This window comes from Bradyrhizobium uaiense (genome assembly GCF_010811875.1).
Classification (GTDB): Bacteria; Pseudomonadota; Alphaproteobacteria; order Rhizobiales; family Xanthobacteraceae; genus Bradyrhizobium; species Bradyrhizobium uaiense.
This window is the reverse complement of record NZ_VKHP01000043.1, coordinates 1-46,021: the sequence shown is the minus strand read 5'-3', so window position 1 is coordinate 46,021 and position 46,021 is coordinate 1. Positions and strand designations below refer to the sequence as shown.

The following is a 46,021-nucleotide window of genomic DNA, read 5'->3' as shown; positions in this document are numbered from 1 at the left end:
CGGCGGTAATTGCGATCCGCGAGCCGACCGCGCTGTTCATCACCTGGGTCGTCCTCGAACTCGTCATCTGCCTCTCGCGACTGGCGGTGCTCGTGGTTTCGCCTCCCCCCGCGCGCGGACAGCGGCCCGCCCCGAACGATCTGCACCCCCTGCCTTCGGTCCCCTGGGGCGCCCCCGGCGGCCTCGGCCTCCTGATCCGCCCCCCCCGCGGCGGCCGCTCTGCGCCGCGCGCGCATAATGTTCGTGGGAATGAGGCCGCTCCTGGCACAAAAGGCCCTCGCCGCCGCCGCCGTCGGGGTGGTAATAATGGCGCGCCGCAGACGAGCCGGGGCGAGTCGCCGCGTCCGTCGCAGGCCGGCAACAGCGAAGGCATCCAGGGCGTCGCCTTCTTGCATCGCGAGAGCCGGCCGAATCCGCAACACAACCGCAACAACCGACCGAAGCACTAGCCGTCGCTCGATCTGGAGAAACATATGGCTAAGGAAGAGCTGATCCAGTTCGAAGGACTGGTGACCGAAATCCTCCCCGACGCTCGTTACCGGGTGCAACTCGACGCCGGACACGAAATCGTCGCCTACACCGCCGGCAAGATGAAGAAAAACCGCATCAAGACGCTGGCCGGCGACCGCGTGACGATCGAAATGTCGCCCTACGATCTCGAAAAGGGCCGCCTGATCTTCCGCCACAAGGACGAACGTCCGAGCGGCGCGCCCGGCGGCCCGCCGCGGGGCGGAGCACAGCGCGGCGGCCAATTCCGCCGTCGGTAGCGGGGACATTGCAACCGTTGCGCGCATGACCTCCTGATGTCCTGCGCAACAATTGGCCGGCGGCTGCGCCGGCCAAAAAATCGCGCACGTCAGGATTGTTTTGAAGCCTTCTATCGAATAATATCCTACCCATCGATTTTCGGCCGGACGACATTAGCCAATACCGGTACAGCCGGTTCAGACGCTGACGACCCTTCCAAAAATTCGATCTCACCACCCCGCCGATCAGCGGGTCTTGAACTTGTATATCTGAGAAGGGACTACCCACGTGAGCATGGGAACCGTGAAGTGGTTTAACGCGACCAAGGGCTACGGCTTCATCCAGCCGGATGAAGGCGGGAACGACGTGTTCGTGCACATCAGTGCAGTCGAGCGCGCCGGCCTTGGCACTCTGCGTGAAGGCCAGAAGATCTCCTACGAGATCGTGGCTGACCGCCGTTCCGGCAAATCCTCGGCCGACAATCTGCGCGCCGCCGGATAAGCCGATTTCCCGGGAGCGTGAAGCTCCAGGAAATTGTCGCTAGAGCATCAAGGGCCGCACCTTCGGGTGCGGCCCTTTTTGTCTGGATATCAAACTGTCTGGATCGCGAGTCGGTTGCCGCGACCTAGTACGTCGAGCAGGTCGTCGGCATGGTGGCGATGGTCGGGGCATAGAACACGCACACCGACTGCCGCGGCCGCGTGAAGGCGACGTCGCTGAGATTGATGCCTGCCTTGGCCATCACATAGCCGACCGTCGGAACGTATTTGTAGCTGACTTCACTGAAGATCAGATAGCTGCCCGCAACCAGGAGCGCCGACGGAACGACACTGGTGACAATGTCACCCTGATTGCGGGTCGAGGCCGTCAACGTCGCCTGCGTGGCCCCCGAGGAGATCACCCCCGCCTTGCTCCACTGGATGTGCGCGATGTTCGAGTTATCGACGTAGATTTCCGACAACGTGACTTTGGTCGGTGACGCATCATACGGCGTCATGATGCCGACGCTGGCACTGAAGAAGTTCTGAAGATCGCTGTCGATCACCTGCGTCGCCTGCGATGTCAGGTCCGACGCGGCGCGCGCCATCAGCGTAACCTTGCGGTCGACCGCGACGCCGGATGAGAACTCGACGATGCCGAAGAACATCACCAGCATCAGCGGCAGGATGAAAGCAAACTCGACGGCGGCCACGCCCCGACGATCATGCGCGAGAGCGGCGACGGAGCGCAGCAACGCCGCGGGCTGGATTTTGATGGCTTTGCTCATGAGCATGTGGCCCCGGCGGTTCCGGCGGGCTCGTTCTTGAACGTCGCGGTCGCAATGAGGAGCCGCTTGCCGTTGGCGAGGTTGGCGGAGCTGAAGACCTTGGTGACAAACAGCGGCCACTGATAAAACAGCCGGACCACGACGACGTCGCCGTCCTTGCCGGGACACCATTTCACCTGCGTGGGGTCGGTGATGGGCGTGATGTTGACGCTGCTAAAGCCTGTCGCAGACGGGTAGCTGCGCACGTCGACGTATACGCCGTTGGTGCAATCGAACAACGCGCTGACGCGCGCGCAAACGAAATCCTTGAACTGCTGCTGGGTATAATTTGCGCCCTGGGCCTGGCCGGTCATGATGAAGCGGGACGAATCCTGCGTCACCGTCTCGAGCACCTGGCTCGCAAAGAAGATCATTGCCACTTCGATGATCGCAAAAAGCAATCCGAAAAACAGCGGTGCGACCATCGCGAATTCGACCGCGGTCACGCCGCGGCGGTTTCGACAAAATCTGCGGAGGAGGCGTGCGAAAGAATGAGCGGGCAGCGGCATCAATGTCCCCGGATCAACATGGCGGCAACAACTACCCAAGACTCATTGTCGAAGTATTTCGCCGGATCGGGACAGAGCGACCCGATCCGTTGGGTCTTTCTTAACGATATCGGGTAGACCGCCCGCGATCGGCGGCGACCCCGGCGGGTGAGGCGCCGGAGCGGACACGCATCAGTTCTGCTGCTTCCCGGCCGCGCCCGAGCCTGAGGCCTGGCTGCTGAGGGAACCGGCCTGGTCCATGGTCGACTTGAAATAGGTCTCGCCGTCGCCGAGCGTGATGCGGCGTTGACAGACCGGCATGCAGCTGTAGGTCTCGCGATCGACACCGCGATAGACGGTGACGAGCTGATCGGTCGGACCCTCGACCTGGATCTGGCGATCCACCAGCACCTGGCCGGTGCGGTCGAGCGCGATGAAGTTGGTGGCACCGTAGCCCTTGCCGGTCACGACAACGACCCCGCCATTCTGCAGGGTGACGTCGGCGATCAGCGGATTGCCGACAACGATCGTGGCAATGCCGCCGGGCAGCTTGACGAGCTTGGCCTGATCGACATTGACCGCGATCCGATCCGGATCCGGCGCTGCCGTTGCGAGCGCGGGCCCCAGCAGCATGGCTGCGGCCAACGAGATGAATCCAATGCGCGTGACGGCGCGAATACGCTGGGACTGAAACGACATACTCTACCCCGGGACGTTAACAGGCCGGCAAAAAGCGATACGCAGCGGACCGGCGCCCGACGCAGGCAAATCTGACGGCAATTCATTTAAGAAGAGCAAAAATCGAGCGCCGAATTGCACGGATGTCACGACTTCCCGGGGAATTGCCCGGTATAGGCCGCTTGTCCGGCAATCTCGTGCGGGAATGCCTGGTCGTCGATTCCGTAAGTCCTGCGGTTCGGCAGGAGGCTCGAAGTCCTGCGGCTCGCATTCGGCGGTTGCGGCGCGCTCACCGTCGAGCGTCGCGTCGCCCCAGCGTGACGGCCGATCGCAGCGGCAGTCACGCCATCGAACCGCACGCTTCGCGATTATAGCAATCTTAAGAGACTCCGAGCAGTTTCTGCCCACCACAACCGCGGGGCAGCACGTGTCGTCGATATCAAGAATCGAAAAGCGCGCCGTCGATCCCCGCGCTCGCGGCTTGGTTGTCGACCCGATCCGGATTCGTGACGCTGCGGCGCGCTGGTTCATGTTCAGCGACTTTGGCGACGCTGCGCAGCGTCACATGGCGATCGTCTGGTCCTGCATTTTCGCATGCACCCTCGCCGACGCGATCTGGCTGCCGAACTCCGGGCTTTCGTTCACATCATCCAACTGGATCTCGATCCTGCAATGCGTCGCATATTCGGGCATTGCGGCCGCATTCATCGCCATTGCCTCCAATCGGCTCGGCGGCGACCAACGACGCCCGGCCGTCTGGTTGCGGCAGTGCCTGTTCATGACCGAACTGTTCTGGCGCGCGTTCCTGCCGATCAGCGCGCTGCTGACCGCGGGCAGCACCCTCAGCTATCTGATCGCGGCAGCCAAGCTGCCGCTGAGGGACGACGTTCTGGCAGGCTTCGATCATCTGCTGGGCTTCGACTGGCCGAGCTTCCTGGCCATGACGAACTCGAATTCGCTGATCGCAACGCTGCTGACGACGGCCTATCAAAGCACCGGCCTGCTGTCCCAGGTGGTTCTGGTGTGGCTCATCCTGCAACGGCGCGGCGACAGGGTCGCAGAATTCATCGCCGTGCTCAGCCTGAGCGCAGTCGCGCTGTGCATCGGCATGTGGTTGATCCTGGCCGCGGGCGCTTTCGCCTATTTCGGCCCCGCGCCGAGCAGCTACGAGCACTTCGCGGCGCATGGCCCGATGTGGACCTTCGGGCGAACCTTCTCGATGTTGCACGACGGGTCGCTCTCGGTCATCAACTTGTCGATCGTCGACGGCATCGTCAGCTTTCCCTCGTTTCACACGATGCTCGGCGTCATGACGACCTATGCTGCGCGTGACACGCGCTGGCTCTTCGTTCCCGTGTTCGTCGTGAATGCAACGATGATCGTCGCGACGATGCCCGTGGGCGGCCATCATCTCGCTGACGTCCTGGCCGGCGGCGGGCTGACTATCGCCGCCATCCTCGTGGTTCGCCGCTCTGCCAGGCTGTCCGTCAGCAGGACCTAGCGCCCTCATTCAAAGCGCCTGCCTGCGGCCGCCGGCTCCTTCCGAACCTGGCGCTCGCCGTGCCGACCCGCGTTGCCTGCCTGCAGCGGCTTCAACGTGCGGCGCGAACGTGAACCACGACGCGTTCATCGGCGTAGAGGCGCTGCCATCCTCCGATGTGATCCAGAAACCTGGAAGCCGGCGTGGTCGGATCGAGCATCACCGCATCGATGTCATGGGTCTTGAGCAGATCGAGGAAGCCGTCGACGTCCTTGAGCTGGAGCGCGCGGTAGTAGTCCATCTCGAACTTTTCGCCGTAGAGCTCGGCACGGCCGTCGACGAACACCGGCACCTGACGCCAGATCAGATAGCCGCCGAACTGCAGATCGTGGAGCACCCGCCGCGCGTTGTACGCCTTCAGCGCGTCGACGGCAGCAGCCGGCGAATGGATCGGCGGCGGCGAAATGGTCTGGCGCGCCGCAATGAACGAGGTCGAGACGCACAGCGCGGCGATCAGCATTGCCGCCGGCACGGCCTTCAGCCGGACGGCGTTCGCGGCGCGCAGGCCGAACTGAGTTGCCACCGGGGTCAGCGCTGCCAACGGCAGCAGCAAGGCGAACAGTTCGAGATTGCGGACATGGGACAGCGCCATGTGCAGCAAGCCCAGCACCAGGGCAATCCGCGGCAGCGGCAGCTTCACCCCGCAATAGAGCGCTGCGCCGATCAGGCCGAGAATCGACAGCTCGAATCCATCGACCTGGCTGAAATTCGCCGGCATCCACTCCGCGATGAGGTGCAGCAGCTCACCGAGATTCAGGATCTTCAGCGAGGCCAGGATCGAACCCCAGCCATAAGGCGTGACGTAGCAGGCGGCCAGCGCGCCGATGCCGAACGCCGCCCAGCGCAGCGCCAGCGGCAACCTTTGCGCCGGCGCGGCATTCCACATCGCATCGAGTGCGAAGGCCCCGGCCAGCACCAGCCCGAACAGAAAGCCGCCATGTAGATTGGCCCAGAGCGCGATCAGCGGCAGCAGCCAGAATGAGGGCGCCTCGCGGCGTTCGCTGGCAACCATCAGGCCGTTGGCCCAGACCAGCATGATCGGTAGCACCAGCACGTGCGGACGGGCGAGCAGATGCCCGCATGTCAGCACCAGCGCGGCAAGCGCGATCAGGCTCGCATAGACCGCCGGCAAGGCGCGGCTGAGGATCGCGGTGAGCAGCGCAAAGGTGGCGGCGCCGCAGGCCGCGGCCAGCGCCGCGGGCCCGGTCCACCCGGCAAGGTCATAGGCCTTCGCGAACAGGACCTGCGCCAGCCAGGACGACGACACCCACGGCTCGCCCGCCTTGGTGAACGAATAGATATCGACCGACGGCAGCGCGTGGTGATCGAGAATCCAGCGGCCGACCGCAATCTGCCAGTAGGTGTCGGAGTCGGCGAGCAGCCGGTCGCCGACGATCAGCAGCAGCGCGTAGACGCCGCACGCCATCCAGAACCAGGCCGGGACCTCCGCGAATACGGAGGTCCTGGCCTGCGGGATGGCTGCGGTCTCAGCACTCATGCGGACACGAACCGGTTGATGACGTCAATGCCGGAACGGATAGGCCAGCTGTCCGCCGATTTCCGCCGGCACACCCTGCTCGGCGTCGACGCCGTAATCGTCCGGAAGCTTGCCTTCGGGCATCCGGAACGTTCCGAACAGAATATCCCAGAGCGGAAACGTGCCGGCGAAATTGGTGTCGCCGCCTTCTTCCAGCGCGGTGTGATGCCAGCGGTGAAACACCGGCGTGGCGATCACGTATTTGAACGGGCCTAGCGTCCAGTTCAGGTTGGCGTGCACGAATGCCGAGTGAAATGTGGTGAAAGGGCCGACCCACAGCATGATGTTCGGCGAGATGCCGGCCATCAGCAGGATCACGTCGACCGTGATCGTGCCGATCAGGAGATTGACGGGATGGAAGCGCGCCGCCGAGATCCATTCGAGATCCTCGGAGGAGTGATGAATGGCGTGATACTTCCAGAAGCCGCCGCCGTGAAACATCCGGTGCAGCCAGTACAGCATGAAGTCGGAAGCGACCAGGAAGACGATCGACTGCAGCCAGAGCGGCAGCTGCGCCAGCGGGCCGTGCCCGTTCTCATAGAATGCGATCAGCTCGTCGGCGCCGTGCACATTGAAGACCGCGGCCGCGCCGACCACCAGCAGACCGATGCGCAGCACGCGGGCGAACACCGGCACGAAGAACCAGTAGCAAATGTCCGTGACGAGCTCTCGCTTCTGCCACCACGGCTTGCCGGGATTGCAGGCCCAGTAATGGGTCAGCACCGTAAAGAACAGACCGAGCGCGATCGTGATCGGCACCACCCGCATCATCGTCTGGCCGAGCATCTCGATGACTTCGATCGGAAGGGTGGACATTGGCCGCCTCATGTAACGGAAGCCCCATGGGTATAGATGTGCGCTTAAGGAGCAGTGAACAGGTACCGGCATCGGATCCCGGCAACAATCTGCAATTTCAGCGAGCCGCTTAATGCCAAATTTACTGTGCGCAACAACAGCGGGTTCCCCCAGAGTTTATGCGATCAAATTAACTGCACCGAAATCGTCCAACCGTAGGGTGCCGCAATGGTCACGGTGCTGAGAACGCCGGCGAGACCAAATCTAGTTCGACCAGCCACGTGTACACAGGAGCTATTTATGAAGAACCTCGTTTCGCGCTTCGTGAAGGACGAATCGGGCGCGACCGCCATCGAATACGGTCTGATTGCGACCGGCATTGCGATCGCGATCATCGCTGCAGTCAACGGCGTCGGCACCAAGCTCTCGGGCACCTTCAGCACGATCTCGAGCTCTCTGAAGTAAGCCGGTTCCGGCGAATTCGCATCAAAGGTCCCGGCAACCCCGGGACCTTTGCTATTTGTCGGGGCGCGATTGGCGGCTCCATTGCAAGATGCGCAGGCCCTTTCCCGATTGTTCACCATTGGCCGCTAGCGTCGGGTCTCGACCGCAGCTCCAGCTTGACGGCATGAATCCATGATCCTCGACATCGCACGCTTGATGCTGTTTCCGGCCCTGATGGCCTTTGCGGCGGCGAGCGACCTGTTGACCATGACGATCCCGAACCGGATCTCACTGGCGCTGGTGGCCGGCTTCTTCGTCCTGGCGCCGCTGACCGGGATGGGGGTCCACGAGATCATGACCCATGCCGGCGCGGGCGCGCTGGTTCTGGTCGTGGCGTTCGGCATGTTTGCGATGGGCTGGGTCGGTGGCGGGGACGCCAAGGTCGCAGCCGCGGCCGGCCTTTGGTTCGGCTTCGAGCATCTGCTTCCCTATCTGGTCTTTGCGTCGCTGTTCGGCGGTGCGCTGACCGTGCTGCTGTTGCAGCTCCGGCAGTGGCCACTGCCCTATCCGCTCGCGTCCCAGGCCTGGCTCAGCCGCCTGCACGACAAGCAGACCGGAATTCCGTACGGCATCGCACTCGCCCTCGGCGCCCTCCTGATCTATCCCGAGACGGACTGGATCAAGACGATTGATCTCGCGCACTTCGCCTTGCGCTGAGAAAGCGGCAGTAACCGCTCGTTAAGGCGATTTAGATACGCCTCATTAACCATGCTTTGACGAATAGCTGGTCAACTCCCATCACTGCGGCGGCAGCGTCGCGGCGTCATGTGGAAAGTGAAGCGTAATGGATAAGGCCCGCATTCTGGTCCTGGCTATCGCAGGCTGCGCCGGCATCGCGGCGCTCTATTTGGCAAGCGGAAGCGACGACAAGCCGGCGCCTCCTCCGCCGGTCGCACAGCTCCCCACAGTCGACATCCTGGTCGCGCGCTCCGACATCGGCCTCGGCCAGGCCGTGAAGTCCGAGGACGTGCAGTGGCAGACCTGGCCGGCGGCAACCGCCAGCGCCACATTCATGCGCAAGGACAGCCGCGCCGACGCCATCAAGGACGTCACCGGCTCGATCGCGCGCGCCCCGTTCATCCAGGGCGAGCCGATTCGCGAGCAGAAGCTCGTCAGGGCCGACGGCAGCGGCTTCATGGCTGCGATCCTGCCGACCGGTATGCGGGCGGTATCGACCGAAATCTCACCCGAGACCGGCGCCGGCGGCTTCATCCTGCCGAATGACCGGGTCGACGTCCTGTTGTCGAAGCGGGACAAGAATCCGGACCGCAACGGCGCCGACATCGTCAACTCCGAAGTCATCCTGACCAATGTTCGCGTGCTCGCGATCGACCAGGCGCCGAAGGAGAAGGACGGCACCAACGCGTTGATCGGCAAGACGGTGACGCTGGAGCTCAAGCCAGAACAGACCGAGACGCTGGCGCGCGCGCGCCAGAGCGGCGTCCTATCGCTGGCGCTGCGCAGCATCGCCGACAACAACGCGCCCGAGACCAGGACCGACGACACCCGTAGGCGCGGTGAGACGATCAACGTCATCCGCTTTGGCGTTGCCAACCAGGCGACGATGCAGAAGTGACATGAGGACACACGTGATGAAGGGCGGGGCAACTCAACGGACAATGCGGGCCTTCATGGTCCGCGCATTGTCGTTCTCGGCCGTCGCGGCGCTCACGCTCAACCCGGCGCTGACGCCGGTGGTGGCGAGCGACTACCGCGCCGCGCCCGCCCCTGCCTCGGCCGAAGGCCAGATGAACGCCCGTTTCCTCGCGCTCGGCGTCGGCAAATCGATCGTGATCGATCTGCCGAGGGACATCAAGGACGTGCTGGTCGCCGATCCCAAGATCGCCAACGCCGTGGTCCGCTCGGCACAACGCGCCTATATCATCGGCGCGACGGTCGGCCAGACCAACATCGTGTTCTTCGACGCTGCCGGACAGCAGATTGCGGCCTATGACATTGCGGTCAAGCGCGACCTCAACGGCGTGCGTGCCGCGCTACGTGCGTCGCTGCCGAATGCCGATATCCAGATCGAGGGCGTCGCCGACGGCGTCATGCTGACCGGGAGCGCGGCGAGCCCGATCGAGGCGCAGCAGGCCGGCGAGATCGCCGCGCGGCTGGTCGGCAGCGCCGAAAAGGTCGTGAACTCCATCACGGTTCGCGGCCGCGATCAGGTGATGCTGAAAGTCACGGTCGCCGAAGTCTCGCGCCGCCTGATCAAGCAGCTCGGCATCGACCTCACGGCAAACCTCAATTACGGAACGGCTGTGGTGAAATTCGCCAACAGCAATCCGTTCACGGCGAACAGCGCGCCGCTGGTGCCCACCAACGCCATCACCACCTCCTTCGGCGCGGCGCCGTCGGTCTCGGCGACGATCCGCGCCATGGAGAGCGCCGGTGTCGTACGGACGCTCGCCGAACCGAATCTGACCGCGATATCCGGCGAATCGGCGACCTTCATCTCCGGCGGCGAGTTTCCAATTCCGACCGGCGTGACCTGTCAGACCACGACCGCAGGCGCGATCGGGCAGTGCGTCCAGACCGTCAGCTTCAAGAAATTCGGCATTTCGCTCAACTTCACGCCGGTGGTGCTGACCGAGGGCCGGATCAGCCTGCGCGTGATGACGGAAGTGTCGGAAGTCTCGACCGAGAACTCGCTGACGGGCGGCGCCGGTGGAACGACGATCCCCTCGATCAAGACCCGCCGCGCCGAGACCACGCTGGAAATTCCCTCGGGCGGCTCGATGGCGATGGCCGGCCTGATCCAGGACCAGACCAAGCAGGCGATCAATGGCCTTCCCGGACTGGCGTCACTGCCGGTGCTCGGCACGCTGTTCCGCAGCCGCGACTTCGTCAACAACCAGACCGAGATGATGGTGCTGGTGACGCCCTATGTCGTTCGCGCAGTGGCGCAGAAGGACCTGTCGCGTCCGGATGACGGCTTCGCAAATGCTTCCGATCCGCAGGCCGACCTGCTCGGCAGCATCAATCGCGTCTACGGCGTGCCTGGCCGCACCGAGCCGGCGCGGAATTACCGCGGCACCTACGGCTTTATTACCGACTGAGGCGGACGATGACACAGACCACATCCAGAACATCGGCCGACCACAAGCGCAGCATCGGTCTCGCCGGAGCGCTCGTCGGCCTTGCCATGACACTGGGCGCCTGCCAGCACGCCGCCGACAACAGTTTCGCGATGGTTGACTCGCCGGCCGACTATCGCCAGCGCCACCCGATCTCGGTCACCGAGGCGGATCGCTCGATCGTGGTCTTCGTCGGCCGCAGCCGCGGCGGCCTGACTGCGGAGCAGCGCGCCGAGGTGATGGGGATGGCGCAGGACTGGATGCGCGAGGGGACCGGCGCCGTCACCATCGACGTTCCCGCCGACACGCCGAACGCCCGGCCCGCCCAGGAATCGTTGCGTGAGATCCAGGCCACTCTTGCCGCCGCCGGCGTGCCGCCGCGTGGGATCCTGGTTCGCAAATATCATCCCGAGGATCCGCGCCAGATGCCCGCGATCCGCGTGAACTATCCAAAGATGAAGGCGGTGGCCGGGCCGTGCGGCCTCTGGCCGGAAGATCTCGGCCCGTCGATGCACAACGGGTCCTACATCCAGAACAAGCAGTACTACAATTTCGGCTGCGCCAATCAGCGCAACCTTGCATCCATGGTTGAAGACCCGACCGACCTCGTGCAGCCGCGCGCGGAGACCCCTGCCTACACGTCGCGTCGTAACATCGCCTTCGACAAGTATCGCAAGGGCACCACCACCGCCACGGCCTATCCCGAGGCCGACAGGGCCAAGCTAAGCGACACAGGAAAATGATCACCTACGCGCAGCAAAACTCCGAAGAGCAGATGGACGCCCCGCCGCAGGCCGTGGACGACCATATTGCTCCGGCGCCGCGGGTCTCGGTCCAGGCGTTCTGCGAAACCGTCGAGACCGCCGCCGCCGTGCAGTCGGCCGGCGAGGATCGCCGGTTGGCCAAGGCGCACCTCAAGATCCAGATGGGCGGCATGGCCGCCGCCATCGAGGCCTATCGCTCGGCGCCGACGCCCAACGTCATCATCCTCGAGACCGAGGGCCGCGGCGACATCCTGGCCGGCCTCGATCAACTTGCCACCGTGTGCGATGCCGGCACCCGCGTGGTCGTGATCGGCCGGATCAACGACGTCACGCTGTATCGCGAGCTGGTACGCCGCGGCGTCAGCGACTACGTGATTGCGCCGGCAACTGCGATCGACGTGGTGCGCGCGGTCTGCAACCTGTTCTCGGCGCCCGAAGCCAAGGCGGTCGGCCGCATCGTCGCCGTCGTCGGCGCCAAAGGCGGCGTCGGCGCCTCGACGATCGCCCACAATGTCGCCTGGGCGATCGCCCGCGATCTGGCGCTGGATTCGGTGGTCGCCGATCTCGACCTCGCATTCGGCACCGCCGGCCTCAACTACAACCAGGATCCGGCGCAAGGCATCGCAGACGCGGTGTTCTCGCCGGACCGCGTCGATACCGCCTTCGTCGACCGCCTGCTGTCGAAATGCACCGACCATCTGAGCCTGCTGGCGGCGCCGGCCACGCTCGACAAGGTCTACGATTTCGGCGCCGAAGCGTTCGACGCGATCTTCGATACGTTGCGCACCACGATGCCCTGCATCGTGCTCGATGTGCCGCATCAATGGTCGGGCTGGACCAAGCGCGCCTTGATCGCGGCCGACGACATCCTGATCGTGGCGGCGCCCGACCTCGCCAATCTGCGCAACGCCAAGAACATGTTCGATCTCCTGAAGGCGTCGCGGCCGAACGACCGCGCGCCTTTGTACTGCCTGAACCAGGTCGGCGTGCCGAAACGTCCGGAGATCGCGGCGGCCGAATTCGCCAAGGCGATCGAAAGCCAGCCGATCGCCGCGATTCCGTTCGATCCGCAGATCTTCGGTTCGGCCGCCAACAACGGCCAGATGATCGCGGAAATCTCCGCCAACCATCGCGCGGTCGAGATGTTCCTGCAGATGGCGCAGCGGCTGACAGGCCGCGGCGAAACCAAGAAGCCGAGGGGGTCCTTCCTGTCGCCCCTGCTCGAAAAGCTGCGGTCCAAATAGTGGTCCGCGTGGAGTCAAGACGTCGTGTTTGGTAAGCGTAGCGGAAGCGATGGGGACGTGCGGGCACCCAAGCCCGCTTTTCAGACGCCGGAGCCTGCCGGCCCGTCGGCGATGACGCGCGAGCCCGTCGCACCGACGATCTCGTCGCCGCCGCTCGCACCCGCAAAACCACCGCCGCCGCCCACCGTCGAAGCCCGCCGCTCGGACAATTACTACCAGGTCAAGGCGACGATCTTCGGCGCCCTGATCGAAGCGATCGACCTCGCCCAGCTTGCCAAGCTGGACAGCGAGTCGGCGCGCGAGGAAATCCGCGACATCGTCAACGAGATCATCGCGATCAAGAACATCGTGATGTCGATCGCCGAGCAGGAAGAGCTGCTCGACGACATCTGCAACGACGTGCTCGGCTACGGCCCGCTGGAGCCCCTGCTGTCGCGCGACGACATCGCCGACATCATGGTCAACGGCGCCGGCACGGTGTTCATCGAAGTCGCCGGCAAGATCCAGCGCACCGGCATCCGCTTTCGCGACAACCAGCAGCTGCTCAACATCTGCCAGCGCATCGTCAGCCAGGTCGGCCGGCGCGTCGACGAATCCTCGCCGATCTGCGACGCCCGCCTCGCCGACGGCTCGCGCGTCAACGCCATCGTACCGCCGCTGGCGATCGACGGGCCCGCGCTCACCATCCGCAAATTCAAGAAGGACAAGCTGACGCTGGAGCAGCTCGTCAAGTTCGGCGCGATCACGCCGGAAGGGGCGACCATCCTGCAGATCATCGGCCGGGTCCGCTGCAATGTGATCATCTCGGGCGGCACCGGTTCGGGCAAGACCACCCTGCTGAACTGCCTGACCAACTATATCGAGCACGACGAACGCGTCATCACCTGCGAAGACGCCGCCGAACTTCAGCTGCAGCAACCGCATGTGGTGCGGCTGGAAACCCGGCCGCCGAACATCGAAGGCGAGGGCCAGGTCACCATGCGCGAACTGGTCCGCAACTGCCTGCGTATGCGCCCTGAGCGGATCATCGTCGGCGAAGTCCGCGGACCCGAAGCGTTCGACCTGTTGCAGGCGATGAACACCGGCCACGACGGCTCGATGGGCACGCTGCACGCCAACAACCCGCGCGAGGCGCTGTCGCGCTGCGAATCCATGATCACCATGGGGGGCTTCTCGCTTCCTTCACGCACGATTCGCGAGATGATCTGCGCCTCGGTCGACATCATCGTGCAGGCCGCGCGCCTGCGCGACGGCTCGCGCCGCATCACGCACATCACCGAGGTGATGGGCATGGAAGGCGACACCATCATCACCCAGGACATCTTCCTGTACGACGTGGTCGGGGAAGACGCCAACGGCAAGATCATCGGCAAGCACCGCTCGACCGGCATCGGTCGGCCGCGCTTCTGGGAGCGTGCCCGCTACTACAATGAAGAGAAGCGGCTGGCGGCGGCGCTGGACGCCTCCGACTCGCCGGCGCCGGCCTAGGGGAACGCAGGATGCAGACGCAAACCCTTGCCCTGGCCTTCCTCGCCGCCACGACCGTGGGCGGTATCGCCTGGGTCTTCCTGTACCCCTACCTCTCGGGGGAGAAGAAGGCCGAGTCCCGCCGCGCATCGGTGGCGCGCAGCGAACCCACGACGACGCGAACCGCCGACCGCACGCAACGCTCCCGCCGTGAACAGGTCGAAGGATCGTTGAAGGAGCTTGAGGCGCGGCGGCGGAAGGACAAGAAAGTCCCGCTCGGCATGCGCATCTCGCAGGCCGGACTGGAGTGGTCGGAGCAGAAATTCTGGATGATCTCCGGCGCACTCGGCCTGTTCGGATTCGCCGCGGCATTCATGGTCGGCGGCGGGTTGCTCGGCGCGGCCGGCATCGGCTTTGCCATGGGTCTCGGCGCACCGCGCTGGCTGCTCGGCTTCCTGAAGAAGCGACGGGAAAAGGCTTTCCTGAAGGCGCTGCCCGACGCGGTCGACGTCATCGTACGCGGCATCAAGGCCGGCCTGCCGCTGTTCGAATCGCTCAAGGCGGTCGTCAACGACGCGTCGGAGCCCCTGCGCAGCGAGTTCCTCGCGATCATCGAGACCCAAGCGATCGGCATGCCGCTCGGCGAGGCCTGTTCCCGGCTCTATGAGCGCATGCCGCTGCCGGAAGCGAACTTCTTCGGCATCGTGATCGCGATCCAGCAGAAGTCGGGCGGCAATTTGTCGGAAGCACTCGGCAACCTGTCGCGCGTGCTGCGCGACCGCAAGAAGATGGCCGAGAAGATCCAGGCGATGTCGATGGAAGCGAAGGCTTCCGCCGCCATCATCGGCTCGCTGCCGCCGATCGTGATGATCCTCGTGTTCCTGACGACGCCGGACTACATCGCGCTGCTTTGGACCAACTCGATGGGACAGCTCATGCTGGTCGCCTGCGCACTCTGGATGACATGCGGCGTCTTGGTGATGAAGAAGATGATCAACTTCGATTTCTGACGGTGCAGCATGATTGATATTCTGGTTGCCAAGCTCCACGACGTCAGGTTCATGACCATGCTGCTTGCCTTCTTCGCGGCAAGCGCCACGGTCTACACGCTGGTGATGCCGCTGCTCGCCAACGGCGATCTCAACAAGCGCATGAAGGCCGTCGCCAGCGAGCGCGAACGCCTCCGGCAGCGCGAACGCGAACGCCTCACCAAGACGGAGAAGGTCGCGCTGCGGCAGACGCCGAAGCAGGTCGTCTCCAGGGTGGTGGACGATCTCAACCTCACGAAATGGCTGGCCCAGGAATCGGCGCTCGAGAAGCTCGTGATGGCGGGCTATCGCGGCCACGCGCCCTACGTCACCTTCCTGTTCGCCCGCGCGGTGACGCCGATCGTGCTGCTGCTCGGCGCCATCATCTACACGTTCTTCATCGCCGGCGCGAACTGGTCGCTCACGCTCAAGATCGGCATCTGCGTCGGCGCGGCCTATGCCGGCCTTCAGGCGCCGATGCTGTTCCTGAAGAATGCGATCTCCAAGCGTCAGCTCCAGATCAAGCGCGCCTTTCCTGATTCGCTCGACCTGCTGCTGATCTGCATCGAGTCGGGCATGTCGGTCGAGGTCGCGTTCCGCAAGGTGGCCAACGAAATCGCCGGACAGTCGATCGCGCTGTCGGAGGAGTTCGCGCTGACGACCGCGGAACTGTCCTACCTGCAGGACCGCAAGTCCGCCTACGAGAACCTGGCACGCCGCACCGGGCTCGAAGGCGTGAGATCGGTGTGCATGGCCTTGCAGCAATCCGAACGCTACGGCACGCCGCTCGGCCAGAGCCTGCGCGTGATGGCGCAGGAAAATCGCGACATGCGCATGAACGAGGCCGAGAAGAAGGCAGCGGCGCTGCCGCCCAAGCTGACCGTGCCGATGATCGTGTTCTTCCTGCCTTGCCTGTTCATCGTGATCCTCGGGCCGTCCTACATCAAGATCGCCACGATGCATTGAGTTGCGCACTGCGCCGGCCGCCTTCTCCTTCCCCCAGAAAGGGGGAAGGCCGGGATGGGGTCAGCCGCAGACGCTGCGGCTCATGGAGAGAGCAGATCCCCACCCGCTTTGCTCTGGCGAGCAAAGCGACCTCCCCTTTTCAAGGGGAGGTTTGAAAATTGCTATGGTGGCTAATCGTCCTTCGCCACAACAGGTGCGGCGCGCGATGCGGTCCGCGGACCGTCCTTGCGATTCAGCATGTCACGGAGATAGGCGACGTTGGCCGCCGCCTCATCCGCCGGCAGGTCGGCCTTGACGATCGTTTCGGCTTCCGCGAAGCGGCCCTGCAGGCCGACGACGAGCGCAAGGTTCTGCCGGATCCGGGTGTCGGCGCGGGCGCTGGCATAGGCCTGGCGCAGCGTCTCTTCCGCCTTCGGCAATTCCTTGGTCAGCATGTAGGACAGGCCGAGATTGGACAGCACCGACGGCTCGTCCGGCGCCAGTCGCAACGCGCTGGCGTAATAGCGTCGCGCTTCGTCGTGTCGGTTCAACTTGTCGAGCGTGGTTCCCTGCACCGACAAGATCCGCCAGTCCGGGTTGTCCGGGCTGTGCGCGCGGCTCAGCACGTCGAATGCGGCCTGCGAGTTGCCGTTGTCGGCCAGCGCGCGGCCATAGGCGGCGAGCAGCGCCTTGTTGCCGGGATTGGTAATCGTGGCCTGCTCCAGCATGGCGCAGGCCTGCGAGCGCTGTCCGGTCATGCGCAAGGCCTGGCCGTAGGCGATCGCGGCCTCGACATCCTTGGGATTCTTGCGGTAGCGCTCGCCATAGACCTCGGCGGCGCGGCGCGGATCATCGGGCGCGGGGTCCGGGCGGGATGCGATCGATCCCGTCACGTCGGACATGGTCTGGCAACCGCCAAGCCCTGCGGCGAGGACGGCCACAAGGGCTGCGGAAGCGAGATGCCGGGTCAAATTGGACTGTCGACGCATGGCACTGTGACTCACGATATCGAGCGAATGGCTTCAGCCGAGCGTGCCAGCAATAGACTGTTAACCCTAACGTCTGGTTAACTGGCGACGCCGGCAACCGGTTCGCCGGTTCCAATCCTGCACGTCGCGTCAATCGCTGGCGCGCTACCATCCACGACGAAAGCCGTGTAGTAGCCACCGACGACGCCAGAACAGCCGAGAGCCGCATGCCATCCGTGTTCGAGACCGCACCGACGACCGCCGTCACACCGATCACCTTTGTCACCAGAGCGACATGGGATGCGATCCGCGGCGAACTGCCGGCACCGGCGCGCCAGTTCGCGGAGGCCAACGGCTTCGAGGCCAAGCCCGGCAAGACCCTCGCTTTGCCGGCGGCCGACGGCGGCATCGCGCAGGTGCTGTTCGGCCTCGAGGACGCAGACCACAAGGCGCGCGATCCGTTCCGGCCCGGCGCCCTGCCTGGCCTGTTGCCGCCGGGCGTCTATCGCTTTGCCAATGCCCCGCATGACACGCGGCTCGCTGCGCTCGCGTTCGCGCTGGGCTGCTATCGCTTCGGCCGCTATCGCAAGAACAAGGCCCCCGAGGTCCGTCTGGTGCCGCCCGACGGCGTTGACGCCGCCGAGATCACGCGAATCGCGGATGCGGCGGCGCTGGCGCGCGACCTCATCAACACACCCTCCAACGACATGGGCCCGGTCGAGCTCGCGGAAGTCGCGCGCGAGCTCGCAACGCGGTTCGGCGCCGTTTTCAATTGCATCGAGGGCGAGGAGCTCGCGCAGAACTTCCCGCTGATCCACGCTGTCGGCATGGCATCGACACGCGCGCCGCGGCTGATCGATCTGAGCTGGGGCGATCCGGCCCATCCGAAGGTGACGCTGGTCGGCAAGGGCGTCTGTTTCGACACCGGCGGGCTCGACCTCAAGCCGTCGAGCGGCATGCTGATCATGAAGAAGGACATGGGCGGCGCCGCCAATGTGCTGGCGCTGGCGCAGATGGTGATGGACGCGAAGCTGAAGGTGCGGCTTCGCGTGCTGATCCCGGCGGTCGAGAACGCGGTGGCCGGCAATGCGTTCCGTCCGCTGGACATCTTCAAGTCGCGCAAGGGCATCACCGTCGAGATCGGCAACACCGACGCCGAGGGCCGGCTGGTGCTCGCCGACGCACTGGCGCTGGCCGACGAGGAGACGCCGGATCTGCTGGTCGATCTGGGCACGCTGACCGGCGCCGCGCGCGTGGCGCTGGGCCCGGATCTGCCGCCGTTCTACACCGATGACGAGGCGCTCGCCGCCGACGTTGCTGCGTCTGCCAGGAGCGAGAACGACCCATTGTGGCGGATGCCGTTGTGGCCGGCCTACGATGCCTGGCTCGACTCCAAGACCGCCGACATCACCAATGCACCGTCGGGCGGTTTCGCCGGCTCGATCACCTGCGCGCTATTCCTGCAGCGCTTCGTCGAGCACGCGCGGAGCTGGCTGCATGTCGACATCTACGGCTGGACGCCGTCGGCAAAGCCCGGCCGCCCCGAAGGCGGCGAGTGCCAGGCGGCGCGCGCGATCTACAAATTGTTGAGCCAGCGCTATGCATGACGTCCGACTGACGCCGGCCCGCGCCGACCTTGCCGCGAAATATCTCGAGGGCAAGGTGAAGGCGGCGCGCTTCGTCGAAGGCGAGACCTTCGAGGTCTGCGAGGCCATTGCGCCGCTGCGGCGGGCACCGGCGGCCGATGCCGAGCAGATGACGCAGGCGCTGAAAGGCGAGCGCGTCACGGTCTACGATCGCAACGGCGAAGGCTGGGCCTGGGGCCAGCTCGCCGATGACGGTTATGTCGGCTGGATTGCCGACGCAGCCCTGACCAGCCCCGGCGCCGCACCCACGCACAAGGTGACGGCGCTGCGCACGCTGGCGTTTCCGGGACCGTCGATCAAGCTGCCGCCGGTCGAGGCGCTGGCGATGGGGACCAAGCTCGCGGTCGTCCGCGAGGACGGAGCTTTCGCAGTGACACGAGAAGGCTGGCACCTGCCGCGCCCGCATCTCGCGTCGCTCGACACGATGGCGCCGGATTTCGTCGGGATCGCCGAGCAATTCGTCGGCACGGCCTATCTCTGGGGCGGCAAGTCGAGCCTCGGCATCGATTGCTCCGGCCTGGTGCAGATCGCGCTGACGGCCGCCGGCACCGGCTGCCCGCGCGACAGCGACATGCAGCAGGACGGGGTCGGCCGCGAATTGACGGCAGCGGAATCGAAGCATCTCACGCGCGGCGACCTGATCTTCTGGAAGGGCCATGTCGCCATCGTGCGCGATGCGACGACGATCGTGCACGCCAACGCGCATCACATGGCGACCGTGGCGGAGAACACGCAGGCCGCGATCGCGAGGATCAAGGCGGCGGGCAGCGAAGTCGCCGCGATCAAGCGGCTCTAGTTCCGTCATCCTGAGGAGCGCGAAGCGCGTCTCGAAGGATCGACGGCCCCACTCCGGCCACGCCACCCTTCGAGGCTCGCTCCGCTCGCACCTCAGGATGACGTGGGGCTAGAAGCACAATGGCGTAGGATGGATAGAGCGAAGCGAAACCCATCAAGCTGCAACCGCGTGGAGGCATGATGGGTTTCGCTTCGCTCTACCCCATCCTACGGATCTACGCGACCCCCGGAATGACGAATGGAGACTACGTCGCCACCGTCCCGTCGCCGGCCGCTTCGATGCGGAACGCGGCGGCGAACAGCGCGCGGGTGTAATCGCTCTTCGGGTTCTTGAACAGCGCGGAGGCCGGTCCCTCCTCCTCGACCTTGCCGGATTTCATCACGATCAGATGGCTCGCGAGCGAGGCCACCACGCGCAGATCGTGCGAGATGAACATGTAGGTGAGGTCGCGCTTGCGCTGCAGGTCGCGCAACAGATCGACCATCTGGGCCTGCAAAAGCATGTCGAGGGCTGAGGTCGGCTCGTCAAGCACGACGAAATTCGGCTCCAGCACGACCGCGCGCGCGATCGAGATGCGCTGGCGCTGGCCGCCGGAGAACTCATGCGGATAACGGAAGCGCCAGTCGGGGTCGAGCCCGACATCCTTCAATGCCTTGATCACCCGTGCCTCGCGCTCCTCGCGCGACAGCTGCTTCTGGTGCACCTCAAGCCCCTCGGCAATGATGTCAGCCACCGACATGCGCGGGCTGAGCGAACCGAACGGGTCCTGGAACACGATCTGCATGTCGCGGCGGAACGGCCGCATCTGCTTGAAGCGCAAGCCCTGGATGTCCTTGCCGAGGAACACGATCGGGCCATCGGACGAGATCAGCCGGAGCAGCGCGAGCCCGAGCGTGGTCTTGCCGGAGCCGGATTCGCCGACCACGCCGAGCGTCTCGCCCTTGCGCACCGCGAGGCTGACGCCGTCGACCGCCTTGATGTGGCCGACGGTCGAGCGCAGCAGCCCGCGCTTGATCGGAAACCAGACCTTGAGATTGTCCGCCGACATCACGATCGGCGCGCCCGGCTGCGGCGGCGCCGGATCGGGCTTCGGCTCGGCCGCAAGCAGCGCCTGGGTGTAGGCGTGCTTCGGCGCGGTGAAGACCTGCTCGACCGGGCCCTGCTCGACGATCTTGCCGTTGTTCATCACGCACACCGTGTCGGCGATGCGGCGGACGATGCCGAGATCGTGGGTGATGAACAGCAGGCTCATGCCGAGCCGGGCGCGGATCTCGGCCAGCAGCGCCAGGATCTGCGCCTGCACGGTGACATCCAGCGCCGTGGTCGGCTCGTCCGCGATCAACAGATCAGGCTCGTTGGCGAGCGCCATCGCGATCATCACGCGCTGGCGCTGGCCGCCGGACAATTGGTGCGGATAGCTGTTGAGCCGGGTCTCCGGCTCGGGGATGCCGACCTGGCCCAGCAATTCCAGCGTCCGCGCCCGCGCCGCTGCGCCACCGATGCCCCGGTGCAGCGACAGGATCTCGCCGATCTGGGTCTCGATGGTCTGGAGCGGATTGAGCGAGGTCATCGGCTCCTGGAAGATGATCGAGATGTCGTTGCCCCGAACCTCGCGCATCTCCCGGTCGGATGCGGTCAGGAGATCGCGGCCGCGGAACCGGATCGCGCCTGACGGATGCGATGCCGTGGGATAGGGCAGCAGCTTCAATACCGACAGCGCGCTGACGGATTTTCCCGAACCGGATTCGCCGACCAGCGCGACGCACTCGCCGCGCTTGATCGAGAACGAGATGCCGTCGACCGCGAGCGAGCGACCGAAGGCGACCGAGAGGTCGCGGACGTCGAGCAGAGGCTGGTTGGTCGCGTCCATGCGTCAGCCTTTCGAAAACGTCTTGCGCGGATCGAAGGCGTCGCGCGCGGCCTCGCCGATGAAGATCAGCAGCGACAGCATGATCGCGACCGAGAAGAAGCCGGTGAGGCCAAGCCACGGCGCCTGCACATTGGCCTTGCCCTGCGACAGCAATTCACCGAGCGAAGGCGAGCCGGGCGGCAGGCCGAAGCCGAGGAAATCCAGCGCAGTCAGCGTCATCACCGAAGACGAGACGATGAAGGGCAGGAACGTCATGGTCGCGACCATCGCGTTCGGCAGCAGATGGCGGAACATGATCACGCCGTTGGAGACGCCGAGCGCGCGCGCCGCCTGGATGTATTCGAAGTTGCGGCCGCGCAAAAATTCGGCGCGCACCAGGCCGACCAGCGAAACCCATGAGAACAGCAGGAGGATGCCGAGCAGAATGAAGAAGCCCGGCGGCAGCACCGCCGAGATGATCAGGAGCAGATAGAGCGAGGGAATCGCGGTCCAGATCTCGATCAGCCGTTGGAAGATCAGATCGGTCCAGCCGCCGAAATAGCCCTGCACACCGCCTGCTGCGATGCCGATGATCGAGGACAGAATCGTCAGCGTCAGGCCGAACAGCACCGAGATGCGGAAGCCGTAGATCAGCCGCGCGACCACGTCGCGGCCCTGATCGTCGGTGCCGAGCCAATTGTATTCGAGGTCGCGGCAGCCGGTCAGGCCTTTCCGCTTCACCACGTCCGCGCACTGCTTTTCGGTCAACAGCCAGGTCGGCTTCGACGGCACTGCCGTCGGCGGGTCGAGGTTGCGACTGTCGTAGGAATAGCGGATAGGCGGCCAGATCATGCTGCCGCCCTTGGCCGCGATCTGCTTTTGCAGGTAGGGATCGCGATAATCGGCCGCCGTTTCGAAGTCGCCGCCGAAGGTGGTCTCGGCGTAGGTGAAGATCACTGGCCAGTAGTATCGGCCGTCATATTTGACAAGCAGCGGCTTGTCGTTGGCAATGAAATTGGCGAACAGCGACGCCACGAACAGCACGACGAAGATCCAGAACGACCAGTAGCCGCGGCGGTTCGCCTTGAAGTTCTGCCAGCGCCGCCGGTTCAGCGGCGACGGCGAAAAGCCGTGGCGCGTGGCAGGCACCGCCTCGCCCATCGGCGATTGCGTCGAACTCTCGACCGGCTGGGGCGCGAGCATCGTCATCAGACCTCCCGCGCCTCGAAGTCGATCCGTGGATCGATCCACATATAGGCAAGGTCGGAGAGCAGATTGACCACCAATCCGACCAGCGAGAAGATGAATAGCGTCCCGAATACCACGGGATAGTCGCGGTTCAGGACGCTCTCGAAGCCGAGCAGGCCGAGCCCGTCGAGCGAGAAGATGGTTTCGATCAGCAGCGAGCCCGAGAAGAACGCGTGGATGAACGCACCCGGGAAGCCCGCAATCACGATCAGCATGGCGTTGCGGAAGATGTGGCCGTACAGCACCTGGCGCTCGCTGCAACCCTTGGCGCGCGCGGTCATCACATATTGCTTGCGGATCTCGTCGAGGAACGAGTTCTTGGTCAGCAGCGTCATGGTGGCGAAGGCGCCCAGCGCCATCGACACCAGCGGAAGCGTCAGATGCCAGAAATAGTCGATGATCTTCCAGTACCAGGGGAATTGCGACCAGCCGTCCGAGGTGAGGCCGCGCAGCGGAAAGATATTGAGGAACGAGCCGCCGGCGAACAGAACGATCAGGAGGATCGCGAACAGGAAGCCCGGGATCGCGAAGCCGATGATGATCACGGCCGAGGTCCAGGTATCGAACCGCGACCCGTCCTTCACCGCTTTGCGGATGCCGAGCGGGATCGAGATCAGATAGGTCAGCAGCGTCATCCAGATGCCGAGCGACATCGAGACCGGCAGTTTTTCCTTGATCAGTTGCAGCACGCTGACGCTGCGGAAATAGCTGTTGCCGAAGTCGAACCGCGCGAAATTCCACACCATCAGCGCGAACCGCTCTGGCGCCGGCTTGTCGAAGCCGAACTGCACCTCGAGCTTCTTGATGAAATCGGGGTCGAGCCCCTGCGCGCCGCGGTATTTCGAGTTGGCGGCGCCGGCCGCACCCGCGCCCTGGCCGCGTTGTGCGCCGAAATCGCCGCCGCCCGACACGCGCGAGGTGCCGCCGGTATCGGCGCCGTTGATCTGCGCGATGACGCGCTCGACCGGCCCGCCAGGCGCAAACTGCACGACCACGAAGGACACGAACAAAATGCCGAGCAGCGTCGGCAGCATCAGGAAGATACGTCGGGCGATATAGGCGCTCATCAGCTACTTCGCCTGCTCGAGCTTCGCGGCCTTGGCCGCATCGAACCACCAGTTGTCGGGCGCACCGACGCCCTGGCTATATTTCGCCAGCTTCTCCGGATGCGCGAACTGATCCCAATAGGCGACGCGATGCTTGTTCGAATACCATTGCGGCACCCAATAACGGCCGGCGCGAAACACGCGATCGAGCGCGCGGCAGGCAAAGGTCAAGTCCGCTCGCGTTTCGGCAGCAATGGCCTTTTCAACCAACGCATCAATCGCCGGATTGCTCACACCCGCCAGATTGTAAGAGCCCTTCGTCGCTGCGGCCTGAGATGAGAAGTAAGGTCGGAGGCTATCACCCGGCGTCGCCGACATGGATATGCGCTCGGTCGTCACCTCGAAATCGAAAGCCTCGACGCGCGCGCGATACTGCACGGCATCGATTTGGCGGATGCTGGCATCGATGCCAAGCGGTTTGAGATTCTTGATGAAGCTGGCGTGATGCGGCTGGAAGGTCGGCTCGTCGAGCAGAAACTCGATGGTAAGCGGCTCACCATTCGGCAATCGGCGCTTGCCGTCCCTGACGACGCATCCCGCCTCGTCGAGCAACTGCGTAGCCTTGCGCAACAGCGCGCGATCCTGTCCCGATCCATCGGAGACCGGCGGAATGAAGGGCGGACCGAACACCTCATCCGGCACTTGGCCGCGAAAGGGTTCGAGCAGCTTCAGTTCCTCTGGCGAAGGCAGCCCGTTCGCCACCATGTCCGAGTTCTGGAACGGCGAGACGCTCCGCGCATAGGCATCGTACATGATCGTCTTGTTGGTCCATTCGAAATCGAACGCATAGACCAATGCCTCGCGGACACGCGGGTCTTTGAACTTGTCGAGACGGGTGTTGATAAACCAGCCCTGTCCGCCAGATGGTGTCTCGTCCGGCAACGTTTCGCGCTTGACCCGTCCGTCCTTGATAGCGGGGAAATCGTACCGCGTTGCCCAAACACGGGCCGTAAACTCCTCGCGAAACAAATAGTTCTTGCCAGTGAAGCCTTCGAATGCGACGTCGCGGTCGCGGTAGAATTCGTAGCGCACGGTATCGAAATTGTAGCTACCGCGGTTGACCGGAAGGTCCGCCGCCCACCAATCCTTGACACGGTTATACTCGACGTAGCGATTGGCCTCGAACTTGCCGACCTTGTACGGTCCGGAGCCCAGCGGAACTTCGAGCGTCGATTCCTCGAATTGCCGAGTCGCATAAAAGGCTTTCGAGAAGATCGGCAAGCCTGCAACATAAAGTGGCACGTCGCGCGCGCGGTTAGGCCTGAAGGTCACAATCACCGTGGCGTCGTCGGACGCCTCGGCCTTCACGAAATCGCGCAGCTGCACCACGATCAATGGATGGCCCTTCTCCTTCAATATGTTGAGCGAGAAGGCGACGTCCTGCGCAGTCAGCTTCGAGCCATCGCGAAAACGCGCTTCAGGGCGCATCGTGAAACGATAGGTCAGCTTGTCGGACGAAATCGAAACCGATTTGGCCGCCAGGCCATACATCGCGTCAGGCTCATCGGCCGCGCGCGCCATCAGCGAATCGAAGGTCATCTCCATGCCCTTCGCGCCTTCGCCCTTGAGGATGAACGCGTTGAACGAACTGAACGTGTAGAAGGACTGGTTGTAAGCACGCGTCGAAGGGATCAGCGAGAACACTCCCCCCTTCGGAGCCTTTGGATTGACATAGTCGAACTGCTGGTAATCCGCGGGGTATTTCAGGTCGCCGAACACCGACATGCCGTGCATCTCGGTTCCGTTGTCGGCCGCCGCCGGTGCGACACGCAAGCCGGCAGCACTCAACGCACCGATGCCGAGACCGAGTGCGTGCCGACGGGAGAATAGCGCCATGCGCGAATCCTTCGATCTTATGAACGCTTGAGCTTGGCCGCCTTGTCGGCGTCGTACCACCAAATCGCCGGGAACCCCGAAAGGCCGTATTTGGGCAATTCTGCCGGACGGCCGAAGCGATCCCAGCGCGCCGTGCGCAGCTTCGGATAATTCCACTGCGGAACGACGTAATGGTTCCACAATAATACGCGGTCGAGCGCCTTCGTCGCCGCGACGAGATCTTCGCGATCCGTCGCAAAAATCACCCGCTCGATCAATTTGTCGATCACCGGGCTCTTGATGCCGGCAATATTGCGCGATCCGGCGGTGTCCGCCGCCTTCGATCCCCAGTATTCACGCTGCTCGTTCCCGGGTGATAGGGATTCTCCCCAGGACCCGATGACGATGTCGAAATCCCAATTGCGAAGCCGATTCTCATATTGGATCGGATCAATCGTGCGCACGGAGATCGAAAATCCGAGCCGCTCGAGTGGCGGCTTGTAGGCCAGCATGATCCGTTCGAAATTCGGATCCTCACTCAGCAACTCGATCGAGAACGGCTCTCCGCTCTTGGAATCCACGAGCTTGCGATCTCGCACTTCATAGCCGGCCTCCTTGAGCAGGCGCGCTGCTTCGCGGAGGTTTTCACGCACCGCCTCGGGATTGCCGCCCACCGGATTCGTATAGGCCGTTGTGAATACTTCGGCCGGCACCTGGTCACGGATGGGTTCAAGGATGGCAAGTTCCTTGCCTTGCGGCAGCCCGGTCGCCATCAACTCCTCGGCGCCATCAAAGTAGCTGGTGATGCGCTTGTATTGGCCGAAGAACAGCAGCTTGTTGACCTCCTCGAAGTCAAACGCGTAGTTCAGAGCGCGGCGAACGCGCGGATCACTGAATTTAGCCCGCCGCTGATTCGGGACAAAGGCCTGCATGGTGCCCGAACTGCGGTTCGGAAATTCTTCCAGCACCACACGTTTGTCGGTGACGGCCGGAAAATTATAGGCAGTCGCCCACGCCTTCGCGCTGTTCTCCAGACGCCAATCGATCTGATCGCCCTTGAACGCCTCGATCGCAACCGTCGGATCCCTGAAGTACTCGTAGCGCAGTTCGTCGAAGTTGTTGCGCCCCACATTGATCGCGAGGTCGCGCGCCCAATAATCCTTGACGCGCTCCAGAGTGACAGTCCGCCCTGCAACGAACTCCTTGATGCGATAGGCTCCCGACCCAAGCGGCTTCTCGAGCGTCGTCGCGGACACGTCGCGCTTGCGGCCTTCGCTATCGGTGCCTTCCCACCAGTGCTTGGGCAGGATCGTCAGTTCACCCACGATCTGCGGAAGTTCTCGGTTGCCCGGCATGTCGAACACGAACTTCACCTCGCGATCGCCCACCTTCTCCGCCCGCACCACATGACTGTAATACGCGGAGAACATCGGATGATGCTTCTTGAACGCCTCGAGCGAGAAGATCACATCATCCGGAGTAACGGGTGCACCGTCATGCCATTTGGCTTGTGGACGAAGACGGTAGATGACGTAGGAGAAATCGTCGGGATAGCTTGCGGACTCCGCCAGCGCCCCGTACTGGGTCGACACTTCGTCGAGCGACTGCGTCATCAAGGGCTCGTAGACCAGCGCGACCGCTCCCGCGATCGCGCCTTTCACGCCCGAAACCACGACGTTGAAATTATCGAAGGTGCCAATCGCAATCTGGCGGACGGCGCCGCCCTTGGGCGCATCCGGATTGACATAGTCAAACCGCTTGAAGTCGGCCGGGTATTTGACATTGCCGAAGAGCGACAAGGCATGCCGCCATTTTGGTGCATTCGCAGCGTCATCCGCGAGCGCCGGTGTGACCGCACCAATGCCGGGGCCGAAACCGAGCGCCGGAGCGATTGCCGCCAGCGCGGTGCCCTGAAGGAGGTGTCGTCGGGTGATTGCCAAATGTCGGGTGATTGCCAAATTCGGAATTCCTGTTGCTGACCCCGCCTAGATGGACCTCAATATAAGGCAACGGTTCGACAAATTACGTTGCTTTTTCCTCATGATATTGACCCCGGAACAATATCGCTGCGGCGAAACGTCCCGATAACAACCCCGCGACAGCGGATTCCCATGCGAAAACGGCCAGGCAATGCCTGGCCGTTTCATCCGCATGCTTGTGCGAAGCAAATCGCTACTTCGAAGCGGTCGGGATCGGAGCCGGGTGCTCCGAGTTCGAATTCAGATAGGCGATGATGTCGGCGCGTTCGCTGTCCTTCGGAACGCCGGCGAAGCCCATCGCGGTGCCGGGGATGAAGGCCTTCGGGTTGGTCAGGAACTTGTTGAGGTCGTCAAACGACCAGTCGCCGCCCTTGCCCTTCATCGCAGCCGAGAAATTGAAGCCACGGCCCTCGCCCTTCTTCTCGCCGACAACGCCGTAGAGGTTCGGACCGACGCGGTTGGGACCGCCCTTTTCGAAGGTATGGCAGGCCTGGCACTTCTTGGCGGCGGCTGCGCCCTTCTCGGCGGAAGCGGTCTGCAGCAGCTTCTCGATCGGCTCGGACGGCGCCGCAGCGGCCCCGCCGGCACCTTCGTGGGCCGCTTCCTTCACCGCGATCTCAAAACCCGGCTTCTCCGGCAGCTTCGCGGAAAACACCGATCCGGCGGCAAAGCTCATCACCAGGACGACGATGCAGGTGCCGAGAACCGCACCGAGGATTTTGTTGAGTTCGAAGGAGTCCATTTTGGGTCAGGCTCCGGGCCTTGAATGTCGACTTCAGGCCGGGAATACGGCCGCGGGGAAAGACCTGGGAATCGGCCTTATCGCACCGCCCCAAGCAGGGTTGAGATATCGGTTTGCCCGCGCTCTGGCAACCCGTATAAACGCGCCGAATTCAACCTCCTCCCCGGCAATTTCCGCAGGCCGGACGGGCCCGATACGAATGACCAACCCCCGCACCTTGGTGCTGATTCCGGCCCGCATGGCCGCCACCCGACTGCCCGGCAAACCGCTGCTGGAGATCGCGGGCGCGCCCATGATCGTCCACGTGCTGCGGCGGGCCGAGGCCGCCGGGATCGGCCGGGTTGCCGTCGCCACCGACACGGCCGAGATCGCGAGCGCCGTGAAGGCCGCCGGCGGCGAGGTGGTGATGACCCGCGCCGATCATCCGTCCGGCTCGGACCGGATCCATGAAGCGATGACGATCCTCGATCCGGACGGCCGCGCCGAGATCGTGGTCAACCTGCAGGGCGATTTCCCAACCATCACGCCCGAGACCATCCGCAGCGTGATGCCGGCGCTCGACGATCCCGCAGTCGATATCTCGACCCTGGCCTCGCAGATTCATACCGAGGAGGAGGATCGGGCCCCCAGCGTCGTCAAGGCGGTCGGGTCCCCGATCGGCGCCAACCGGTTGCGCGCGCTCTATTTCACGCGCGCCACGGCGCCGCATGGCGACGGACCGCGCTACCATCATATCGGGCTCTACGCCTACCGCCGCCCCGCGCTGGAGCGGTTCGTGCGGCTGCCGCCCTCGCCGCTGGAGTTGCAGGAAAAGCTCGAGCAATTGCGTGCGCTCGAGGCCGGAATGCGGATCGACATCACCATCGTCGACACCGTTCCTCGCGGCGTCGACACCTCGGCAGACCTCGAAACCGCCCGCAGCATCCTTTCCAAAGCCTGAGCGGCTGGTAAAAGGCCACCCATGACCAAGAAGCTGAAAATCGCATTCCAGGGCGAGCCTGGCGCCAATTCTCACATCGCGATCGTCGAGGCCTATCCCGACGCCGAGCCGATGCCGTGCCCGACCTTCGAGGACGCGCTGGCCGCGATCTCCTCGGGCGAGGCCGATCTCGGCATGATCCCGATCGAGAATTCCGTCGCCGGCCGCGTCGCCGACATCCACCACCTGCTGCCGGCTTCCGGCCTGTTCATCGTCGGCGAATGGTTCTTGCCGATCCGCCACCAATTGATGGCGATCAAGGGCGTCAAGCTCGCCGACATCAAGAGCGTGGAAAGCCATGTCCAGGCGCTCGGCCAGTGCCGGCGCACGATCCGCAAGCTCGGCATCAAGCCGATCGTCGCCGGCGATACCGCCGGCAGCGCCCGCGATGTCTCCGAACGCGGCGACAAGAGCGTGGCCGCCATCGCCTCGCGCCTCGCTGCCGATATCTATGGCCTCAACATTCTCGCCGAGGACATCGAGGACGAGGCCCACAACACCACCCGATTCGTGGTGCTGGCGCGCGAGGCCAAATGGGCCGCGCAGGGCTCGGGGCCGCTGGTCACCAGCTTTGTCTTCCGGGTGCGCAACCTGCCCGCCGCGCTCTACAAGGCGCTGGGCGGCTTCGCCACCAACGGCGTCAACATGACCAAGCTCGAAAGCTACATGGTCGACGGCAATTTCTTCGCTACGCAATTCTACGCCGATGTCGACGGCCACCCCGACGACCGCGGGCTCGCCTTTGCGCTGGAGGAATTGAAGTTCTTCTCGCGCGAATTCCGCATCCTCGGCGTCTATCCCGGCAACCCGTTCCGCGCGACCTTCAGCGAGACGCAGGACTAAGCCGCACGAACGCGGTCTTTCCATACGTCGTCCCGGCGAAAGCCGGGACGACGATCGTTATGCGGCGCCCCTCTTCGCAAACCCGAACGCCTCGGCAAGCAGGCTGTAGGACTTCTTCCGCGCCGCGTGATCGTAAACCGCGGTGATCACCATCAGCTCATCCGCTTGGCTCGCCGTGATCAATGGCTCCAGCTTGGTCATCACGGTAGCGGTACTGCCGACGAAAAGTCGCGCGCGGTTGCGGGCGATCGAGGCACGCTCGGCATCAGTATAGGGATAGGCCTCCGCTTCCTCGACGCTTGGCAGCGGCAGATACTGGCCGCGGTCGCGGCGCAGCCGGTTGAGATCCATCGACATCGCTAGCCGCTCGGCTTCTGCATCGGTCTCCGCCGTCACCACGGCGACCGCCAGGATCGATTGCGGCGTCGCGCGCCAGCCCGACGGCTTGAAATGCACGCGATAATTGGTCATCGCCGCAATTGCGTCGTGAGTGGCGAAATGGTGCGCGAACGCAAAGCCCATCCCGACCTGCGCTGCGAGCTCGGCGGAATAGTCGCTCGAGCCGAGCAGCCAGATCGGCGGCAGCGGCGAATCGTCCGGCATCGCCACCACATTGTTGTAGGGATGGCCGGCCGGAAAATCGCGCGTCTCCCACAACGTCAGCTCGTGCAGCCGTTCGAGGAAGTCGTCGCCCTCGCGGCGATCGAGCCGGCTGCGCAGCGCGTAGGCGGTGGCACCGTCAGTGCCAGGCGCGCGGCCGAGGCCGAGATCGATACGGCCGGGAAACAGCGCCTCCAGCATCTTGAAGCGCTCGGCAACCACGAGCGGCGCATGGTTGGGCAGCATCACGCCGCCGGAGCCGACGCGGATATGCTGGGTCACCGCCGCGATCTGCCCGATCATCAGATCGGGCGCCGGGCTCGCGACGGAGGCGAGGTTGTGGTGCTCGGCGAGCCAGTAGCGGACATAGCCGAGGCCATCGACATGGCGCGCCAGATCGATGCTGTTGCGCAGCGCAGCGGCGGGCTTTGTACCGGTGGTGACGACGGAGAGGTCGAGGACGGAGAGCGGGATCATGACCGTCAACCTAGTGTGACGTCACGAGGCGACAAAGTCCCCGACCACGCAGACCAGTCCCGCAACGGAAGGCCGATGTCGGCATTGCTGGACTTTGGGACAAAAGAAAACGATTCATCGATATGGCGGCCTACCCACACTTCATTCCAACGTCTCATCCACTGTCGATTTGATATTTATTACATGTATTTCAATATATTATGAACTTAAACGACGAAACGAGCCACCGCCCACCACGCGTGCCCCGCAGTCTATTTCTTCCACTTCTTTGCTGATAATGGGCAATTTCCCATATCCGATGGGCTGTTTTAGCCCACCCGTTTGGCCTATCTTAGGGCCTCCATATCCAGGCCGGACGTCTGCCCTCCAGTTGCGGAGCCTTTGCGTATCATGACCGAGATCATTTCCTCCGTGCCGAACGGCCAGCGTACGCCGAAGGCACCGAAAATCTCCTTCGAGTTCTTCCCGCCGAAGACCGAGGAGATGGAGCGCAATCTCTGGGAGACCATCAATCGCCTGGCGCCGCTGACGCCGAACTTCGTCTCGGTCACCTACGGCGCCGGTGGCTCGACCCGTGAGCGCACCCATTCGACCATCAGCCGCATCCTGCGCGAGACCGATCTGCTGCCGGCCGCGCATCTGACCTGCGTCAGCGCCTCGCGCAGCGAGATCGACGACATCGTCGACCGCTACCATGAGGTGGGCGTCCGCCACATCGTGGCGCTGCGCGGCGATCCGCCCGGCGGCATCGGCACACCCTACTTCACTCATCCCGACGGCTACCAGAGCTCGGCCGAGCTCGTCGCCGGCATCAAGAAGCGCCACGCCGACATCGAGATCTCGGTATCCGCCTATCCCGAGAAGCATCCGGAAGCCACGGACTTCGACGCCGACATCGACACGCTGAAGGCCAAGGTCGACGCCGGCGCGACGCGCGCGATCACCCAGGTGTTCTTCGACAACGATCTCTACCATCGCTATGTCGACAGGGTGCGGGCGCGCGGCATCGAGATTCCGATCGTGCCGGGCATCATGCCGATGCACAATTTCAAGCAGGCCCGCAATTTCGTCACCCGCGCCGGCACCAGCGTGCCGGACTGGCTCGCCGAGAAGTTCGAAGGCCTCGACAACGACGCCGAGACCCGCAAGCTGGTCGCGGCCACCGTCGCCGCCGGCCAGGTGCAGAAGCTGTTCAAGCACGGCGTCGACACCTTCCACTTCTACACCATGAACCGCGCGGACCTCGTGTTCGCGATCAGCCACCTGCTCGGCATCCGGCCGAACGGTGCCCAGAAAGCTGCCTGATCCATGACCATTCCTGTTTCTGCGAAGCGTACCGCTTTGCTCGCGGCTGCCCGCGAGCGCATCCTGGTGCTCGATGGCGCCATGGGCACGATGATCCAGGGCTTGCAGTTCGACGAGGCCGCCTTCCGTGGCGCGCGCTTTGCGGACTTCCACCGCGACATCAAGGGCAACAACGATCTCTTGATCCTGACCCAGGCCGAGGCGATCACGGACATCCACGCCGCCTATCTGCGTGCCGGTGCCGACATCGTCGCGACCAACACCTTCTCCTCGACCTCGATCGCGCAGGCCGACTACGACATGTCGGATCTCGCCTATGAGCTGAACCTGCAAGGTGCCCGGCTCGCCCGCGCCGCCGCCGAGCGGGTGTCGGCCGAAGACGGCAAGCAACGCTTCGTCGCCGGCGCGCTCGGCCCGACCAACCGCACGGCCTCGATCTCGCCCGACGTCTCCAATCCCGGCTATCGCGCGGTCACCTTCGACGATCTGCGCAAGGCCTATGGCGAACAGGCCAAGGGCCTGCTCGATGGCGGCGCCGACCTGCTGCTGGTCGAGACCATCTTCGACACGCTGAACGCCAAGGCGGCGCTGTATGCGATCGCCGAGATCATCGAGGAGCGCGGCATCGACGTGCCCGTGATGATTTCCGGCACCATCACCGACAAGTCCGGCCGCCTGCTCTCCGGCCAGCTGCCGGAGGCATTCTGGCATTCGGTGCGGCACGCCAAGCCGATCACGATCGGCTTCAACTGCGCGCTCGGCGCGGAAGATCTGCGTGCGCACATCGCCGACATCGGCCGCGTCGCCGACACGCTCGTGTGTGCCTACCCGAACGCCGGCCTGCCGAACGAGTTCGGCCAGTATGACGAGACGCCGCAATACATGGCGCGCTTGATCGGCGAGTTCGCCGCAGCCGGCCTCGTCAACATCGTCGGCGGCTGCTGCGGCACCACGCCCGACCATATCGGCGCGATCGCCAGGGCCGTCGCTCCGCACAAGCCGCGTGTCGTGCCTGAGATCGAACCGCGGCTCAAGCTCTCCGGCCTCGAGCCGTTCACGCTGACCGACGCCATCCCGTTCGTAAACGTCGGCGAACGCACCAACGTCACCGGTTCGGCACGCTTCCGCAAGCTGATCACCGCGGGCGACTACACCGCAGCGCTTCAGGTCGCACGCGACCAGGTCGAGAACGGCGCCCAGGTCATCGACGTCAACATGGACGAAGGCCTCCTTGATTCGGAAGCCGCGATGGTGACGTTCCTCAACCTCGTCGCCGCCGAGCCCGACATCGCGCGCGTGCCTGTCATGGTCGATTCCTCCAAGTTCCACGTCATCGAGGCCGGCCTGAAGTGCATCCAGGGCAAGCCGATCGTGAACTCGATCTCGATGAAGGAAGGCGAGGAGAAATTCCTGCACGAGGCGACGGTCGCCAAACGCCACGGTGCCGCCGTGGTGGTGATGGCGTTCGACGAGACCGGTCAGGCCGACACGTTCGCGCGCAAGACCGAGATCTGCAAGCGTGCCTATGACATCCTGGTCAACCGGCTCGACTTCCCGCCCGAGGACATCATCTTCGATCCGAATATCTTCGCGATCGCGACCGGCCTCGAGGAGCACAACAATTACGGCGTCGACTTCATCGAGGCGACGCGCTGGATCCGTCAGAACCTGCCGGGTGCCCACATCTCCGGCGGCGTCTCCAATCTGTCGTTCTCGTTCCGCGGCAACGAGCCGGTACGCGAGGCGATGCACTCGGTGTTCCTGTATCACGCCATTCATGCCGGCATGGACATGGGCATCGTCAATGCCGGGCAGATGATCGTCTATGACGACATCGATCCCGAGCTGCGCCAAACCTGTGAGGACGTCATCCTCAACCGCGATGCCGGCGCATCGGAACGGCTGCTGGCACTCGCCGAGAAATTCCGCGGCAAGGAGAAGCAGACCAAGGAGCAGGATCTCGCCTGGCGCGAATGGCCGGTCGAGAAGCGGCTGTCGCATGCTTTGGTGCACGGCATCACCGAGTTCATCGAGGCCGATACCGAGGCCGCCCGCCAGAACGCGACCCGCCCGCTCGACGTCATCGAGGGGCCGCTGATGGCCGGCATGAACGTGGTCGGCGACCTCTTCGGCGACGGCAAGATGTTCCTGCCGCAGGTCGTGAAGTCGGCGCGCGTGATGAAGCAGGCGGTCGCCTATCTGATGCCGTTCATGGAGGAAGAGAAGGCGCGCAACCTTGCCAACGGCATCACCGGCGGCCGCAACGCCGCGGGCAAGATCGTGCTCGCGACCGTCAAGGGCGACGTCCACGACATCGGCAAGAACATCGTCGGCATCGTGCTCCAGTGCAACAATTTCGAGGTCATCGACCTCGGCGTCATGGTGCCCGCCAACAAGATCATCGAGACGGCGAAGGCCGAGGGCGCCGACATCATCGGCCTGTCCGGCCTGATCACGCCCTCGCTCGACGAGATGAGCTTCCTCGCCGGCGAGCTGGAACGGCAGGGCATGAACGTGCCGCTTCTGATCGGCGGCGCCACCACCAGCCGTGTGCACACCGCGGTGAAGATCGACCCGAACTACCCGGGCGGCCCGGTCGTGCATGTCAACGACGCGAGCCGCGCCGTCGGCGTCGCCTCCTCGCTGCTGTCGGCCGAGAAGAAACAGGCCTATGCCGCCGAGGTGCGGGCCGAATACGCAAAAATCTCGACGGCGCATTTCCGCGCCCAGGCCGACAAGAAGCGGCTGAAGCTCAACGACGCCCGCGCCAACAAGGTTGCGATCGACTTTGCGGCAGCGCCGCCGAAGAAGCCGGCCTTCTTCGGGCTGAAGAGCTTTGACGCCTACGATCTCGCCGAGCTGGCCGACTACATCGACTGGACGCCGTTCTTCCAGACCTGGGAATTGACCGGCCGCTTCCCGACGATCCTCGACGATCCCAAGGTCGGCGAAGTCGCCCGCTCGCTCTATGCCGATGCGCGCAAGATGCTGGACACGATCATCGCGGAGAAGTGGTTCACCGCGCGCGCCACGATCGGCTTCTGGCCGGCGAACGCCGTCGGCGACGACGTCGAGATCTATGCCGACGAGACGCGGCGCGAGAGGATCGCGACCTTCCACACGCTGCGCCAGCAGCTCGAGAAGCGCGAGGGCCGCTTCAACGCCGCGCTGTCCGACTTCGTCGCGCCGAAGGACACCGGCGTGCCCGACTATATCGGCGGCTTCGTCGTCACGGCGGGGATCGGCGAGGACGCGGTCGCCGACCGCTTCAAGAACGCCAATGACGACTACTCCTCGATTCTGTGCAAGGCGCTGGCCGATCGTCTGGCCGAGGCCTTTGCCGAGCGCATGCACCAGCGCGTGCGCAAGGAGTTCTGGGCCTATGCGCCCGGCGAGACGTTCTCGGCGGACGAACTGATCCTCGAGAAGTATGACGGCATCCGCCCGGCGCCCGGCTATCCAGCGCAGCCCGACCACACCGAGAAGCGGACGCTGTTCGCGCTGCTCGATGCCGAGAACACCGCTGGCGTGAAGCTGACGGAGAGCTTTGCGATGTGGCCGGGCTCGTCGGTCTCGGGCCTGTATTTCTCGCATCCCGAAAGCTTCTATTTCGGCGTCGGCAAGATCGAGCGCGACCAGGTCGAGGACTATGCCGCGCGCAAGGCCATGACGGTCGCCGAGGTCGAGCGCTGGCTCGCGCCGGTGCTGAACTACATCCCCTCGCAGGACGGCGCCAAAGGCCAGGCGATCGCGCCCGCCGCGACGCCCGCCAACGACGCGGAACTGGCTTCGCATCCGCAAGGCTGCACCTGCGCGGTGCATCTGGCCTGGCGCAAGAAGAAGGTGGGGGCGGGGTAGCTCTTCCTTCCCTTCTCCCCTTGTGGGAGAAGGTGTCGCGGACATCGTCCGCGACGGATGAGGGGTCTCTGTCCGCGGACGCAGACCCCTCACCCGTCCGCCATCCTTCTGTCATAGCCGATGCGAAGCATCGGCGTCTTTCATCGAGGACGGCGGCCGAAGGCCGCCTATGCACCCTCTCCCACAAGGGGAGAGGGGAAGAATGCGGAGTGCACTCCATGCAATTCTTCTCCTTCTGGCGATCGCTGGCGAGCTTTCGGGTGCGGATCGCGCTCAACCTCAAGGGCGTGCCGGCCGACATCGTGTTCGTCGATCTCGATGCGGACGCGCATCGCGCCGATGCCTATCGCAAGATCAATCCGCAGATGGCGCTGCCGGCGCTGGTGACCGACGACGGCACCGTGCTGTTCCAGTCGCTCGCGATCATCGACTATCTCGACGAGACCTATCCGAGCCCGCCGCTGCTGCCGTCCGATCCGCTCGGCCGGGCCCGGGTGCGCGGGCTGGCGCTGATCGTCGCCTGCGAAGGCCATCCGCTGCTGACGCCCCGGGTGCGCCGCTATCTCGACCTACGCGACAGCCAGCAGAACGCCTGGCGGCGGCACTGGACGGTCGAGACGCTGGCGGCGCTCGAGGGCCACCTCGCCGGCCACAAGGCAACCGGTCAGTTCTGCCACGGCGATGCGCCTACCGTCGCCGACATCTGCCTGGTCGGCCATGTCACCGCGGCGATCAATCAGCAGATCAGTCTGTCGCCCTGGCCGACCGTGAAGCGCATCCACGACACCGCGATGGCGCTGCCGGCGTTTGCGAAAGCGCATCCGTCCGCGCAGCCCGATACGCCTGAGGCGATGCGGGCGAAGTAGGTGGCCCTGTCGTCCCTGCGAAAGCAGGAACCCATACTCCGCGGCCCGTGTTGTGAACGGGGCTCGTCGTTCCGCCATCACACAACAATGACCATTTGTGGTTATGGGTCCCTGCGTTCGCAGGGACGACAGCGAGTTTGTGGCTCCGCCGCTGTGTCATGGGCACGCGTCCGCATTCAGTGGCAGGGGCGCAAACTCCATCACCCGTCATTCCGGGGCAGCCCCAACGGGTCGCGCGAACGCGCGCCCGATGACAGGCTCCGGGCTCTCGCTTCGCGAGCCCTCAGGTGCGCAATTGCGCACCGGGGAATGACGATGGAGGAAGTCCCGCTATCGCCCGGCTTCGCTCTCCATCGTCCGACGAACCCGCTCCCGCACCGTCCGCGCGATCGCGGCCGGTGCCTCGTCGGGGATCGCGAAGCACGAGCTCGCGTTGATCTCGCAGAGCACGTAGCTGTCGGCACCATCAGCATCGCGCGGACCGTAGAGGAAATCCGCATCCCAGATCACCGGCAGCGACGCGTCATCGATCGTCAGGACCTGCATCAGTTGCGGGATCCATTCGTCCTCCATCAGCCTTCGCAGCGCCTGGAATTGCGGAGCGTCGGGGCCGTGCATGATGCGCGGTCCGGGCTGGGCTTCCGGTGAGTCCGGACCTTGCGGCGGCGGCGGGATCAAGGCCTTGATCAACTGGTGTCCGAAGCCCGCGACCTTCGCTCCGCTCACATAGCAACGGATCATGCCCTCGGGCAGCCGCGGCTGGAATGCCTGATCGATGATGCAGCCGCCCCACCCGAAATACGGCTCGCAGCGCGCCATGAAGACCTCCAGCGGAATCTCTTCGGGTTGGCTGCCGCGCAGTGCGTGGAGCACGCGAACCGTTGTATCCGCATCCGACAAGGCCTCGACCTTCCAGACGCCCTGCCCGCCATTGCCCCGGTTCTGCTTGAGCACGCGCGGCCCGCCTGCGCGAAGCCGCGACGGGAATTCGGCACGGAAGGCCTCCGCGGTGGCGTATCGATGCGTGTCGGCACCCCAGCCCAGGTGACGGGTTCGGTAGAGCACGTCCTTGACGCCCATCTTGAGGATGACGTCCGGATGCGCGCTGACCCATGGACGTTTCATCGGCCCCTTCGCCGCGACCTCGCGCAGCAGCGGATCGAGCGCTGTGCGCGTCTTGCCCTGATGGATCGGATCGACCCAGACGAGGACGCCGTCCATTGTCAGCAACTGGTCGCGAACGGATTCGGCGAAAGTCTCGTCATAGACGACGGGAACGGCCTCGATGCCGGAGGCTTCGAGCGCTTCGAAGACGCGAACGAAACGGCTGTTCTGCGGCGTCGCATCGCCGCGCGACGCGGCATCGCCGCGCCACAGGATCGCAATCTCGGAACTATGAGATGTGTGCTGTTCGGTGTCCATATAAAGCTCCACGACGTTGAGTGTCGCGCAGAGCTTGGACCGAAGTCTCACGGGGAGTCTGCCTGATCCCCGTGGGAAGGACTCTAGACCACCGCGCGCAGCTTTCAAGATCGAAATCGGATGACGCGGATCGGATGCCGATGCCGGATCAGATCATGATCCCGTGCAATCCCGACCAGCCAGTATAGAGGCCGACCAGCACGATCAGCGCGGCGGACACATAGGGTGCACGCTGGGCAAAGCGGCTGAAGCCACCCCAATGACGCTCGACGTGGCGAAGGCTGAGCGCAGCCGCAACACCGGCCGAGACCATCGTGATGGCAAGCCCGATGCCGAAACAGAGCACCAGCACGAAGCCGAGGCTGAACTGCTTGAGCTGGAGACAGAGCAGCAGCACGGTGATCGCCGCCGGGCAAGGAATCAGGCCGCCGGTCAGGCCGAACAGAATGATCTGGCCCGTCGTGACGGTGCGTCCGGCAAAGCGCTTGCGGATATCGGCGGCGTGCGCGCGGGCATGTGCATCGTCCTCGTCGCCGAGATCCATATGCGCATGGTCATGCTCCTCGAACAGGACCTCTGCCGTGTCCGCCCGCACCGAGACCCGCGCCTTGAAGGCGTGCGGCTCCGGAATGTCATCGATGCTCTCGAGATAGCCGTCCCGCTCGGTGAAGCGAAAATGCTGCTCGCGGCCGTCGGGGCGGATCGTCACGACCTCAACCTCGCCGGCCGCCGGCAACGCCCCGGCCTCGCTGCGCAGCCGCCAGCGCGGCGGCACGCCATCCTCGTAGACTTCGAGCGACAGCGGCTGCCCGGCCAGGGTCAATTGGCGGGTTTCGTCGTGATGATGGTGATCATGATCATGATCGTGATGATGGTGATGGTCGTATTCGCCATTCTGCTCGCGCCAGGTGCGCCAGGCCATCCAGGCCGCGATCGCGATGATGATCGCAGCCGATACCAGTTGCAACCAGGCTTCGCTGCGTTCGCCGGACCATTGCTGGCCGAAATGCAGCCCCGCCAGCGCGATGATCCAAACGATCGCCGTGTGCGAGATCGTGGCCGACAGGCCAAGCAGCACCGCCTGAACCACCGTGCCGCGGATCGCGACGATGAAGGCCGCCATCATCGTCTTGGAGTGGCCAGGCTCGAGGCCGTGCAGCGCGCCGAGCAGGATCGCACTGGGGATGAACATCCACGCATGCGCGCTGCTTTGCTGGAGCAGTTGAGACAGATCGGTCATGTGCTTCACTTCAAATAGGTACGAACGACGTCGATGAGGTCAGCGGCGCCCTGCGCCTTCTCGGGATCCGCTTCCCGGGCAGGATCCACCACGTGATGGCGGATGTGATCCTCAAGCAGTTCCGCGGTGAGGCCGTTGATGGCGCCGCGAACCGAGGCCACCAGCATCAACACGTCGGCACAACCGAGCTCGGACTCCAGTGCCCGCTCAATGGCCTCCAACTGGCCCTTGATGCGGCGAACCCGGCCGACGAGCTTCGACTTGTGCTTGATCGTGTGCGACATTTCGATAATATAGGGGGGTACCCTATATGAGTCAATTCGCTCCGCGCCCGGCAGTGGCGCGGGGAAGCTGGCTGAGCTTGCGCCGGTGGCATGGCTTACCTTGGGTTTGCCGCACGGACGGCATTGAACACGGTCAATTCAAGAGCAAGACTAACGAGGCAACTGGCGAGGGGACGTCGCGTGAAACTCCACATCCTCATGTTAGCCATTCCGGTCCAAGAGGAGCATCGGGCATAATGACGGGAATTCCGATCACATCGACGACCTGCCGACCGAGGTCCGGCAATACATCGCGGGGATTTGCCGAGGACCAGCCAGCGCCCAACACGACTTCGCAACCTATTCGCCTCGCGAGAAGCGCTGGCGGATCAACCTGGAATACCTCCGGTGCGATGGCGTCGGCGCGTTCCATCGGGGCAACCAGTGCCTGGACGTGGACTTCGTTGAGGTCGGCTCGCGATTTCGCCCCGGCGCAAAGCAATTCAGGGATTGCGGCTTCTAGATCGCAGCAATCGCGACAGTGTCTGTATCTCGCGGCGTGCCTTGCGTTGCACCCGAGATATTGTTCCTAACCGCGCAGGTGAAATGTTCGTGACAGTGACGTGGACGTTTCGTCGATGACGGCGATGCACTCAGGTTGACATCGATCGGCACAAGGTCTTAATTCGAAGCACGGGGATGTGCGATCTCCCCGCGAGGCGACATGCCCAAGAATCGCGTCCTGTTCACCAAGGACGCACCATGTCGTCATACACATCGATCTCATCAGAAAAATTGTCTCGTCTCATCGGCACCGCCAAGGCGCCGGCCCTCGTCGACATTCGTATCGATGAGGATTTCGCCGCCGACCCGCGTTTGATCCCGGGCGCTGTCAGGCACTCCCATCGCGACGTCCAGGACTGGGCTCCCGGCCTCACCGGCCAATCCGTGGTGATCGTCTGCCAGAAGGGACAGAAGCTCAGCGAAGGCGCCGCCGCCTGGCTCCGCTGCAACAACATTGCGGCCGAAGTCCTCGAGGGCGGCCACCTCGCCTGGAAGGAAGCGGAGCTTCCGACAATTCCCGCCGACAGGATTCCGAAACGTGACGGACGGGGCCGTACCGTCTGGGTGACGCGATCGCGGCCGAAGATCGATCGCATCGCCTGTCCATGGCTGATCCGGCGCTTTGTCGATCCCGCGGCTGTGTTCCTGTTCGTCGCATCAGCGGAGGTCGAGGCCGTCGCCGAACGGTTCGACGCCACGCCGTTCGATATCGAGAACGTGTTCTGGAGCCATCGCGGCGAGCTCTGCACCTTCGACGTGATGGTCAAGGAATTCGGCCTCTCGACGCCGGCGCTGGAGCGGCTCGCGACGATGGTGCGGGCGGCGGACACCGCGCGGCTCGATCTCTCGCCGGAAGCGCCCGGGCTGCTCGCCGCCTCGCTCGGCCTGTCGCGGATGTTCGACGACGACCTCGAACAGTTGAGCGCCGGGATGCTGCTCTACGACGCCTTCTATCGCTGGTGCCGCGATGCGACGAGGGAAACCCACAACTGGCCAACCAGCAAGGTGAAGCCGTGACGGCGATGACCGTCCGGTTCGGTGCGAGGATGCCAGGCATCCTCGCATCAACCTGCATCGCGGACGTCCAAGTGCGGCTGCCGGGCAATATCTGAACTGACAGCCGCGCATCCGAACAACCTGGGGCAGCACAACACAACCAGGAGAACGACCATGCAGAAGCGGAAACTCTTCCACCTCATCCTTGCGCTCGCGATCGCGGGCACCGCGGTGCCCGCCCGTGCCATGACACCGGACGAGCTAATCGCGAAGCTTCAGGCCGCCGGCTACGCCAACGTCAGCGACGTCAAGTCGACGGCCGAGGGCATCACGGCAAAGGCGACGAAGAACGGCAAGCCGGTGAGGCTCGTGATCGACAGCAGCGGTCAGGTCAAAGAGCAGGACTGAGCCTCAGGGAAATCACAGCAACCGAAACAATCGAGGAACGATCATGTCCAAATCAACATTCGCGCTGTGCGTCGCTCTGCTCTGGCCTGCCACGGCTCTCGCAGCGACAACCGACGGCAGCGAGCAGCAGGAAGCCGTCGTCACATTGGCCGAAGCAGCTGCCGTCCAGCCGCCGGCGACCCAGACCCTGCGTGGCGTTGTCGACAGCGTCGACGAACGCAGCGACACGATCAGGGTACGCCTGTCTCCGGACCGAACGGAGCCGTTCAGGGTTCAGGACGGCCTGCTCTTCAACGCCGTCCGCTTCGGCGATCCTGTCACGTTCTCGGTGCAGACCATCTCCGGATTCCAGACCATCGTCGGGCTCACGAAGGAATAGAGTCGCCCCCCGAGCATCAATGACGACGCCGTCAAGCGTATCAGGGGCCCGCACACTGTCCTCGACAGGACGACGAACACGAAGAGCTGAACCGATAGACGGAGGAATCGCAGACCATGAACATCAACGGGGCGATCATTCACATGTGGAGAGTCCGATGACCATCAACACCGAGCGCCGAAACTTCATCGCAGCGGTCGGCGCAGCCACCGCTTCAGCGGCCGTGCTTGGCGCCAACCTGGCCGCTGCCGAAGCCAACCCACAGACAGGAGCCAAGGCCATGTCCTATCAGGCAAAGCCGATGCCGTTCGACCCCAAGTCGATCACCGGCATCTCGGAGAAGATACTCGTCAGCCACTACGAGAATAACTACGTCGGCGCAGTGAAGCGGCTCAATGCCATCGGCACCCAGCTCGCCGAACTCGACTTCGCCAAGGCGCCGAATTTCATGATCAACGGCCTGAAGCGCGAGGAACTGATCGCAGCGAATTCAATGATTCTGCATGAAGTCTATTTCGACGGGCTGGGCGGCGCAGGCAAGCCGGGCGGCGCGCTCGCCGAAGCGATCGCGCGCGACTTCGGCAGCATGGAGCGCTGGCGGACGGAATTCGTGGCCATGGGCAAGGCGGAAGGCGGCGGTTCGGGTTGGGTGATTCTCGCCTACTCGCCGCGCGACAAGCGGCTCGTCAACCAATGGGCCGCGGATCATACCACGACACTCGCCGGCGGACGGCCGGTCCTGGTGCTCGATATGTATGAGCACGCCTATCACATGGACTTCGGTGCTGCCGCGGCCCGCTATGTCGACATCTACATGGAAGCCATCCGCTGGGACAACGCCGCCAGACTGTATGAACAGTACGCGAAGGAAACCTGAGGAGAGCCCGGTGAAGAAGGGAACGAACGAGGCGGCCTCCTCAGCGCCATGATGACGGCCGCCGCGGTGACGCCAACGGGAATGGGGCTTCCCGCTCACGGCATTCTTGAGCCCACCTCGGAGTCGCAATGAGAGGCAGGGCTTCTGCTACGGAGGTTCACAGGTGACCACACCAACAGATTCGCAACGCGGCCATTTGGTAGAACTGGCGCGCTATTTTCTGCGCCTCGGCTTTCTCGGCTTCGGCGGACCGGTTGCGCTGGTCGGGCAGATGGAGCGGGAATTGGTCGACGGCAAGAAGTGGCTGACCAAGGAGGAGATGAAGGAATCGATTGCCATCTGCCAATCGCTGCCGGGGCCACTGGCGATCCAGGTCGGCATCTATGTGGCCTGGCTTCGCGGCGGCTTTTGGGGAGCATGGATCGGCGGCTGGTGCTTCATTCTGCCCAACTTCGCCATCGTTGCCTCGCTCGGCGCACTCTATGTCTATCTCGGCGACCTCCAGCCGGTGACCGCGATCTTCTACGGCGTCAGCCCCGCCGTCATCGCGCTCATCCTTCACTCCTGTTACCGGCTTGCCAAGCTCGGCATGGAAGACTGGCTGCAATGGGCGATCGCGACAGTCTGCCTGGCCGTCACGGTCATCCTCCAGGCCGAAGTCGCAATGCTGTTCATCGGCGCGGGCATCGTGGGCATTGCGTATTACGGCAACCTGCTCAAGCGGACGCCTGCGACCCTGCCGGGGATTGCCATCGTGCCGGCCGCCGCCGTCGGTCCGATCGCCCCCGTCGCAAGCGGGTCTACGCTATCCAAACTGCTGCTGTTCTTCCTCAAGGCCGGCTCGCTGACATTCGGCAGCGGGCTCGTCATCGTGCCGTTCCTCGAGCAAGGGCTCGTGCAGCAATATAATTGGCTCGACGAGCGGCAATTCCTCATCGCGGTCGCGATCGGCATGATCAGTCCGGGACCCGTAGTGATCACCGCGACGTTTGTCGGCTACCTCGTGGCGGGATTCTGGGGTTCGGTCGTCTCCACGATCGGCATCTTCCTGCCCTCGTTCCTGCTGGTGCTGATCGTTGCGCCACTGCTCGCACGGCATCGCGGAAACGCCAACGTTCAGGGCTTTGTGAAGGGCGCTTACGCAGCAGCGATCGGAACCATCCTCGGCGCGTGCATCCTGCTCGGCAAGATCGCCATCGGCGACTGGCTGACGTTGCTGATCGGGGTGATCTCGTTGGCCATCCTGTTCCGCTGGAAGGTGAGCAATCCGCTTTTGATTGCGGCTACCGCTGTGGTCGGCCTGATTGCCTATCCATGGCTGCAACCGGCGTGGGTGATGGTGCACTGATCGGACGCAAATCCCTCATCCGGCAAGCATGAGCCAGACCGGGCACACGGGCATTGTCCACACGCATGGAACTGCCTTGCGACCCTCGCTATTGTCGTGGCCGCAAGTCCCCATGCACGGAGCCCGCGAGGTGCTGAAGCTTTACAGGTCGTCGACTTCTGATTGGCAGACCATCGGCGCCGAATTGCCGTCCGACATCATCTGGGTCGATCTGCTCGATCCCACGGACGACGAAAAACAGTTCGTCGAGCGCGTGCTCGACATCCGCGTCCCCACCCAGAGATCATTGGGCCAGATCGAGGCGTCCAGCCGCCTCGTCAGCGATCATGACCGGCTCTATCTGAGTTCGCCGGCGGTGCGGCTCGACGACAACAACGAGGCTGAGATCACCAATATCGGCTTCGTGATCGGCCCAAAGGTGCTGGTCACGGTGCGGTTTGCGCAGCTCGCCACGTTCGACGAGATCATGAAGCGGATCGGCACCGACAAAGACCTGCAGAACGGCATGTGCGTGTTCACCGCGCTACTTGAGGCCATGGTCGATCGCGGCGCCGACGTGCTGGAACAGCTCGGCGCCAAGACCGACAAACTGTCGCGCGGCGTGTTCAAGGGCGGCCTGGTACGGAGCAAGCGTCCGGTCCGCTCCAGCCGCAGGCTGCGTGAGGCGCTGGAGAATATCGGCGAGCTGGCCGATCGCCTGGCCAAGGCGCGCGACGTGCTACTCGGCGTCGGGCGGGTCGCGAGCTTCGCCGACGACGTCGGCAATGAATGGATCACATCGGCATCGAAGCGGCGGCTCGAGGCGGTGTCCAAGGATGTCGCTTCGCTCGGCGACTACGAGACGAGGCTGTCGGACAAGATCCAGCTGCTGCTGGACGCCGTGCTCGGCTTCATCAACATCCAGCAGAACGACCTGTTCAAGATCCTGACCATCGTCTCGGTGGTCGGCGTACCCCCGACCATCCTGGTCGGGGTCTGGGGCATGAATTTCAAGGTGATGCCGGAGCTCGGCTGGACGTTCGGCTATCCGCTGGCCTGTGCCGCGATCATCGCCAGCGGCCTGCTGCCGGTGCTCTGGTTCAAGCGGCGCGGCTGGTTCGATTAGGTGGCTGGCTCGGCGCTCCGCGCTTACACAAAGAGACCTTCAATGCTCTCAACAGGACGCACTGTGATGGAGCCACCGGCGGAAGGGTTCCCTCCCCCCTTGCGGGGGAGGGCTAGGGAGAGGGGTAAGCCCCGGGCGATAAAGTTGATATGCGCACTGCCCTTTGCGCCTGGCCTGCGTCGCCGTTGTTTCCTTGAGAGAGTGCGCCGAGTGGTACCC

41 protein-coding genes and 1 pseudogene are annotated in these 46,021 nt (G+C 64.1%); 26 read left to right on the top strand and 16 right to left on the bottom strand.

Annotated elements, in window-relative coordinates; all coding sequences use genetic code 11:
* The 3 genes and pseudogenes from FNJ47_RS51160 to FNJ47_RS13450 form a co-directional block, all read left to right on the top strand.
* Positions 1-449, top strand: a pseudogene (locus FNJ47_RS51160) (hypothetical protein); the annotation flags it as partial.
* Positions 450-473: 24 nt separating this feature from the next.
* On the top strand, positions 474-767 hold the full coding sequence (infA, locus tag FNJ47_RS13455) for a translation initiation factor IF-1 (RefSeq protein WP_016842649.1): 294 nt from the start codon (positions 474-476) through the stop codon (positions 765-767).
* A 268-nt stretch (positions 768-1,035) separates the two neighbouring features.
* Positions 1,036-1,248, top strand: coding sequence for a cold-shock protein (locus FNJ47_RS13450; RefSeq protein ID WP_016842648.1), 213 nt, complete (start codon positions 1,036-1,038; stop codon positions 1,246-1,248).
* Positions 1,249-1,372: 124 nt separating this feature from the next.
* On the opposite strand, the gene FNJ47_RS13445 is transcribed toward FNJ47_RS13450, so the two are convergent.
* From FNJ47_RS13445 to FNJ47_RS13435, 3 genes are all read right to left on the bottom strand, one after another.
* Positions 1,373-2,014, bottom strand: a complete 642-nt coding sequence (locus FNJ47_RS13445; RefSeq protein WP_430649375.1) for a TadE/TadG family type IV pilus assembly protein — start codon at positions 2,012-2,014, stop codon at positions 1,373-1,375.
* A complete protein-coding gene (locus tag FNJ47_RS13440; protein WP_163153733.1) occupies positions 2,011-2,562 on the bottom strand; it encodes a TadE/TadG family type IV pilus assembly protein in 552 nt (183 codons plus the stop codon). The genes FNJ47_RS13445 and FNJ47_RS13440 overlap by 4 nt, the downstream gene beginning before the upstream one ends.
* 171 nt (positions 2,563-2,733) lie before the next feature.
* Complete coding sequence (locus FNJ47_RS13435; protein ID WP_175068373.1) at positions 2,734-3,240, bottom strand: pilus assembly protein N-terminal domain-containing protein; 507 nt, start codon at positions 3,238-3,240, stop codon at positions 2,734-2,736.
* Positions 3,241-3,748: 508 nt separating this feature from the next.
* Between FNJ47_RS13435 and FNJ47_RS13430 the strand changes: the two genes are divergently transcribed.
* A complete protein-coding gene (locus FNJ47_RS13430; RefSeq protein WP_163153731.1) occupies positions 3,749-4,720 on the top strand; it encodes a phosphatase PAP2 family protein in 972 nt (323 codons plus the stop codon).
* A gap of 91 nt (positions 4,721-4,811) precedes the next feature.
* Here FNJ47_RS13430 and FNJ47_RS13425 read toward each other — a convergent pair whose 3' ends face one another.
* Positions 4,812-6,257 (bottom strand): hypothetical protein, encoded by a 1,446-nt coding sequence (locus FNJ47_RS13425; protein ID WP_163153728.1) that lies wholly within the window; start codon positions 6,255-6,257, stop codon positions 4,812-4,814.
* A 24-nt stretch (positions 6,258-6,281) separates the two neighbouring features.
* A complete protein-coding gene (locus FNJ47_RS13420; RefSeq protein ID WP_163153726.1) occupies positions 6,282-7,112 on the bottom strand; it encodes a sterol desaturase family protein in 831 nt (276 codons plus the stop codon).
* 279 nt (positions 7,113-7,391) lie between these two features.
* On the opposite strand from FNJ47_RS13420, the gene FNJ47_RS13415 reads away from it, so the two are divergent.
* The 9 genes from FNJ47_RS13415 (at position 7,392) to FNJ47_RS13375 (ending at position 16,144) form a co-directional block, all read left to right on the top strand.
* Positions 7,392-7,556 (top strand): Flp family type IVb pilin, encoded by a 165-nt coding sequence (locus FNJ47_RS13415; RefSeq protein ID WP_163153724.1) that lies wholly within the window; start codon positions 7,392-7,394, stop codon positions 7,554-7,556.
* 171 nt (positions 7,557-7,727) lie between these two features.
* The gene (locus tag FNJ47_RS13410; protein ID WP_163153722.1) at positions 7,728-8,252 is read left to right on the top strand and encodes an A24 family peptidase; all 525 of its coding nucleotides are present in this window, start codon (positions 7,728-7,730) and stop codon (positions 8,250-8,252) included.
* 127 nt (positions 8,253-8,379) lie between these two features.
* Positions 8,380-9,171: a Flp pilus assembly protein CpaB gene (gene cpaB / locus FNJ47_RS13405; RefSeq protein WP_163153720.1), complete on the top strand. Its 792-nt coding sequence runs from the start codon at positions 8,380-8,382 to the stop codon at positions 9,169-9,171.
* A 1-nt stretch (position 9,172) separates the two neighbouring features.
* Positions 9,173-10,657 (top strand): type II and III secretion system protein family protein, encoded by a 1,485-nt coding sequence (locus FNJ47_RS13400; protein ID WP_175068372.1) that lies wholly within the window; start codon positions 9,173-9,175, stop codon positions 10,655-10,657.
* Positions 10,658-10,665: 8 nt separating this feature from the next.
* Positions 10,666-11,418: a CpaD family pilus assembly protein gene (locus FNJ47_RS13395; RefSeq protein WP_163153718.1), complete on the top strand. Its 753-nt coding sequence runs from the start codon at positions 10,666-10,668 to the stop codon at positions 11,416-11,418.
* Positions 11,415-12,683 carry a CpaE/TadZ family protein gene (locus FNJ47_RS13390; protein ID WP_163153716.1) on the top strand — a complete coding sequence of 423 codons (1,269 nt, stop codon included), beginning with the start codon at positions 11,415-11,417 and terminating at the stop codon, positions 12,681-12,683. The genes FNJ47_RS13395 and FNJ47_RS13390 overlap by 4 nt, the downstream gene beginning before the upstream one ends.
* 24 nt (positions 12,684-12,707) lie before the next feature.
* The gene (locus FNJ47_RS13385) at positions 12,708-14,171 is read left to right on the top strand and encodes a TadA family conjugal transfer-associated ATPase (protein WP_163153714.1); all 1,464 of its coding nucleotides are present in this window, start codon (positions 12,708-12,710) and stop codon (positions 14,169-14,171) included.
* A gap of 11 nt (positions 14,172-14,182) precedes the next feature.
* Positions 14,183-15,160, top strand: a complete 978-nt coding sequence (locus FNJ47_RS13380) for a type II secretion system F family protein (protein ID WP_163153712.1) — start codon at positions 14,183-14,185, stop codon at positions 15,158-15,160.
* A 9-nt stretch (positions 15,161-15,169) separates the two neighbouring features.
* The gene (locus tag FNJ47_RS13375) at positions 15,170-16,144 is read left to right on the top strand and encodes a type II secretion system F family protein (RefSeq protein ID WP_163153710.1); all 975 of its coding nucleotides are present in this window, start codon (positions 15,170-15,172) and stop codon (positions 16,142-16,144) included.
* Positions 16,145-16,314: 170 nt separating this feature from the next.
* Here the strand turns inward: FNJ47_RS13375 and FNJ47_RS13370 are convergent, their stop codons facing one another.
* On the bottom strand, positions 16,315-17,112 hold the full coding sequence (locus FNJ47_RS13370; protein ID WP_163153708.1) for a tetratricopeptide repeat protein: 798 nt from the start codon (positions 17,110-17,112) through the stop codon (positions 16,315-16,317).
* Positions 17,113-17,318: 206 nt separating this feature from the next.
* On the opposite strand from FNJ47_RS13370, the gene FNJ47_RS13365 reads away from it, so the two are divergent.
* Together FNJ47_RS13365 and FNJ47_RS13360 are read left to right on the top strand one after the other, a co-directional pair.
* Positions 17,319-18,698, top strand: a complete 1,380-nt coding sequence (locus tag FNJ47_RS13365; RefSeq protein ID WP_163153706.1) for a leucyl aminopeptidase family protein — start codon at positions 17,319-17,321, stop codon at positions 18,696-18,698.
* Entirely contained in the window at positions 18,691-19,533 is an 843-nt protein-coding gene (locus FNJ47_RS13360; protein ID WP_163153704.1) for a C40 family peptidase, read from the top strand. The genes FNJ47_RS13365 and FNJ47_RS13360 overlap by 8 nt, the downstream gene beginning before the upstream one ends.
* Positions 19,534-19,777: 244 nt before the next feature.
* On the opposite strand, the gene FNJ47_RS13355 is transcribed toward FNJ47_RS13360, so the two are convergent.
* From FNJ47_RS13355 to FNJ47_RS13330, 6 genes are all read right to left on the bottom strand, one after another.
* Positions 19,778-21,403, bottom strand: a complete 1,626-nt coding sequence (locus FNJ47_RS13355) for an ABC transporter ATP-binding protein (RefSeq protein WP_163153702.1) — start codon at positions 21,401-21,403, stop codon at positions 19,778-19,780.
* Positions 21,404-21,406: 3 nt separating this feature from the next.
* Positions 21,407-22,591, bottom strand: a complete 1,185-nt coding sequence (locus FNJ47_RS13350; protein WP_163153700.1) for an ABC transporter permease — start codon at positions 22,589-22,591, stop codon at positions 21,407-21,409.
* The gene (locus FNJ47_RS13345) at positions 22,591-23,697 is read right to left on the bottom strand and encodes a microcin C ABC transporter permease YejB (protein ID WP_163153698.1); all 1,107 of its coding nucleotides are present in this window, start codon (positions 23,695-23,697) and stop codon (positions 22,591-22,593) included. Before FNJ47_RS13345 ends, FNJ47_RS13350 begins: the two co-directional genes overlap by 1 nt.
* Positions 23,698-23,700: 3 nt before the next feature.
* Positions 23,701-25,572, bottom strand: a complete 1,872-nt coding sequence (locus FNJ47_RS13340) for an extracellular solute-binding protein (RefSeq protein ID WP_163153696.1) — start codon at positions 25,570-25,572, stop codon at positions 23,701-23,703.
* Positions 25,573-25,589: 17 nt separating this feature from the next.
* Positions 25,590-27,491 (bottom strand): extracellular solute-binding protein, encoded by a 1,902-nt coding sequence (locus FNJ47_RS13335; protein WP_163153740.1) that lies wholly within the window; start codon positions 27,489-27,491, stop codon positions 25,590-25,592.
* A gap of 232 nt (positions 27,492-27,723) precedes the next feature.
* A complete protein-coding gene (locus FNJ47_RS13330; protein ID WP_163153694.1) occupies positions 27,724-28,272 on the bottom strand; it encodes a c-type cytochrome in 549 nt (182 codons plus the stop codon).
* A gap of 199 nt (positions 28,273-28,471) precedes the next feature.
* On the opposite strand from FNJ47_RS13330, the gene FNJ47_RS13325 reads away from it, so the two are divergent.
* Both FNJ47_RS13325 and FNJ47_RS13320 read left to right on the top strand, forming a co-directional pair.
* Positions 28,472-29,212 (top strand): 3-deoxy-manno-octulosonate cytidylyltransferase, encoded by a 741-nt coding sequence (locus FNJ47_RS13325; RefSeq protein ID WP_163153692.1) that lies wholly within the window; start codon positions 28,472-28,474, stop codon positions 29,210-29,212.
* Between the two features lie 21 nt (positions 29,213-29,233).
* Positions 29,234-30,094, top strand: coding sequence for a prephenate dehydratase (locus FNJ47_RS13320; RefSeq protein WP_163153691.1), 861 nt, complete (start codon positions 29,234-29,236; stop codon positions 30,092-30,094).
* A 57-nt stretch (positions 30,095-30,151) separates the two neighbouring features.
* On the opposite strand, the gene FNJ47_RS13315 is transcribed toward FNJ47_RS13320, so the two are convergent.
* The gene (locus FNJ47_RS13315; RefSeq protein ID WP_163153689.1) at positions 30,152-31,171 is read right to left on the bottom strand and encodes an LLM class flavin-dependent oxidoreductase; all 1,020 of its coding nucleotides are present in this window, start codon (positions 31,169-31,171) and stop codon (positions 30,152-30,154) included.
* A 390-nt stretch (positions 31,172-31,561) separates the two neighbouring features.
* On the opposite strand from FNJ47_RS13315, the gene metF reads away from it, so the two are divergent.
* The 3 genes from metF (at position 31,562) to maiA (ending at position 37,200) form a co-directional block, all read left to right on the top strand.
* The gene (gene metF / locus FNJ47_RS13310; protein ID WP_163153687.1) at positions 31,562-32,476 is read left to right on the top strand and encodes a methylenetetrahydrofolate reductase [NAD(P)H]; all 915 of its coding nucleotides are present in this window, start codon (positions 31,562-31,564) and stop codon (positions 32,474-32,476) included.
* Positions 32,477-32,479: 3 nt separating this feature from the next.
* Positions 32,480-36,334, top strand: coding sequence for a methionine synthase (gene metH, locus FNJ47_RS13305; RefSeq protein ID WP_163153685.1), 3,855 nt, complete (start codon positions 32,480-32,482; stop codon positions 36,332-36,334).
* A gap of 218 nt (positions 36,335-36,552) precedes the next feature.
* Positions 36,553-37,200: a maleylacetoacetate isomerase gene (gene maiA / locus FNJ47_RS13300; protein ID WP_163153683.1), complete on the top strand. Its 648-nt coding sequence runs from the start codon at positions 36,553-36,555 to the stop codon at positions 37,198-37,200.
* 330 nt (positions 37,201-37,530) lie between these two features.
* On the opposite strand, the gene FNJ47_RS13295 is transcribed toward maiA, so the two are convergent.
* From FNJ47_RS13295 to FNJ47_RS13285, 3 genes are all read right to left on the bottom strand, one after another.
* Positions 37,531-38,622 carry a Cj0069 family protein gene (locus FNJ47_RS13295; protein WP_163153681.1) on the bottom strand — a complete coding sequence of 364 codons (1,092 nt, stop codon included), beginning with the start codon at positions 38,620-38,622 and terminating at the stop codon, positions 37,531-37,533.
* Between the two features lie 148 nt (positions 38,623-38,770).
* Complete coding sequence (locus FNJ47_RS13290; RefSeq protein ID WP_163153679.1) at positions 38,771-39,862, bottom strand: nickel/cobalt efflux transporter; 1,092 nt, start codon at positions 39,860-39,862, stop codon at positions 38,771-38,773.
* 5 nt (positions 39,863-39,867) lie between these two features.
* On the bottom strand, positions 39,868-40,146 hold the full coding sequence (locus tag FNJ47_RS13285; protein ID WP_163153677.1) for a metal/formaldehyde-sensitive transcriptional repressor: 279 nt from the start codon (positions 40,144-40,146) through the stop codon (positions 39,868-39,870).
* Between the two features lie 741 nt (positions 40,147-40,887).
* Here FNJ47_RS13285 and FNJ47_RS13280 point away from each other — a divergent pair.
* From FNJ47_RS13280 to FNJ47_RS13255, 6 genes are all read left to right on the top strand, one after another.
* A complete protein-coding gene (locus tag FNJ47_RS13280) occupies positions 40,888-41,706 on the top strand; it encodes a chromate resistance protein ChrB domain-containing protein (protein ID WP_163153675.1) in 819 nt (272 codons plus the stop codon).
* Between the two features lie 153 nt (positions 41,707-41,859).
* Positions 41,860-42,093 carry a PepSY domain-containing protein gene (locus FNJ47_RS13275; protein WP_163153673.1) on the top strand — a complete coding sequence of 78 codons (234 nt, stop codon included), beginning with the start codon at positions 41,860-41,862 and terminating at the stop codon, positions 42,091-42,093.
* A 43-nt stretch (positions 42,094-42,136) separates the two neighbouring features.
* Entirely contained in the window at positions 42,137-42,472 is a 336-nt protein-coding gene (locus FNJ47_RS13270; protein ID WP_229183407.1) for a hypothetical protein, read from the top strand.
* Positions 42,473-42,752: 280 nt separating this feature from the next.
* Positions 42,753-43,349, top strand: coding sequence for a superoxide dismutase (locus FNJ47_RS13265; RefSeq protein WP_163153736.1), 597 nt, complete (start codon positions 42,753-42,755; stop codon positions 43,347-43,349).
* Between the two features lie 163 nt (positions 43,350-43,512).
* Complete coding sequence (gene chrA / locus FNJ47_RS13260; protein WP_163153671.1) at positions 43,513-44,697, top strand: chromate efflux transporter; 1,185 nt, start codon at positions 43,513-43,515, stop codon at positions 44,695-44,697.
* A 130-nt stretch (positions 44,698-44,827) separates the two neighbouring features.
* Complete coding sequence (locus FNJ47_RS13255) at positions 44,828-45,802, top strand: CorA family divalent cation transporter (protein WP_163153669.1); 975 nt, start codon at positions 44,828-44,830, stop codon at positions 45,800-45,802.
* Positions 45,803-46,021: the final 219 nt, after the last annotated feature.

Bases quoted from the DNA above. Each gene is read 5' to 3' on its own strand.
- infA (WP_016842649.1), top strand. From the start codon at position 474: ATGGCTAAGGAAGAGCTGATCCAGTTCGAAGGACTGGTGACCGAAATC.
- FNJ47_RS13445 (WP_430649375.1), bottom strand. From the start codon at position 2,014: ATGAGCAAAGCCATCAAAATCCAGCCCGCGGCGTTGCTGCGCTCCGTC.
- FNJ47_RS13440 (WP_163153733.1), bottom strand. From the start codon at position 2,562: ATGCCGCTGCCCGCTCATTCTTTCGCACGCCTCCTCCGCAGATTTTGT.
- FNJ47_RS13435 (WP_175068373.1), bottom strand. From the start codon at position 3,240: ATGTCGTTTCAGTCCCAGCGTATTCGCGCCGTCACGCGCATTGGATTC.
- FNJ47_RS13430 (WP_163153731.1), top strand. From the start codon at position 3,749: ATGTTCAGCGACTTTGGCGACGCTGCGCAGCGTCACATGGCGATCGTC.
- FNJ47_RS13425 (WP_163153728.1), bottom strand. From the start codon at position 6,257: ATGAGTGCTGAGACCGCAGCCATCCCGCAGGCCAGGACCTCCGTATTC.
- FNJ47_RS13420 (WP_163153726.1), bottom strand. From the start codon at position 7,112: ATGTCCACCCTTCCGATCGAAGTCATCGAGATGCTCGGCCAGACGATG.
- FNJ47_RS13415 (WP_163153724.1), top strand. From the start codon at position 7,392: ATGAAGAACCTCGTTTCGCGCTTCGTGAAGGACGAATCGGGCGCGACC.
- FNJ47_RS13410 (WP_163153722.1), top strand. From the start codon at position 7,728: ATGATCCTCGACATCGCACGCTTGATGCTGTTTCCGGCCCTGATGGCC.
- cpaB (WP_163153720.1), top strand. From the start codon at position 8,380: ATGGATAAGGCCCGCATTCTGGTCCTGGCTATCGCAGGCTGCGCCGGC.
- FNJ47_RS13400 (WP_175068372.1), top strand. From the start codon at position 9,173: ATGAGGACACACGTGATGAAGGGCGGGGCAACTCAACGGACAATGCGG.
- FNJ47_RS13395 (WP_163153718.1), top strand. From the start codon at position 10,666: ATGACACAGACCACATCCAGAACATCGGCCGACCACAAGCGCAGCATC.
- FNJ47_RS13390 (WP_163153716.1), top strand. From the start codon at position 11,415: ATGATCACCTACGCGCAGCAAAACTCCGAAGAGCAGATGGACGCCCCG.
- FNJ47_RS13380 (WP_163153712.1), top strand. From the start codon at position 14,183: ATGCAGACGCAAACCCTTGCCCTGGCCTTCCTCGCCGCCACGACCGTG.
- FNJ47_RS13375 (WP_163153710.1), top strand. From the start codon at position 15,170: ATGATTGATATTCTGGTTGCCAAGCTCCACGACGTCAGGTTCATGACC.
- FNJ47_RS13370 (WP_163153708.1), bottom strand. From the start codon at position 17,112: ATGCGTCGACAGTCCAATTTGACCCGGCATCTCGCTTCCGCAGCCCTT.
- FNJ47_RS13365 (WP_163153706.1), top strand. From the start codon at position 17,319: ATGCCATCCGTGTTCGAGACCGCACCGACGACCGCCGTCACACCGATC.
- FNJ47_RS13360 (WP_163153704.1), top strand. From the start codon at position 18,691: ATGCATGACGTCCGACTGACGCCGGCCCGCGCCGACCTTGCCGCGAAA.
- FNJ47_RS13355 (WP_163153702.1), bottom strand. From the start codon at position 21,403: ATGGACGCGACCAACCAGCCTCTGCTCGACGTCCGCGACCTCTCGGTC.
- FNJ47_RS13350 (WP_163153700.1), bottom strand. From the start codon at position 22,591: ATGACGATGCTCGCGCCCCAGCCGGTCGAGAGTTCGACGCAATCGCCG.
- FNJ47_RS13345 (WP_163153698.1), bottom strand. From the start codon at position 23,697: ATGAGCGCCTATATCGCCCGACGTATCTTCCTGATGCTGCCGACGCTG.
- FNJ47_RS13340 (WP_163153696.1), bottom strand. From the start codon at position 25,572: ATGGCGCTATTCTCCCGTCGGCACGCACTCGGTCTCGGCATCGGTGCG.
- FNJ47_RS13330 (WP_163153694.1), bottom strand. From the start codon at position 28,272: ATGGACTCCTTCGAACTCAACAAAATCCTCGGTGCGGTTCTCGGCACC.
- FNJ47_RS13325 (WP_163153692.1), top strand. From the start codon at position 28,472: ATGACCAACCCCCGCACCTTGGTGCTGATTCCGGCCCGCATGGCCGCC.
- FNJ47_RS13320 (WP_163153691.1), top strand. From the start codon at position 29,234: ATGACCAAGAAGCTGAAAATCGCATTCCAGGGCGAGCCTGGCGCCAAT.
- FNJ47_RS13315 (WP_163153689.1), bottom strand. From the start codon at position 31,171: ATGATCCCGCTCTCCGTCCTCGACCTCTCCGTCGTCACCACCGGTACA.
- metF (WP_163153687.1), top strand. From the start codon at position 31,562: ATGACCGAGATCATTTCCTCCGTGCCGAACGGCCAGCGTACGCCGAAG.
- metH (WP_163153685.1), top strand. From the start codon at position 32,480: ATGACCATTCCTGTTTCTGCGAAGCGTACCGCTTTGCTCGCGGCTGCC.
- maiA (WP_163153683.1), top strand. From the start codon at position 36,553: ATGCAATTCTTCTCCTTCTGGCGATCGCTGGCGAGCTTTCGGGTGCGG.
- FNJ47_RS13295 (WP_163153681.1), bottom strand. From the start codon at position 38,622: ATGGACACCGAACAGCACACATCTCATAGTTCCGAGATTGCGATCCTG.
- FNJ47_RS13290 (WP_163153679.1), bottom strand. From the start codon at position 39,862: ATGACCGATCTGTCTCAACTGCTCCAGCAAAGCAGCGCGCATGCGTGG.
- FNJ47_RS13285 (WP_163153677.1), bottom strand. From the start codon at position 40,146: ATGTCGCACACGATCAAGCACAAGTCGAAGCTCGTCGGCCGGGTTCGC.
- FNJ47_RS13280 (WP_163153675.1), top strand. From the start codon at position 40,888: ATGTCGTCATACACATCGATCTCATCAGAAAAATTGTCTCGTCTCATC.
- FNJ47_RS13275 (WP_163153673.1), top strand. From the start codon at position 41,860: ATGCAGAAGCGGAAACTCTTCCACCTCATCCTTGCGCTCGCGATCGCG.
- FNJ47_RS13270 (WP_229183407.1), top strand. From the start codon at position 42,137: ATGTCCAAATCAACATTCGCGCTGTGCGTCGCTCTGCTCTGGCCTGCC.
- FNJ47_RS13265 (WP_163153736.1), top strand. From the start codon at position 42,753: ATGTCCTATCAGGCAAAGCCGATGCCGTTCGACCCCAAGTCGATCACC.